This window comes from Aeromonas sp. s8 (genome assembly GCF_040907785.1).
In the GTDB taxonomy this organism is placed as follows: domain Bacteria; phylum Pseudomonadota; class Gammaproteobacteria; order Enterobacterales; family Aeromonadaceae; genus Aeromonas; species Aeromonas veronii.
Window position 1 is genome coordinate 57,672 of the sequence record NZ_JBFOCL010000017.1, and the last position, 49,732, is coordinate 107,403.

The 49,732-nt window shown below is 58.0% G+C and carries 46 protein-coding genes and 3 tRNA genes (1 of these 49 running past the window's edge); 25 read left to right on the forward strand and 24 right to left on the reverse strand.

Going from position 1 to position 49,732, the window contains the following annotated elements; genetic code table 11:
• Both AB5Y86_RS06135 and yhbY read right to left on the reverse strand, forming a co-directional pair.
• A protein-coding gene (locus AB5Y86_RS06135) for a hypothetical protein (RefSeq protein ID WP_005338831.1) crosses the window boundary here: on the reverse strand, positions 1-339 show its 5' portion. It extends 243 nt beyond the left edge of the window; 339 of the gene's 582 nt are visible here — the first part of the coding sequence; its start codon is at positions 337-339; its stop codon lies off the left edge, out of view.
• 103 nt (positions 340-442) lie between these two features.
• Positions 443-739 carry a ribosome assembly RNA-binding protein YhbY gene (yhbY, locus tag AB5Y86_RS06140; protein ID WP_005338829.1) on the reverse strand — a complete coding sequence of 99 codons (297 nt, stop codon included), beginning with the start codon at positions 737-739 and terminating at the stop codon, positions 443-445.
• Between the two features lie 97 nt (positions 740-836).
• Between yhbY and rlmE the strand changes: the two genes are divergently transcribed.
• The 15 genes from rlmE to pnp all read left to right on the forward strand — a co-directional run bounded on the left by rlmE (position 837) and on the right by pnp (position 16,227).
• On the forward strand, positions 837-1,466 hold the full coding sequence (gene rlmE, locus AB5Y86_RS06145; protein WP_005338828.1) for a 23S rRNA (uridine(2552)-2'-O)-methyltransferase RlmE: 630 nt from the start codon (positions 837-839) through the stop codon (positions 1,464-1,466).
• A gap of 45 nt (positions 1,467-1,511) precedes the next feature.
• On the forward strand, positions 1,512-3,458 hold the full coding sequence (gene ftsH, locus AB5Y86_RS06150; RefSeq protein WP_005343537.1) for an ATP-dependent zinc metalloprotease FtsH: 1,947 nt from the start codon (positions 1,512-1,514) through the stop codon (positions 3,456-3,458).
• 59 nt (positions 3,459-3,517) lie between these two features.
• Positions 3,518-4,363: a dihydropteroate synthase gene (folP, locus tag AB5Y86_RS06155; protein WP_368192409.1), complete on the forward strand. Its 846-nt coding sequence runs from the start codon at positions 3,518-3,520 to the stop codon at positions 4,361-4,363.
• A gap of 15 nt (positions 4,364-4,378) precedes the next feature.
• Positions 4,379-5,713, forward strand: a complete 1,335-nt coding sequence (glmM, locus tag AB5Y86_RS06160; RefSeq protein WP_139461165.1) for a phosphoglucosamine mutase — start codon at positions 4,379-4,381, stop codon at positions 5,711-5,713.
• Between the two features lie 131 nt (positions 5,714-5,844).
• The gene (gene tpiA, locus AB5Y86_RS06165) at positions 5,845-6,609 is read left to right on the forward strand and encodes a triose-phosphate isomerase (protein ID WP_043822828.1); all 765 of its coding nucleotides are present in this window, start codon (positions 5,845-5,847) and stop codon (positions 6,607-6,609) included.
• Positions 6,610-6,936, forward strand: coding sequence for a preprotein translocase subunit SecG (secG, locus tag AB5Y86_RS06170; RefSeq protein WP_005338811.1), 327 nt, complete (start codon positions 6,610-6,612; stop codon positions 6,934-6,936).
• 7 nt (positions 6,937-6,943) lie between these two features.
• Positions 6,944-7,028, forward strand: a tRNA-Leu gene (locus tag AB5Y86_RS06175).
• A 92-nt stretch (positions 7,029-7,120) separates the two neighbouring features.
• Positions 7,121-7,197, forward strand: a tRNA-Met gene (locus AB5Y86_RS06180).
• 166 nt (positions 7,198-7,363) lie between these two features.
• Positions 7,364-7,822 (forward strand): ribosome maturation factor RimP, encoded by a 459-nt coding sequence (gene rimP / locus AB5Y86_RS06185; RefSeq protein WP_005338809.1) that lies wholly within the window; start codon positions 7,364-7,366, stop codon positions 7,820-7,822.
• A gap of 14 nt (positions 7,823-7,836) precedes the next feature.
• Positions 7,837-9,339, forward strand: a complete 1,503-nt coding sequence (gene nusA / locus AB5Y86_RS06190) for a transcription termination factor NusA (RefSeq protein WP_005338808.1) — start codon at positions 7,837-7,839, stop codon at positions 9,337-9,339.
• A gap of 20 nt (positions 9,340-9,359) precedes the next feature.
• On the forward strand, positions 9,360-12,053 hold the full coding sequence (gene infB, locus AB5Y86_RS06195; protein WP_005338806.1) for a translation initiation factor IF-2: 2,694 nt from the start codon (positions 9,360-9,362) through the stop codon (positions 12,051-12,053).
• 55 nt (positions 12,054-12,108) lie between these two features.
• Positions 12,109-12,546 carry a 30S ribosome-binding factor RbfA gene (gene rbfA, locus AB5Y86_RS06200; protein ID WP_005338799.1) on the forward strand — a complete coding sequence of 146 codons (438 nt, stop codon included), beginning with the start codon at positions 12,109-12,111 and terminating at the stop codon, positions 12,544-12,546.
• A 1-nt stretch (position 12,547) separates the two neighbouring features.
• Positions 12,548-13,498, forward strand: a complete 951-nt coding sequence (gene truB, locus AB5Y86_RS06205) for a tRNA pseudouridine(55) synthase TruB (protein ID WP_005338798.1) — start codon at positions 12,548-12,550, stop codon at positions 13,496-13,498.
• Between the two features lie 144 nt (positions 13,499-13,642).
• A complete protein-coding gene (gene rpsO / locus AB5Y86_RS06210; RefSeq protein WP_005338797.1) occupies positions 13,643-13,912 on the forward strand; it encodes a 30S ribosomal protein S15 in 270 nt (89 codons plus the stop codon).
• 167 nt (positions 13,913-14,079) lie between these two features.
• Positions 14,080-16,227 (forward strand): polyribonucleotide nucleotidyltransferase, encoded by a 2,148-nt coding sequence (gene pnp / locus AB5Y86_RS06215; protein ID WP_005338796.1) that lies wholly within the window; start codon positions 14,080-14,082, stop codon positions 16,225-16,227.
• Positions 16,228-16,325: 98 nt separating this feature from the next.
• Here the strand turns inward: pnp and AB5Y86_RS06220 are convergent, their stop codons facing one another.
• The 11 genes from AB5Y86_RS06220 to AB5Y86_RS06270 form a co-directional block, all read right to left on the reverse strand.
• Positions 16,326-17,384 (reverse strand): chemotaxis response regulator protein-glutamate methylesterase, encoded by a 1,059-nt coding sequence (locus AB5Y86_RS06220; RefSeq protein ID WP_021230370.1) that lies wholly within the window; start codon positions 17,382-17,384, stop codon positions 16,326-16,328.
• A complete protein-coding gene (cheD, locus tag AB5Y86_RS06225) occupies positions 17,381-17,872 on the reverse strand; it encodes a chemoreceptor glutamine deamidase CheD (protein WP_005349556.1) in 492 nt (163 codons plus the stop codon). Before cheD ends, AB5Y86_RS06220 begins: the two co-directional genes overlap by 4 nt.
• A gap of 3 nt (positions 17,873-17,875) precedes the next feature.
• Positions 17,876-18,679: a protein-glutamate O-methyltransferase CheR gene (locus tag AB5Y86_RS06230; RefSeq protein ID WP_040068586.1), complete on the reverse strand. Its 804-nt coding sequence runs from the start codon at positions 18,677-18,679 to the stop codon at positions 17,876-17,878.
• A gap of 57 nt (positions 18,680-18,736) precedes the next feature.
• Positions 18,737-20,491, reverse strand: a complete 1,755-nt coding sequence (locus tag AB5Y86_RS06235; RefSeq protein ID WP_236301481.1) for a methyl-accepting chemotaxis protein — start codon at positions 20,489-20,491, stop codon at positions 18,737-18,739.
• A 43-nt stretch (positions 20,492-20,534) separates the two neighbouring features.
• Complete coding sequence (locus AB5Y86_RS06240) at positions 20,535-21,104, reverse strand: chemotaxis protein CheW (protein WP_042080654.1); 570 nt, start codon at positions 21,102-21,104, stop codon at positions 20,535-20,537.
• A gap of 12 nt (positions 21,105-21,116) precedes the next feature.
• Positions 21,117-23,042, reverse strand: a complete 1,926-nt coding sequence (locus AB5Y86_RS06245) for a methyl-accepting chemotaxis protein (RefSeq protein WP_368192410.1) — start codon at positions 23,040-23,042, stop codon at positions 21,117-21,119.
• A gap of 10 nt (positions 23,043-23,052) precedes the next feature.
• Positions 23,053-25,263, reverse strand: coding sequence for a chemotaxis protein CheA (locus tag AB5Y86_RS06250; RefSeq protein WP_368192411.1), 2,211 nt, complete (start codon positions 25,261-25,263; stop codon positions 23,053-23,055).
• A 22-nt stretch (positions 25,264-25,285) separates the two neighbouring features.
• Positions 25,286-25,612: an STAS domain-containing protein gene (locus AB5Y86_RS06255; protein WP_005349569.1), complete on the reverse strand. Its 327-nt coding sequence runs from the start codon at positions 25,610-25,612 to the stop codon at positions 25,286-25,288.
• A gap of 13 nt (positions 25,613-25,625) precedes the next feature.
• Complete coding sequence (locus tag AB5Y86_RS06260; RefSeq protein WP_005338778.1) at positions 25,626-25,994, reverse strand: response regulator; 369 nt, start codon at positions 25,992-25,994, stop codon at positions 25,626-25,628.
• Between the two features lie 9 nt (positions 25,995-26,003).
• A complete protein-coding gene (locus AB5Y86_RS06265; protein WP_368192412.1) occupies positions 26,004-27,218 on the reverse strand; it encodes a methyl-accepting chemotaxis protein in 1,215 nt (404 codons plus the stop codon).
• A 254-nt stretch (positions 27,219-27,472) separates the two neighbouring features.
• Entirely contained in the window at positions 27,473-28,561 is a 1,089-nt protein-coding gene (locus AB5Y86_RS06270; RefSeq protein ID WP_005358517.1) for a ketoacyl-ACP synthase III, read from the reverse strand.
• Positions 28,562-28,786: 225 nt separating this feature from the next.
• Here AB5Y86_RS06270 and AB5Y86_RS06275 point away from each other — a divergent pair, with 225 nt between their 5' ends.
• From AB5Y86_RS06275 to AB5Y86_RS06285, 3 genes are all read left to right on the forward strand, one after another.
• Positions 28,787-29,728, forward strand: a complete 942-nt coding sequence (locus AB5Y86_RS06275; RefSeq protein WP_368192413.1) for a LysR family transcriptional regulator — start codon at positions 28,787-28,789, stop codon at positions 29,726-29,728.
• Between the two features lie 127 nt (positions 29,729-29,855).
• The gene (locus tag AB5Y86_RS06280; RefSeq protein WP_058057313.1) at positions 29,856-30,464 is read left to right on the forward strand and encodes a LysE family translocator; all 609 of its coding nucleotides are present in this window, start codon (positions 29,856-29,858) and stop codon (positions 30,462-30,464) included.
• Between the two features lie 97 nt (positions 30,465-30,561).
• Complete coding sequence (locus AB5Y86_RS06285; protein ID WP_368192414.1) at positions 30,562-32,421, forward strand: U32 family peptidase; 1,860 nt, start codon at positions 30,562-30,564, stop codon at positions 32,419-32,421.
• A gap of 67 nt (positions 32,422-32,488) precedes the next feature.
• Here the strand turns inward: AB5Y86_RS06285 and AB5Y86_RS06290 are convergent, their stop codons facing one another.
• Together AB5Y86_RS06290 and AB5Y86_RS06295 are read right to left on the reverse strand one after the other, a co-directional pair.
• On the reverse strand, positions 32,489-32,962 hold the full coding sequence (locus AB5Y86_RS06290) for a methylated-DNA--[protein]-cysteine S-methyltransferase (protein WP_368192415.1): 474 nt from the start codon (positions 32,960-32,962) through the stop codon (positions 32,489-32,491).
• Positions 32,959-34,497 carry an AlkA N-terminal domain-containing protein gene (locus AB5Y86_RS06295; protein WP_368192416.1) on the reverse strand — a complete coding sequence of 513 codons (1,539 nt, stop codon included), beginning with the start codon at positions 34,495-34,497 and terminating at the stop codon, positions 32,959-32,961. Before AB5Y86_RS06295 ends, AB5Y86_RS06290 begins: the two co-directional genes overlap by 4 nt.
• A gap of 411 nt (positions 34,498-34,908) precedes the next feature.
• On the opposite strand from AB5Y86_RS06295, the gene AB5Y86_RS06300 reads away from it, so the two are divergent.
• The 6 genes from AB5Y86_RS06300 to AB5Y86_RS06325 all read left to right on the forward strand — a co-directional run bounded on the left by AB5Y86_RS06300 (position 34,909) and on the right by AB5Y86_RS06325 (position 38,774).
• On the forward strand, positions 34,909-35,298 hold the full coding sequence (locus AB5Y86_RS06300; protein WP_005338753.1) for a type IV pilin protein: 390 nt from the start codon (positions 34,909-34,911) through the stop codon (positions 35,296-35,298).
• A gap of 1 nt (position 35,299) precedes the next feature.
• Entirely contained in the window at positions 35,300-35,719 is a 420-nt protein-coding gene (locus AB5Y86_RS06305) for a GspH/FimT family pseudopilin (RefSeq protein ID WP_005338751.1), read from the forward strand.
• Positions 35,716-36,108 carry a prepilin-type N-terminal cleavage/methylation domain-containing protein gene (locus AB5Y86_RS06310; protein WP_005343576.1) on the forward strand — a complete coding sequence of 131 codons (393 nt, stop codon included), beginning with the start codon at positions 35,716-35,718 and terminating at the stop codon, positions 36,106-36,108. The genes AB5Y86_RS06305 and AB5Y86_RS06310 overlap by 4 nt, the downstream gene beginning before the upstream one ends.
• Entirely contained in the window at positions 36,102-36,662 is a 561-nt protein-coding gene (locus tag AB5Y86_RS06315; RefSeq protein WP_058057317.1) for a PilW family protein, read from the forward strand. Before AB5Y86_RS06310 ends, AB5Y86_RS06315 begins: the two co-directional genes overlap by 7 nt.
• Entirely contained in the window at positions 36,659-38,278 is a 1,620-nt protein-coding gene (locus AB5Y86_RS06320; RefSeq protein WP_368192417.1) for a hypothetical protein, read from the forward strand. The genes AB5Y86_RS06315 and AB5Y86_RS06320 overlap by 4 nt, the downstream gene beginning before the upstream one ends.
• 94 nt (positions 38,279-38,372) lie before the next feature.
• Positions 38,373-38,774 (forward strand): VOC family protein, encoded by a 402-nt coding sequence (locus tag AB5Y86_RS06325; RefSeq protein ID WP_236288977.1) that lies wholly within the window; start codon positions 38,373-38,375, stop codon positions 38,772-38,774.
• 132 nt (positions 38,775-38,906) lie between these two features.
• On the opposite strand, the gene AB5Y86_RS06330 is transcribed toward AB5Y86_RS06325, so the two are convergent.
• From AB5Y86_RS06330 to AB5Y86_RS06345, 4 genes are all read right to left on the reverse strand, one after another.
• Positions 38,907-40,385, reverse strand: a complete 1,479-nt coding sequence (locus tag AB5Y86_RS06330; protein ID WP_368192418.1) for a carboxypeptidase M32 — start codon at positions 40,383-40,385, stop codon at positions 38,907-38,909.
• A 138-nt stretch (positions 40,386-40,523) separates the two neighbouring features.
• Positions 40,524-41,105, reverse strand: coding sequence for a DNA endonuclease SmrA (gene smrA, locus AB5Y86_RS06335; protein ID WP_005338734.1), 582 nt, complete (start codon positions 41,103-41,105; stop codon positions 40,524-40,526).
• 187 nt (positions 41,106-41,292) lie between these two features.
• Entirely contained in the window at positions 41,293-41,472 is a 180-nt protein-coding gene (locus tag AB5Y86_RS06340; RefSeq protein ID WP_005338733.1) for a DUF3149 domain-containing protein, read from the reverse strand.
• A gap of 121 nt (positions 41,473-41,593) precedes the next feature.
• Positions 41,594-42,496 (reverse strand): TraB/GumN family protein, encoded by a 903-nt coding sequence (locus AB5Y86_RS06345; protein ID WP_368192419.1) that lies wholly within the window; start codon positions 42,494-42,496, stop codon positions 41,594-41,596.
• Positions 42,497-42,584: 88 nt separating this feature from the next.
• On the opposite strand from AB5Y86_RS06345, the gene AB5Y86_RS06350 reads away from it, so the two are divergent.
• A complete protein-coding gene (locus tag AB5Y86_RS06350) occupies positions 42,585-42,917 on the forward strand; it encodes a DUF1904 family protein (RefSeq protein WP_368192420.1) in 333 nt (110 codons plus the stop codon).
• A 75-nt stretch (positions 42,918-42,992) separates the two neighbouring features.
• Here AB5Y86_RS06350 and AB5Y86_RS06355 read toward each other — a convergent pair whose 3' ends face one another.
• The 5 genes from AB5Y86_RS06355 to AB5Y86_RS06375 all read right to left on the reverse strand — a co-directional run bounded on the left by AB5Y86_RS06355 (position 42,993) and on the right by AB5Y86_RS06375 (position 49,298).
• A complete protein-coding gene (locus AB5Y86_RS06355; RefSeq protein ID WP_368192421.1) occupies positions 42,993-43,820 on the reverse strand; it encodes an SDR family oxidoreductase in 828 nt (275 codons plus the stop codon).
• A gap of 141 nt (positions 43,821-43,961) precedes the next feature.
• Positions 43,962-45,410, reverse strand: a complete 1,449-nt coding sequence (locus AB5Y86_RS06360; RefSeq protein ID WP_021230348.1) for an OprD family outer membrane porin — start codon at positions 45,408-45,410, stop codon at positions 43,962-43,964.
• A 500-nt stretch (positions 45,411-45,910) separates the two neighbouring features.
• Positions 45,911-47,848: a methyl-accepting chemotaxis protein gene (locus AB5Y86_RS06365; RefSeq protein WP_368192422.1), complete on the reverse strand. Its 1,938-nt coding sequence runs from the start codon at positions 47,846-47,848 to the stop codon at positions 45,911-45,913.
• 105 nt (positions 47,849-47,953) lie between these two features.
• Positions 47,954-48,838: a DMT family transporter gene (locus AB5Y86_RS06370; protein WP_368192423.1), complete on the reverse strand. Its 885-nt coding sequence runs from the start codon at positions 48,836-48,838 to the stop codon at positions 47,954-47,956.
• Positions 48,839-49,221: 383 nt separating this feature from the next.
• A tRNA-Arg gene (locus tag AB5Y86_RS06375) sits at positions 49,222-49,298 on the reverse strand.
• Between the last annotated feature and the right edge of the window lie 434 nt (positions 49,299-49,732).

Sequence of the window (49,732 nt, forward strand, 5' to 3'; positions counted from 1 at the left end):
GTTGAGGGAGAGGCTGAGTACCTGAAACAGGCCCAGCTCGCTGCATAGCTTGGCTTTTTGGGTGAGACGCCAGGCGCGCGGTTGCGCAAATCCCAACTCCCTGATGACCGGTGCAGATAACCGGGGCTCGACGAAGCCATCTTCCCCTTGGGTAAAGCTCAGGGGAAAACGCAGCTGATGGCCTGCGAAGCGGGCTTCGAGTACAAGGTGTTCGGCTTTTTGCAGCAAGCCAAGCATGGGGGCATCGAGGTGACCACTCAGAACATGGGTGTCCTGATTGCTCCCCAAGTCCCGCAGCATGGCCAGCTCATCGTCGGTCAGAATAGGATGGTGAGCCATAATGCGTGTCCGGAAGTATTCATCGCAGGTTAAGGGCTTTGCGACTACTTTGGCAAGCGACTCGGGAAGAAGTGGAATAAGGAAAGAGCGATGCTCTTTCCTTTTACTTGCGGGGCAGCTGGATTTTGGGTTCGTTGGCCTGACGATAGATGGTCAGCACATGACCCATGCTTTGCACCTTGATTGAACCGGTTTCACGGACGATAGCATCCATAACCAGTTGTTTCATTTCGCGATCTTCAGAGGCAACCTTAACCTTGATCAGCTCGTGATGGTTCAGTGCCAGATCGATCTCGGCCAGTACACCTTCGGTCAGACCATGCTGACCCAGCAGGACGACAGGCTTGAGGCTATGGGCAAGGCCCTTGAGGTACTGTTTCTGTTTATTGTTGAGAATCATCGCAATTTCTTCATAAGTCAGGGTTGAAAGGGGCGTATTCTACCCCCACTTAGCCCTTAATACTAATAACCCTTGTGGTTTTTTAAAGTCGATTATCATGACCCAGAAAAAACGTTCCCCCAGTTCAACTCGCTGGTTAAAAGAACATTTCGACGATCAATACGTCAAAAAAGCCCAGAAAATGGGCCTGCGTTCTCGTGCTGTTTTCAAGATTGACGAGATCCAGGGCAAGGATCGCTTGCTGAAACATGGCATGACCGTAGTGGATTTGGGAGCAGCCCCCGGTGGTTGGTCCCAGTTCGCGGTTGAACAGGTTGGTGATTCGGGTCGCGTCATCGCATGTGACATTTTGCCGATGGATCCCATTGCTGGTGTCGATTTCCTGCAAGGGGACTTTCGGGAGGAAACTGTACTCGGCGCCTTGCTGGAGCGAGTGGGCCCCGACAAGGTCGATGTCGTGATGTCTGATATGGCGCCCAACATGAGCGGTACCCAGCAGGTGGATCAGGCTCGCGCCATGTATCTGGTCGAGCTGGCGCTCGACATGTGCAATCAGGTATTGCGTAGTGACGGCAGTTTCGTAGTGAAGGTGTTTCAGGGAGAGGGCTTTGATGCCTATCTCAATGAAATTCGTAAACTTTTCTCCGCTGTCAAAATTCGTAAACCAGACTCATCCCGCGCCAGATCACGGGAAGTCTACATTGTGGCTACCGGTTTTAAACTGTAGTACCCTAACCTTCATCGTTAACTGTCAGTCTGCGAGGTTACTGATTTGAGTGACATGGCGAAAAACTTAATCCTGTGGCTGGTCATCGCCGTCGTTTTGATGTCGGTGTTCAATAGCTTCAGCCCCAGCGATACCACCAGTCGCCAGCTGGACTATTCCAGCTTCGTTAAAGAGGTGACCCAAGAGCAGATCCGTGAAGTGCGGATGGACGGTAAGGTCATTAATGGCGTCAAGCGTACTGGTGAACGATTCACCACCATCATCCCTGCGCCGGATCCCCAGCTGCTCAACGACATGCTCAATCACAATGTCAAAGTGATGGGCGAGAAGCCGGAAGAGCCGTCTCTGTTGACCTCTATCTTCATCTCCTGGTTCCCGATGCTGCTGCTGATCGGTGTCTGGGTCTTCTTCATGCGTCAGATGCAGGGCGGCGGTGGCAAAGGTGCCATGTCGTTCGGCAAGAGCAAGGCTCGCCTGATGAGCGAAGATCAGATCAAGACTACCTTTGCTGACGTTGCAGGTTGTGATGAAGCCAAGGAAGAGGTGAAGGAGCTGGTCGACTATCTGCGCGACCCGAGCAAATTCCAGAAACTGGGTGGCAAGATCCCGACCGGTGTGCTGCTGGTTGGTCCTCCCGGTACCGGTAAGACCTTGCTGGCCAAGGCCATTGCGGGCGAGGCCAAGGTGCCGTTCTTCACCATCTCTGGTTCCGATTTCGTGGAGATGTTCGTCGGTGTCGGTGCCTCCCGGGTGCGTGACATGTTCGAACAGGCCAAGAAATCCTCCCCCTGCATCATATTCATCGATGAAATTGATGCGGTCGGTCGCCAGCGTGGCGCCGGTCTGGGTGGTGGTCACGATGAACGTGAGCAAACTCTTAACCAGATGCTGGTCGAGATGGATGGCTTTGAAGGCAATGAAGGTATCATCGTCATTGCTGCCACCAACCGTCCTGACGTACTGGATCCGGCACTGCTGCGTCCGGGCCGTTTCGACCGTCAGGTTGTGGTCGGTCTGCCTGATGTCCGTGGGCGCGAGCAGATCCTGAAAGTGCACATGCGCAAAGTTCCGCTGGCGGATGACGTCAATCCGGCGCTGATTGCCCGTGGTACACCCGGTTTCTCCGGTGCGGATTTGGCCAACCTGGTCAACGAAGCTGCCCTCTTCTCTGCCCGTGAGAGCCGCCGAGTGGTCTCCATGGCCGAGTTCGAGAAGGCCAAGGACAAGATCATGATGGGTGCGGAACGCCGCTCCATGGTGATGAAAGAGTCCGAGAAAGAGATGACTGCGTATCACGAAGCTGGCCACGCCATCATTGGTCGTCTGGTGCCGGATCATGACCCGGTTTACAAGGTCTCCATCATTCCGCGCGGTCGTGCGCTGGGTGTGACCATGTATCTGCCGGAGCAGGATCGCTGGAGCCACTCCAAGCAGCATCTGGAGTCGATGATCTCCAGCCTGTATGGCGGTCGCCTGGCAGAAGAGCTGATCTATGGTGCCGAGAAGGTATCGACTGGTGCATCCAACGATATCGAGCGTGCCACCGACATCGCCCGCAAGATGGTGACCCAGTGGGGTATGTCCGAGCGTCTCGGCCCGATGCTCTACGCGGAAGAAGATGGCGAGGTGTTCCTCGGTCGCAGCATGGCCAAGGCCAAGCATATGTCCGACGATACAGCTCGCGTGATCGATGCCGAGGTCAAGCAGGTCATCGACCGCAATTACGCCCGTTCCAAGCAGATCCTGCTGGATAACATGGACGTGTTGCACAGCATGAAAGATGCGCTGATGAAGTACGAGACCATTGACGCCAAACAGATCGATGATCTGATGGCCCGTCGCGAGGTACGTGCTCCGAGCAACTGGCATGACGAGCACGGTGATACCCCGCAAGGCGGTTCCACTGTGGCTGCCGAGGCCAAGCCTGCCGATGAGGCTGCACCGGTGGCGGATGTCACTATCGACAAAGCCAACGACGCTCCGGCCAAATAATCGTGACTATCCAAACCCCGGGCTTGCCCGGGGTTTTTCTTTATCAGATGGATGTGAAAATGCAGTTAACCAGCAAGGGGCTCAGCCTCTCCCTCGATCGTCCCCATGTGATGGGGATCCTCAATGTGACGCCCGACTCCTTCTCCGATGGCGGCCATTTCAACCAGTTTGAACGGGCAATGGCCCATGCGCGCCAGATGGTCTCTGACGGTGCGACCCTCATCGACATCGGTGGCGAGTCAACCCGCCCTGGTGCGCCCGATGTGAGCGAGCAGGAGGAGCTGGACAGGGTCATTCCTGTCGTGGAGCAGATGGTTCGTGAGCTGGATGTGATGATCTCCCTCGATACCTCCAAAGCGGCTGTGATGCGGGAGGGTTGCAAGGCGGGTGCCCATCTGATCAACGATGTGCGGGCACTGCAAGAACCTGGAGCACTGCAAGCCGCGGCCGAAGCTCGGGTTCCGGTCTGTCTGATGCATATGCAGGGGCAGCCGAGAACCATGCAGGTCGAGCCGCACTATGAGGACCTGATCGGGGAGGTTCGCGCCTTCTTTGATGAGCGTATTGCGGCTTGTCTGGCGGTCGGGATCCGTCGTGAAGAGCTGTTGCTGGATCCGGGATATGGCTTTGGCAAAACCCTTGCACACAACTATCAGCTGTTGGCGGCTCAAAAGGAACTGCTTGATTATGGCTTACCGCTATTGGTGGGGATGTCGCGAAAGTCTATGATAGGCAACCTGCTGGGCCGTCCGGTGGATGAGCGTCTGGCGGGCAGTCTGGCATGCGCCCTTATCGGCATGCAGCATGGGGCCCGCATCATCAGGGTACACGATGTACGGGAGACCATGGACGCATTGCGCGTCGGTTGGCTGGCAATGACGGGACAAGATTTTATTTCCAGATAATAAAGAGAACAGACAATGGCAAGAAAGTATTTCGGTACCGATGGTGTGCGCGGCAAGGTTGGCGAATACCCGATTACCCCTGATTTTGTAATGAAATTGGGTTGGGCTGCCGGCAAAGTGCTCTCCAAGAAGGGCACTAAAAAGGTGCTGATTGGCAAAGATACCCGCATCTCCGGTTACATGCTGGAATCCGCGCTGGAAGCGGGGCTCTCCGCGGCAGGCCTCAAGGCCATTCTGATGGGGCCGATGCCCACGCCGGCGGTTGCCTACCTGACTCGCACTTTCCGTGCCGAAGCTGGCATCGTCATCAGTGCTTCCCACAACCCCTTCTACGACAACGGCATCAAGTTCTTCTCCGCCGACGGCACCAAGCTGCCCGATGATGTCGAGCTGGCTATCGAAGCCGAGCTGGATCACGAGCTCAAGTGTGTCGAGTCGGCCGAACTTGGCAAAGCGGTGCGCATTGATGATGCCGCCGGTCGCTATATCGAATTCTGCAAGAGCACCTTCCCCTCTCACATGAATCTGGATGGGGTGAAAATGGTGGTCGACTGTGGCCACGGCGCCACTTACCACATTGCGCCGTCGGTTTTCCGCGAACTAGGTGCCGAAGTGATCACCATGGGCTGTGCCCCGGATGGTCTCAATATCAACGATGGTGTCGGTTCGACTGCGCCTGACGCTCTGGTTGCCAAGGTACTGGAGTGCAAGGCTGATCTGGGGGTTGCCTTTGATGGTGATGGTGACCGTCTGATCATGGTTGACCACACCGGCTATCTCATCGACGGTGATGAAGTGCTCTATATCATCGCACGCGATGCTCTGCGCAATGGTCGCCTCAAAGGCGGTGTCGTCGGCACCCTGATGGCCAACATGGGGCTGGAGCTGGCGCTGCAAACCCTGGGCATTCCGTTTGCCCGTGCCAAGGTGGGTGACCGCTATGTGCTGGAGATGATGGAAGAGAAGGGCTGGCGCATCGGTGGCGAGAACTCCGGCCACATTATCTGTCTGGATCAGACCACTACGGGTGATGGCATCGTAGCCGCCTTGCAGGTGCTTACCGCCATGCGCAGTGCCGAGATGCCGCTGGCCAAGCTGCGCTCCGGCATGAGCAAGTTCCCGCAGGTGCTGGTGAATGTTCGCTTTGCCGAAGGCAAGGATCCGCTGGCCGCTGATTCTGTCATGGCTGAGGTTGCCAAGGTGGAACAGGAGCTGGCTGGTCGTGGTCGCGTACTGTTGCGCAAATCAGGTACCGAGCCGCTGATCCGGGTCATGGTCGAAGGGGAGCATGAACAGCAGGTGCGTGACATGGCTCAGCGCATCGCCAAGCAGGTTGAATCGGCGTTTTAATGAACAGTTGGGGCGGCTTTTTAGTCGCCCTGGTTGTATCTTGTTCAAACGATTCAAAAATTTAAAAATAGCACTTGTCAGCTGAGCATCCTCTGGATATTATCAGCCCCGCTTTCGCAAGGGAGTTGCCGATGGGACATCGCAAGCCGTTTGTAGCAGCCAACTGGAAGTTGCACGGTAGTAGGTCGCAGTTGGAGCAGTTTACGAGTCAGTGCCTGAACGGCGTTGACGGAAAAGTAGATGTGGTTCTCTGTCCTTCCCATGTGCATCTCGACTTTAGCGCTTCACTGCTCAATGAGCAGAAGGTAATAAAGTTGGGGGCTCAGAATGTGAGTCAGCACGCTACTGGCGCTTACACCGGAGAAATCTCGTGTCAGATGCTGGTTGAGGCAGGGTGTCGTTACGTATTGGTAGGGCACTCCGAGCGCAGGCGTCTCTTTGGTGAGACCAGTTTTATCGTCGCAGAGAAGTTTGCGGCAGCCAGAGCGGCAGGCTTGATTCCCATCCTCTGTTTAGGTGAATCAGGTGCGGCGAGGCAGGCGAGAAGAGCCTTCGAGGTGATCGCTGAAGAGCTGGATATCGTCATAGAGAAAAATGGCGCGATGGCTTTCGATAATGCTATCATCGCCTACGAGCCGATTTGGGCTGTAGGTACAGGTAAATGCGCCACACCCGAGCAGGCACAAGAGGTTCATTCCTTTATACGTGGTCGCTTGGCGGAGGATACTCCGGTAATAGGTGAGAAAGTTAGAATCATCTATGGTGGGAGCGTAACGCCGAGCAACGCGAGAGATTTGTTTGCACAGCCCGACATTGATGGTGGACTGATTGGCGGAGCAAGTCTCGATAGCGATGCGTTTTTAGGAATTGTTGAAGCGGCAAAGGGTGCAAGTTAAATGTACGAGATTCTTTTAGTCGTTTATCTGCTGGTTTCACTGGCTCTGATTGGTCTGGTGATGATTCAGCAAGGTAAAGGGGCTGATATGGGCGCCTCATTCGGCGCAGGGGCATCGAACACAGTATTCGGCTCCGGTGGCTCAGGCAGTTTCCTGACCCGAACAACAGCAATTTTGGCTACTCTGTTTTTCGTTATCAGCCTGGTGCTCGGCTCTATGTCCAGCAACAAGGTAAAGCAGGGTAGTGAATGGGAAAATCTGCAACAAACCCAACAGGTTGAGCAGACCAAAGCGCCAGTGAAGAAAGATACTGACGTTCCCGAGTAAGAGTTTTGCCGTGGTGGTGGAATTGGTAGACACGCTATCTTGAGGGGGTAGTGCTCTAGGGTGTGCGGGTTCGAGTCCCGCCCACGGCACCAATTAAGCAGTGAGCTCGGGAAACCGAGTGTATTATAGCCAGTCAGTCTTGTATCGAGAGAGTGAAGTGGCTATAATCTCGCACGATTTCGGACGCGGGGTGGAGCAGCATGGTAGCTCGTCGGGCTCATAACCCGAAGGTCGTCGGTTCAAATCCGGCCCCCGCAACCAAATTTCACGCATTTCCTACGCTCAGGAAGGCGGTCGCTGCGAGGCGACAATCAGGGTAAAGCGCCAAGCCCCGATTTGACATCGGGGCTTTTTGTTATGTGCAATTTACTCTGAATCGATATCTATCTGGGCTTTATGCCCTTTTTTTGTTTTTCGGAGGGTGACTTTGGCTACGTTGGAACAACGTTTGACCGATCTGCTCGAGGCTCCGGTCGTTGCCTTGGGTTTTGAACTTTGGGGTATTGAGTTTATCCGTGCGGGTAAACACTCCACCTTGCGTGTCTATATCGACGGCGAGCAGGGTGTGACTGTCGAGAACTGTGCTGAGGTCAGCCATCAGGTTGGCGCCATCATGGACGTCGAAGATCCCATCACCGAGGAGTACTACCTCGAGGTATCCTCCCCAGGCCTGGATCGTCCCCTGTTCAAGGTTGCCCATTTCGAAAAATACGTTGGCCAAGAGGCGGCGGTAACGCTTCGGATGGCAACAAACAACCGCCGCAAGTTCAAAGGCGTAATCAAAGCTGTGCAAGGCGACATGATCACCCTGACAGTAGATGGTAAGGACGACGTGTTGGCTTTCACCAATATCCAAAAAGCGAACATAGTGCCGAACTTTGGTTAACGAGGCTATCGGATATGAATAAAGAGATTTTGCTGGTCGTTGACGCAGTATCCAACGAGAAAGCGGTACCCCGCGAGAAGATCTTCCAGGCTCTGGAAACCGCGCTGGCGACTGCGACCAAGAAGAAATATGAAGGCGAGATTGAAGTTCGGGTCGAAATCGATCGCAAGACCGGTGACTACGACACTTATCGCCGCTGGGTAGTCATTGCGGATCAAGCCGCGATGGAGAACCCCTACGCGGAAATCACCCTGGAAGCGGCGCAGATCGATCAGCCGGAAATCCAGATCGGTGAGTATGTTGAAGACCAGATTGACTCTGTGACCTTCGACCGTATCACTACCCAGACCGCCAAGCAGGTTATCGTGCAGAAAGTGCGCGAAGCCGAGCGTTCACAAGTAGTTGATCAGTTTAAAGATAAAGAAGGCACCATCATCAGTGGTGTGGTCAAGAAGAGCAACCGCGACAACGTCATCCTGGATCTGGGCAGCAATGCTGAAGCCGTGATCTTCCGTGATGACATGCTGCCGCGTGAAACCTTCCGCCCGGGCGACCGTGTCCGTGGCCTGCTGTATGCAGTGCGTCCGGAAGCCCGTGGTTCCCAGCTGTTTGTCAGCCGTTCCAGCCCGGACTTCCTGAAAGAGCTGTTCCGTATCGAAGTACCGGAGATCGGTGAAGAGATGATCGAAATCATGGGCGCTGCCCGTGATCCGGGTTCCCGCGCCAAGATCGCGGTGAAGACCAACGATCGTCGTATCGACCCGATCGGTGCCTGTATCGGTATGCGTGGTGCCCGTGTGCAAGCTGTCTCCGCCGAGCTGAGCGGTGAGCGTGCCGACATCGTACTGTACGATGACAACCCGGCCCAGTACGTGATCAATGCCATGGCACCTGCCGATGTGGCCTCCATCATCGTTGATGAAGACAACCACACCATGGATATCGCCGTGGAAGCTGCCAACCTGGCTCAGGCCATCGGTCGCAATGGTCAGAACGTGCGTCTGGCCTCCCAGCTGACCGGTTGGGAGCTGAACGTGATGACCGTTGAGGACATGCGTGCCAAGCACCAGGCCGAAAACGACCGCATCATGAACCTGTTCACCAGCACCCTGGACATCGACGACGATTTCGCCGGTCTGCTGATGGAAGAGGGCTTCTCTACCCTGGAAGAGATCGCCTTTGTACCGGTCAACGAGCTGCTGGCTATCGACGGTCTGGATGAAGACATGGTCGAAGAGCTGCGCAAGCGCGCCAAAGATGCCCTGACTACCAAGGCACTGGCCAAAGAAGAGTCTTTCGATGGCGTTGAGCCGTCCGAAGAGCTGCTCAATCTGAACGGTCTGAGCCGCGAACTGGCTTACGCTCTGGCGGGCCGTGGCGTGGGCACCCTGGAAGATTTGGCTGAGCAAGGTATCGATGACCTTGCTGATATTGAAGGGCTGACTGCCGAGAAGGCAGGTGAGCTCATTATGGCTGCTCGCAATATCTGTTGGTTCGGAGAAGAGCAGTCCGAGTAAGATCAAACGGAGGAAAATGAATGGCAGAAGTATCAGTCAAACAACTTGCCACTGACATCGACACACCGGTTGATCGTCTTCTCCAGCAGTTTGTCGATGCCGGTATCAGCAAGAGCAAGGCCGACGACATGGTCAGCGAGTCTGAGAAACAGGCTCTGCTGGCACACCTGAAGAAACAGCATGGAGGTGACGAGGTCGCCGCTCCTGCCCGCATGACCTTGCAGCGCAAGACCAAGAGCACCATCAGTGTTCAGGGGACTGGCGGCAAGAACAAGGAAGTGCAGGTAGAAGTGCGCAAGTCTCGCACCTATGTAAGACGCTCGGCGCTGGAAGATGAACAGCGTCAGGCGGAAGCCGAGGAAACAGCGCGTTTGGAAGCAGAAGAAAAAGCTCGTCGCGAGGCCGAAGAGAAGGCTCGCCTCGAAGCTGAAGAGAAGGCTCGCCGTGAGGCTGAGCAGGCTCGTCGTGAAGCTGAGGAAAAGGCGCGGATCGAGGCACAATCAAAGGCTCGACAGGCTTCACAGCCCGCCAAAGCAGCCAGTAGCACAGCTCAGCAAGAGGCAGAAAAGATGGCCAAGCGCGAAGCAGAAGAACTGAAGCGCCAACAGGAACAAACAGCTTTGAAAAAAGCTGAAGAACTCGCCGCGAAGAAAGCCGAAGAGGCTCGTCTCATGGCGGAACAGAACGCAGCCCGCTGGGCTGAAGAAGAGGCCGCTCGTGCCAAAGAGAGCAGCGACTACCATCTGACCACCAACAAGCATGCGCAAGCCGCAGAAGACGAGTTGGATCGGAAAGAAGAGACCAGCCGCCGCACTGCCGCAGCAGCCAAGGCACCGAAGAAAGCCGGTCGTCGTGAAGATGATCGCGACTCTCGCAACCCGCGTGCCCGTAAAGGCAAGCGCGGCAAGGTCGCCATGCCGAACGCCATGAAGCACGGCTTCAACAAGCCGGCTGCCGTGGTGAACCGCGATGTCGTCATCGGCGAGACCATCACTGTGGCCGAGCTGGCCAACAAGATGGCCGTCAAGGGCGTTGAAGTCATCAAGGTGATGATGAAGATGGGTGCCATGGCCACCATCAACCAGGTGATCGACCAGGAGACCGCTCAGCTGGTCGCCGAGGAGATGGGTCACAAGGTTGTGCTGCGTCGTGAGAACGAGCTGGAAGAGGCGGTACTGTCCGATCGTGACGAGACCTCCGAAGCCAAGCCGCGCGCACCGGTCGTTACCATCATGGGTCACGTTGACCATGGTAAGACCTCGCTGCTCGACTACATTCGTAAAGCCAAGGTTGCTGCTGGCGAAGCCGGTGGTATTACCCAGCATATCGGTGCTTATCACGTCCAGACCGACAGTGGCATGATCACCTTCCTGGACACCCCGGGTCACGCGGCGTTTACCTCCATGCGTGCTCGTGGTGCCAAGGCGACCGATATCGTTGTTCTGGTTGTTGCAGCTGACGACGGCGTGATGCCGCAAACCATCGAAGCTATCCAGCACGCCAAGGCTGCCGGTGTGCCGCTGGTTGTTGCGGTCAACAAGATCGACAAGCCGGAAGCGGATCCGGATCGCGTCAAGACCGAACTGGCCCGTTACAACGTCATGTCCGAAGATTGGGGTGGAGACTGCCAGTTCGTGCACGTGTCCGCCAAGTCTGGCGAAGGCATCGACGACCTGCTGGAGGCCATCCTGATCCAGGCTGAAGTACTGGAGCTGAAAGCGGTGGTTGACGGTATGGCCAACGGCGTCGTGATCGAATCCTTCCTGGATAAAGGTCGTGGTCCGGTTGCTACCGTACTGGTACAAGAAGGTACTCTGCGTCAGGGCGACATCGTTCTGTGTGGTCTCGAGTACGGCCGTGTTCGCGCCATGCGTGACGAACTGGGTCGCGAGATCAAGGAAGCGGGTCCGTCCCTGCCGGTGGAAATCCTGGGTCTGTCCGGCGTTCCCTCTGCCGGTGACGAAGCCACCGTTGTCCGTGACGAGAAGAAAGCCCGTGAAGTGGCGCTCTATCGTCAGGGCAAGTTCCGCGAAGTCAAGCTGGCTCGCCAGCAGAAGGCCAAGCTGGAAAACATGTTCGCCAACATGACCGAGGGCGAAGTGTCCGAAGTGAACGTGGTGATCAAGGCCGACGTACAAGGTTCTGTGGAAGCGATCTGCGATGCGCTGGTCAAACTCTCCACCGATGAAGTGAAGGTGAAGATCGTGGGTTCCGGCGTAGGTGGTATCACCGAAACCGACGCGACCCTGGCTGCTGCTTCCAGCGCCATCCTGGTTGGTTTCAACGTCCGTGCCGACGCATCTGCGCGCAAGGTCATCGAATCCGAGAGCCTGGATCTGCGTTACTACTCCGTCATCTATGACCTGATCGACGAAGTGAAGCAGGCCATGAGCGGCAAGCTGGCCCCTGAGTATCGTCAGGAGATCATCGGTCTGGCTGAAGTGCGTAGCGTCTTCAAGTCTCCGAAGTTCGGCGCAGTTGCCGGCTGTATGGTTACCGAAGGTGTGGTCAAGCGTTCCAACCGTATCCGTGTTCTGCGTGACAACGTGGTTATCTATGAAGGCGAGCTGGAATCCCTGCGCCGCTTCAAGGATGACGTCAACGAAGTTCGCAACGGCTACGAGTGTGGTATCGCGGTCAAGAACTACAACGACGTGCGCGAAGGCGACCAGATCGAAGTTTACGAGACTGTTGAAATCCAACGGACTCTGTAAGCCGAGAGTTAGACAAAATAGGGGGCCGCGGCCCCCTTTTATCGCAGGATAGAATATGGCCAGAGAATTCAGCCGGACCCGTCGGGTCGGACAGCAGATCCAGCGTGAAATCGCGCTGATCCTGCAGCGCGAGGTGAAAGACCCGCGCATCGGCATGGTGACCGTTTCCGATGTGGAAGTGTCCCGTGACCTCAACTATGCCAAGATTTATGTCACCTTCTTGCAGCTGGAAAATGATGCCGAGCGCATCAAGGAAGGCTTGCAGGGTCTGACCGAAGCAGCCGGATATATCCGTAGTCTGCTGGGCAGTGCCATGCGTCTGCGCGTGGTGCCCGAGCTGCGTTTCTACTACGACCAGACCCTGGTCGAGGGGATGCGTCTCTCCAACCTGGTGACCAACACTGTGCGTGAAGACAAGCGTCGCATGGCCGAATCCGGCCGTGACGAAGAAGCTGAATCTGCACCGGATGACACGACTGAGGATAAAGCCTGAGATGACCCGAAGACGTCGTTTCAAGGGCCGTGATGTGCACGGCATTCTGCTGCTGGACAAGCCGACCGGCCTGACCTCCAACGATGTGTTGCAGAAGGTCAAGCGCATCTACAACGCCGCCAAGGCCGGTCACACCGGCGCACTGGATCCGCTGGCGACCGGCATGCTGCCGATCTGCCTCGGCGAGGCCACCAAGTTCTCCCAGTATCTGCTGGAAGCGGACAAGCGCTATGAGGTGACCGCCAAACTGGGCGAGCGCACCAACACCAGCGACTCCGACGGTGAGGTGGTCTCCACCCGTCCGGTGAACGTGGCTGTCGGTACCCTGATCGAGGCGCTGGACCAGTTCCGCGGCCCCATCATGCAGGTGCCGTCCATGTACTCCGCGCTCAAGCACAACGGCCGTCCGCTCTACGAATATGCCCGCGAAGGCATCGAGATTGAGCGTGAAGCCCGTCCCATCACCGTATTCGAGCTCAAACTGCTGAGCTTTGAAGGTGATGAAGTGCGCCTTGAAGTGCACTGCAGCAAGGGCACCTACATCCGCTCTCTGGTGGATGATCTGGGTGAAGTGCTGGGTTGTGGCGCCCACGTGACCCAGCTGCGTCGTACCCAGGTGGCCAGCTATCCGTACGAGCGGATGCTGACGCTGGAGCAACTCGAGTGCATCTTCGAGCAGGCCAAGGCCGAGAGCATCCCGCCGCGCGAGCAGCTGGATCCGCTGTTGCTGCCGATGGACACCGCCGTAGCAAGCTTGCCCGAGGTGAACATGCTGGCGGTTGTGGCTGCCTATGTGAATCAGGGCCAGGCCGTGCAGGTGGCGGGTGCGCCGCAAAGCGGTCAGGTTCGCATGACGGTCGGCCCGGAGCGCGAGTTCATCGGGGTTGGCGAGATTGATGATGATGGCCGCGTCGCTCCCAAGCGACTGGTGCGTTATCACGACGAGGAGTGATCCTCAGGCGGTATCAGCGTGTCTTTCCCGTTTCGCCTCTTTATCGTTGCGAAAAGGGGCGGGGACGATTATGATACCGCACTCATTTCACGGCTGAATTAGAGATTGGCTGTGAACCTTTAAACACTCTACTGGAGTATTACCATGTCTCTAAATGCTGAGATCAAAGCTCAAATCGTTGCTGACAACGCTCGTTGCGCCAACGACACCGGTTCCCCCGAAGTGCAAGTTGCCCTGCTGACTGCCCAGATCAACCATCTGCAAGGTCACTTCAAAGAGCACTCCAAGGACCACCACGGTCGTCGCGGTCTGCTGCGCATGGTTTCCCAGCGTCGTAAGCTGCTGGACTACCTGAAGCGTAAAGATTCCGAGCGTTATGCTGCTCTGATCGCCAAGCTGGGTCTGCGTCGTTAATCGACCATCAGATTTCGCGAAAAAGGGGAACCGTCAGGTTCCCCTTTTTTATTGCTCTTCAAGCCGTTGCCTGCCTCACAGAATTCGCGTCGCCGCTTACCTTTTGCATCGAATCAAGTATACTTGTGCGCGAATTTAAAGAGCCAAATTGTAAAAAGGAAATTCACTTGAATCCTATTGTAAAGTCATTCCAGTACGGTCAACACACCGTCACTCTGGAAACCGGTGTGATGGCCCGTCAAGCCACTGCGGCCGTTATGGTCAGCATGGACGATACCTGCGTATTTGTGACCGTCGTCGGCAAGAAAGAGGCCGATCACGGCCGTGATTTCTTCCCGCTGACCGTCAACTACCAGGAGCGTACCTATGCTGCTGGTCGTATCCCGGGTGGTTTCTTCCGTCGTGAAGGCCGTCCGAGCGAAGGCGAGACCCTCATCTCCCGTCTGATCGACCGTCCTATTCGTCCGCTGTTCCCGGAAGGCTTCCTCAATGAGGTTCAGGTCGTTGCGACCGTAATGTCCGTGAATCCGGCCGTATCCCCCGACATCGTTGCCATGATCGGTGCCTCTGCTGCACTGGCCATCTCCGGTATCCCGTTTGGCGGCCCGATCGGTGCTGCTCGCGTGGGTTACATGAACGGTCAGTATGTGCTGAACCCGACCACCACCGAACTGCCGCAGAGCGATCTGGATCTGGTAGTTGCCGGTACTGCCAATGCCGTGCTGATGGTTGAGTCCGAAGCGGCCATCCTTTCCGAAGAAGTGATGCTGGGCGCCGTGGTATACGGTCACGAGCAGATGCAGACCGTGATCAATGCGATCAACGAGTTTGCCGCTGCCGTCGGCACCAAGCCGTGGGACTGGACTCCGCCTGCTGTCAACGAAGCGCTGAAAGCCAAGGTTGCCGAGCTGGCGAGCGCCGAGCTGGGTGAAGCCTACCGCATCACCGAGAAGGCCGTTCGTTACGAAACCATCGCTGCCATCAAGGGCCGTGTGGTTGAGCAAGTTATCGCTTCCGGCGTGGAAGAAGATGCCAAGAAGATCGGCGAAGAGTTCCACAGCCTGGAAAGCCGCATCGTTCGTGGTCGCGTAGTACGTGGTGAGCCGCGTATCGATGGTCGCGATCCGGAAATGATCCGCGCCCTGAGCGTAGGTACCGGTATTCTGCCCCGTGCTCACGGCTCTGCCCTGTTCACCCGTGGTGAAACTCAGGCCATCGTGGTCGCCACTCTGGGTACCGAGCGCGATGCCCAGAACATCGACGAGCTGACCGGCAACCGTGCCGATCGCTTCATGCTGCACTACAACTTCCCGCCATACTGTGTCGGTGAGACCGGCATGATGGGTAGCCCGAAGCGTCGTGAAATCGGTCACGGCCGTCTGGCCAAGCGCGGCGTTGCTGCCGTGATGCCGAGCGCCGCCGAGTTCCCGTACGTGGTGCGCGTGGTCTCTGAAATTACCGAATCCAATGGCTCCTCCTCCATGGCGTCTGTCTGTGGTTCCTCTCTGGCGCTGATGGATGCCGGTGTGCCGATCAAGGCCTCCGTTGCCGGTATCGCCATGGGTCTGGTGAAGGAAGAAGAAGGTTTCGTCGTGCTGTCCGACATTCTGGGTGACGAAGATCACCTGGGCGACATGGACTTCAAGGTAGCCGGTACCACCGAAGGTGTGACCGCGCTGCAGATGGACATCAAGATCGAAGGCATCACCAAAGAGATCATGGAGATTGCGCTGAAGCAAGCTCGTGGCGCTCGTCTGCACATCCTGAAAGTGATGGATGAAGCTATCCAGGCTCCGCGTGCCCAGATCTCCGATTTCGCACCGCGTATCCATACCATCAAGATCAATCCTGAGAAGATCAAGGACGTGATCGGTAAAGGTGGTTCCGTGATCCGTGCGCTGACCGAAGAGACCGGCACCAACATCGAGCTGGATGATGACGGTACTGTACGTATCTCCGCCGTGGCCAACGAAGCCGCCATGGAAGCGATCCGTCGCATCGAGGCCATCACCGCCGAGATCGAAGTGAACCGCATCTATGAAGGTAAAGTTGTTCGTCTGGCCGATTTCGGTGCATTCGTCAACATTCTGCCGGGCAAAGATGGTCTGGTACACATCTCCCAGATCACCGACGCTCGCGTGCAGAACGTGGCTGACCACCTGACCATCGGTGACGTGGTCAAGGTGAAGGTACTGGAAGTGGATCGTCAGGGCCGCGTACGTCTCTCCATCAAGGAAGCGAACGCCCCGACCGAAGCGGCTGCACCTGCTGCTGACGCCGCTCCGGCCGCTGAAGAAGCGCCTGCTGCAGAGTAATCTGCTCGCCTGATACCGGATTGATTCCGGTTGATGTAAAAAGTCCGGCTCCCCTTGGGGAGCCGGACTTTTTTATGGGCAAAACGCGCGATAAGGGATTACTTGCCGAGGATGGCGAACTGCATCTCTTGCAAGGGGAGCACATGACGGGCTGCTCCCAGCTTGATCGCCTCCTTGGGCATGCCGAAGACCACGCAGGAGGCCTCATCCTGGGCATAGGTGTTGGCACCCGCATCCAGCATCTCGCGCAATCCCCGGGCACCGTCATCCCCCATGCCGGTCATGATGATGCCGGTTGCATTCTTGCCGGCATATTTGGCGACGGAACGAAACAGCACATCCACCGACGGGCGATGACGGTTGATAAGCGGCCCGTCGACCACCTCGACGTGATAGTAGGCACCGCTGCGCTTGAGCAGCATATGCTTGCCTCCGGGGGCAATCAGCGCCAGGCCCGGGATCACCCGGTCATTGTTCCTCGCCTCCCGCACTTCTATCTGGCAGACCCCGTTCAGGCGTTCTGCAAACATGGCGGTAAATTTCTCCGGCATGTGCTGCACGATGACAATGCCGGGGCTGACCCGGGGCAAGGCAGTCAGCACGGCTTCCAGGGCCTGGGTGCCGCCGGTCGAGGTGCCGATGGCGATGAGCCGCTCTGTGGTTTGTGCCATGGCGTGCTGGTTGGGCGCCAGCATGGCATCCGCGTTGAGTTTGGTGCTGACCGGCACAGAGGATGGCTTGCCCACGCGCTTGAGATTGGCCTGGGCCGCAGCACGTACCGCCATAGCCAGGTCGTGGGCAGATTCTTGCAGAAAGCTTTTTATCCCCATGGTCGGCTTGGTGATGATGTCCACCGCGCCGGCAGCCATTGCCTGCAGGGTGGTCTCGGCCCCCTTTTCGGTGAGGGAGGAGCAGATCACCACCGGGGTTGGATGCTCTGCCATGATCTTGGTGAGAAAAGTGATGCCATCCATACGGGGCATCTCCACATCGAGCACTATGACGTCAGGCCACTCTTTCTTCAGTTTTTCCTGGGCAAACAGGGGATCCGATGCCGTGGCTATCACCCGGATATCGGGCTCCTGCTCCAGTACCGCTTGCAATACCTGCCTGACCACGGCGGAATCATCCACCAGCATGACCCGGATCTGCTTCATTCTCGCGACTCCCGTTGATGTGGCAGACGATGATGGCGGAGCCAGACACTGCCGTTGCTGAGCTCAAAGAGCAAGCTTCGGTGGCCGCTATGGCCAAGATGATGAGCCTTGATATCAAGGCCAAGGTGTCGGGTCAGCTGCCAGGCTGCCTGAATATTTTTGGCGGCGACATTGTTGTCGCTCTGTGCGTATTGAGGCTCGGTAAACATGTTGCCACCCCCGAACAACTTGGCCTCATATTCATGGATAGGGGCGGGATAGTGACTGGCCGCTTGCAGCAGCAAGGCGAGGGCCTCATCGGCATAGCGCCCATCCAGCTTGGTAGAGGGATTGCGCCGACTTGGCAGCATGTAGTGACACATTCCTCCCTGTTTCTGCTCCGGATGCCACAAGGTGATGGCAATACAGGAGCCCAGTACGGTTCTGACCACCACATCCTCCTTGCCAAAAAAGAGCTCTCCCGGTTGCAGGATCACCTCCCGAGTCATGACTTATCTCTTCTGATAGATGGAAGGCGATACAAGCTGCAGGCCGTGGTGCAGGCCATGCAGGCTCTCGGCGTGGCTCACCAGCAGGTAGCCACCGGGTTTGAGTCTGGGTACCAGCCGCTGCAATACTTGCCCTTTGGTCTCCTTGTTGAAGTAGATCATCACGTTTCTGATGAAGATGACGTCAAACATGCCGATGTCCGGCAGATCCTGATTGAGGTTGATCTGCATGAACTGCACCTTGTCCCGCAACTTGCGATCAATGATGAAGATGCCCTCCTGCAGGCCCACACCCTTGAGGCAATATTTCATCAAAAAGGGCAGTGGAATATTTTGCGCCCGCTCGATGGGGTAGCGACCGCTCATCGCCTGTTCCAGCACCCGGGACGAGATATCGGAGGCCAGGATTTCCCAGTTGAAGGTGCTGCGTTTTTCCGCGAGGGTCATGGCCAGACTGTAGGGCTCCTCGCCGGATGAGCTGGCAGCGCTCCAGACCCGCAGTGGTTGCTCGGGCGGGAGCGCTGAGACTATCTCTCGCGTTAAAAACTCGAAGTGTTTGGGCTCCCTGAAAAAGTAGGTTTCGTTGGTGGTAAGGAGATCAAGCGCCAGCTGCAGTTCGCTGCTGCGATCGTTCATGATGAGCTGGAAGTAGTCGTCATAACTATCCAGCTCATAGTGGCAGAGGCGTTTCGCCAGGCGGCTGGCTACCAGCGCCTTCTTGGCAGGAGACAGCTCTATCCCCGCCGTTTGATGAAGCCAGCGTTGGAAACGGGAGAACTCATCATCATGCAGCTGGGTTTGATACAAAAAACAGTCCCTCTACCTGTGGTGTCGGAGATGGGAGAGGCAACGCCTCTCCCGTGACTAGAACCGCACAAAATCGCCATCGCCGATGGGGCGTTGGACTGTGGCGGCTCGTTCCCGACTGTTGGCATTGCTCTCGTTCATAAAGCGGCCTCGGGTATTGGGGTGAAGATGCGAGGTGGCTGCTTTACCTTCTTTGGCGTGGACCTCCAGGGTAAAGAACTCCATGGCCAGCTGCAGCTGTTCAGCCTGGCTGCTCATCTCTTCTGCTGTGGCAGCCAGCTCTTCGCTGCAAGAGGCATTCTGCTGGGTAACCTGGCTCAACTGGTTCATAGCCTGATTGATTTGGCTGACACCGGTGGATTGCTCTACCGAAGCGGCACTGATCTCCTGCACCAGATCCGAGGTTTTGTTGATGGAAGGAACCATCTGATCGAGCAGGCGACCTGCTTTTTCCGCCATCTCGACACTGCTGGAGGCCAGCTCACCAATCTCCTGTGCTGCCACCTGGCTGCGTTCGGCCAGTTTGCGCACCTCCGCCGCCACTACGGCAAAGCCTTTGCCGTGATCGCCTGCCCGCGCCGCTTCGATAGCTGCGTTGAGTGCCAACAGATTGGTCTGGTAGGCGATGTCATCGATGATGCCAATCCGTCTGGCGATCTGCTTCATGGCATCCACAGTCAGTTTGACCGCTTCTCCTCCCTCTACGGCCTCTTTGGCTGCCTTGCTGGCCATGCCATCGGTGACCTGGGCATTGTCGGTATTCTGGTTGATGCTGGCGCTCATCTGCTCGATGGAGGCGCTGGTCTCCTCCATACTGGAGGCCTGTTCACTGCTGGATTGGCTGATCGACTGGGCGGTCGCGCTTACCTGCTCGGCGGCACTGGAGAGGTTGTCAGAGGCGCCGCGCACTTCGGTGACGATGTTGGTGAGCGATGCGATGGTCTTGTTGAGCGCATCCTTGGTGGTGCCAAACACGCCGGGGTAGTCCGCCTCAATCTGTTGGGTCAGATCCCCTTTTGCCAGACATTGCACGACCCGGATGACGTCGTTGAGGGTGCTGTCGATCACTTCGGCAATCTGGTTGATCCCTTCTCCCATCGCCTGAAAGAAGCCGCTCTTGCCAGCAAGTTCCATCCTGCGGTGCAGCTCGCCATTAATCACGGCCTGCACGATGTCGGACATCTCTTTCTCTATCATCACCTCCTTGGTTCTGTCGGCCCATTCGACCACGGACCCCAACCGTTCACCGGTATCGTTGAAGACCGGATTGGCGATCAGGGAGAAGGTGCGCCCCCCCAGCTGGATCTGGGTACGGTAGGTGCTGTTGAGTTTGGCCAGCATGGCGCGCTGATGGCCGGGATTTTTATGAAAGCTGTCGATGTTGGCGCCCATCAGCTGATTGGCGTTGAAGCTGTATAGCTCTTTCTTGATGTCGGTCTCAGCCTGATTGAGCATGCCGGTCACTGCCTCATTCATATAGATAATGTCGAGGTTGGTATCGGCAATCATCACGTTGGTGCTGGCGCAGTCGAGTGCTTTGCGAACCAGCTGGTTCTCATGGAGCAACATCTGATTCTTTTTAATGTCGTTGCGGCTCTGTTCCAGCTTGTCGCTGAGCAAGGTGACCACCTCGTTGATGGCATGTCCTACTTCACGAAAGGGACTGTCCATACCGGAAAGATCGAGTGGTGCTGGAACCTGCTCTGCCAGGACTGCGTGTTGCAGCTGGCCGATTGCGTCGAGTAACTGGGTCCGCTGCCTCACTTCGGTGGCATTGTCTCCGAAGAGTTTTCCTAAGAGTGATTGGGTCATGAGCGTTTCCTTATGCTGCATGTCGTGGAGTATGGAGGCCTTTTCAGGAGGGTTGCAGGTTGCCTTGTGGCAACCTTGCCTGTGGCTGGGCCAGTTCGTTGAGTTGAGCCATCTCATCGAGTGACAACACTTTCCCGGTATCGATGAGGATGACGAATTTGCCGTTGACCTTGCCCATGCCGCTGATGAAATCGGCCCGGATGCGGGCACCAAAACTGGGTGGGGGCTCGATATCTGCTTGTGGGATACCCAGTACTTCCGATACGGAATCCACCACAACGCCAATATCCTGACCTACAGGTTCATCGCCCTGCGGGGCCACCCCCTCAATAATGACGATGCAACTGCGGCGAGTAATGACCGAAGGTGCATTGCCAAAGCGGGCATTCAAGTCTACGACCGACACTACCGCTCCTCTGAGGTTGATTACGCCGCGAATAAAACCCGGCATCATCGGAACCGGAGTGATATTGCCGTATTCGATGATCTCTTTGACCCCCAGAATATTGATGGCGAACATCTCGTTGTTGATCAGAAATGTCAGGTACTGGGCATCGCCACTGCTCTCGTCAGCGGCCGCTGATGGCACCGTGATGTCGGTGGATGTATGCATGGTCGCCTCCGGTTAAAAGCGGACAAAATCCGCGTCATCAATGGAATGGGATGATGGTTGATTGGGCTGGCTGGCCCGTTGTGGGGGGGCGATGAAACTGCCTCTGGGGGGAATGCCCTTGTGGCCGGTTTCATGGGGCCTGGTGTTGAGTTGCGCACTTTTTTCCAGAGCAAAAAAGGCCATGGTTTGCTGCAGTTCGCTGGCTTGTGAGCTCATCTCTTCGGCCGTGGCCGCCAGCTCCTCGCTGCTGGCCGCATTCTGCTGTGTCACCTGATTAAGCTGGTTCATGGCCAGACTGATCTGGTTGGCTGCACTGGCTTGTTCGCCTGAGGCGGCATTGATCTCTTGTACCAGGTCAGAGGTCTTGCGAATGGAGGGGACGATCCTCTCCAGCAGGTTGCCAGCCCGCTCTGCCTTGCTGACGCTGTCGGAGGAGAGCTCGCCAATCTCCTGCGCTGCGATCTGGCTGCGCTCTGCCAGTTTTCTCACCTCGGCCGCAACCACTGCGAAGCCTTTGCCATGCTCCCCGGCGCGAGCCGCCTCGATGGCGGCGTTGAGGGCAAGCAGGTTGGTCTGGTAGGCAATGTCGTCGATGATGCTGACTTTCTTGGCGATTTGCTGCATGGCGGTCACCGTCTGTTGAACGGATTGGCCCCCTTCGGTTGCCTCCAGCACCGAGTTGCTGGCCATGCTGTCGGTGATCTTGGCGTTCTCGGTGTTCTGATTGATGCTGGCGCTCATCTGCTCGATAGAGGCGCTGGTCTCTTCAACGCTGGCTGCTTGCTCGCTGGTGGCCTGGCTCAATGCCTGCGCCGTGTTGCTCACCTGATTGGAGGCATTGGTCAGGTTGTCGGCGGCGTTGCGTACTTCTTCGATGATATTGGTCAGCGCAGTGATGGTCCGGTTGAGGCCGTCTTTGGTCTGGCCGAAAATACCTGGGTAGGGCTCATCGATCCGTTGGGTCAGATCCCCTTTGGAGAGCGCGGTGGCGATGCGCATCACATCTTCCAGACTGGTATCTGTCACATGGGAGAGGCGATTCAGCAGCTCGGATACCCGCTTGATATATCCCTGACGATCATCCAGCGCAATCTTGTGGCTGAAGTCGCCCTGTTCGACAGCGGCGGTGACCAAGGTCTCGATATCCGTGATCAAGGCACCCAGTTTCTTGACCATGTTATCCATCGCCATCAAGAGCTGACCCGCCTCATCGTTGGAGTCTATCTGGATCGATACATCCAGATTGCCATCGGCCAGACTATTGGCCACGCGCAGAGCCTGTTCGATGGGGGTGATGATGCTTTTGATCAGCAAGGTGCCAAACCAGGCTGCGAGTGCGATGCCGACCGCGATAACCACCGCCATGGTTAGCAGCATGACGTCATACCAGGATTGCGCTGCGGTATATTCCGACTTGGCCACATTGAGCTGCAGGTTGACCAGCTCGGTGATTTTGTTGCCTATCGGGTCGATGGAGCCATAGAGGGCACCGTCAAAAGTGTTCAGCATGCCAGTAATGATGCCGTGCTGGGTGGCGAGGTATTTCTCCAGCTTGCCAATATCGGTATCGGCCGCGTTGAACAGGGTTGTCGCCTCGGCTGACAAACGCTGTTCATCCGGTGTGAGAGTGGTGGACTGGTAGTGATGCCACTCGTTTTTGATTGTCTGCTGGGCCTGTTGTATCTGCTTCAAAGCCTCTTCTGCCGGGATCAGCCCCGCATTGGCCTTGTTGAGGTTGTCGATGATCGAGACGGCATAGCTGTCGGAGATGGTCTTCAGCTGCTTGAGGGGAACCACCCTGTCGTTGTAAACGCGCTGCAACCCGGTATTGCTGCTCTGCATGTTGTATAACCCGAGGCTGCCAACGGCCAGCAGCAGCAGGCAGAGCATGCAGAGCAGTACGATAAGACGCAATTTGATGGTGGAATTTTTTAACATGATGGTCCCCTCAGTTGATGCTGGATTGAGGCAGGTTGCGCGACACTGTCAACCTGTTGAGCTGACAGGATTCCTGAGTGATTGCGTGCTGGATCAGCGAAGGAATGTCGAGGATTAGGGCGACCTCTCCCCCCCCCAGAATGGTTGAGCCACTGATGCCTTGCAGGCGCTGGAATAATTTTCCCAACGGTTTGATGACGGTCTGGAATTCTCCCAGCAGTTCATCCACCACCAGTCCGGATTTTTTGCCTGCATGGCTGACCACGACAATGTTCTCGCGCCGCCCTTTGCTGCCATTGGTATCGAAGTAGTGTTGCAGGCGGATAAAGGGCAGCACCTCGCCACGCAAATTGATGTAATTGCGACCCTGGGTGTCGGACAGTGCACTCTGGGTCAATTCAACGCACTCGATCACCATATCGAGGGGAATGACGTAGTGGGTGTCGCAGACTCGCACCAGGAAGCCGTCGATGATGGCAAGGGTAAGCGGCAGGCGGATCTGCACACGGGTTCCTTTTCCCGGGATGCTGTCCAGATCGACCGTGCCGCGCAGGGCAGTGATGTTGCGTTTGACGACATCCATGCCCACCCCGCGACCGGAGAGGTTGGTTATCGCCTCGGCAGTAGAGAACCCCGGCTCGAAGATCAGGTTGTATATCTCCTGATCCGTCAGCGTGGTGGTTGGGCTGATCAGACCGCGCTCGATGGCTTTTTGCTGGATCCTGGCTTTGTTGAGACCTGCACCGTCATCCCGAATTTCGATGACGATACTGTTGGAGTCGTGATAGGCATTGAGATTCAGGGTGCCACGGGGGGGTTTGCCTGCCAGCAGTCGTTGCTCTGCCGATTCGATGCCGTGATCCATCGAGTTTCTGACCAGATGCATCAGCGGATCGCCGATTTTCTCTACCACCGACTTGTCCAGTTCGGTCTCGGCTCCAGAGATTACCAGAGTGATATCCTTGTTCAGTTCCTGACTGACATCGCGCACCACCCGCTGGAAGCGGTTGAAGGTATCGCCGATAGGTACCATGCGCAGGCGCAGTGCACTGTCGCGGATCTCTTCCACCAGCATGGCAATGACCGAGGTGGCTTCCTGCAGCTGGCTTTCGCGTGTACGTTGGGCCAGCAGATTGGCTCCTGAACTGGCGACTACCAACTCCCCGACCAGATTGATTAGATCGTCCAGCTTGTCGGCATGCACCCTGACGTAACGGCCCTCTTTGCTCTTGCTCTCCTTGGTCTGATTCTGTTTTTTCAGAGCAGCATCGACGACGGCTTCGTTGACGGCACCCTGCGCAATAAGGATTTCTCCGAGTCTGGGTGCTTGTTCTGCCGGGGTCGCTTGTTGTGCCTGCAGACCGCTTGCTAACTCCTCTGCCGTCAGGGCGCCGGTGTTGACCAGCAACTGCCCCAACATGGCGCTATCTTCAGGCAGCGACTCGATCAGGTTGATGTACTCGGCGATCTTGCTGTGGGGTGGCAAGATGGTGATCTGGCAGTCATCTCTGACAAATTCAAAGACATCGCTGATGGCCGTCTTGTCTGCCTGCGAGTCGAAGTCTATCTCGTAGCCTAGGTAGCAATTCTCCGGATCGAACTGTTCCCAATCCGGTAGCGCCTGATGGATGGTCTCCACCGAGCATATGGTTCCGAGAGTGCCGAGATAGCGCAGAAATGCGGCTGGATCCATGCCATTGCGCAGCACATCGGGACCAAAACGCAGGGAGATATGCCACAGGGAGGCGGAGCTGGTAATTCCTCCCTCTTTTTCGATCTTGGGTTCCGGCGTATGCACAGTATCTGGCAGCGTGGCATGGGGGACGCACTGATGACGAGTGAGGGTGAGCCTCAGCCGTTCATCTTGGTTGGCATCGCCCTCGCTTAACGTGCTGCCCTGTTCTGCAACGACATTGATGAGCGTCTGGATATGGTCACAGCTCTCCAGCAGATCCTTAATCAGAGGAGAGGTGACGGTGAGCTGCTGATTGCGGATCTGGTCTAGCAGATCCTCGACAATATGGGTAAACCCGACGATGGGTTGCAGACCAAACAGGCCAGCCGACCCCTTGATGGTATGAGCAGCACGAAAGATGGCACCAATCAGCTCGCTATTGTCAGGGTCAGATTCCAGTGATAGAAGGGCTGACTCCATCTCTTCAAGCAACTCGCGTGCCTCGGCGATATAGGTTTGTAAAGCCTGATCAAGATCGATGCTCACGGTGACTCCTTGTCATGGTGGCTCAGGGCCGTTCGCCATGGGTGATGAGGGTGGGGTCGCCAAAAAAGGCCGAGAGCTGGCAGAGCTCCAGCAGTTCAAGCACAACATGGCTGTGCCAGACCAGCGCCAGGGAGGTGCCCTGCTGCAGAGCGGTCTTCTTCGCTGCCAGCAGCAGTTGCAGCCCGGCGCTGTCTATCTCGGATACCGCCGCCAGATTCAGCTCCAGTTCGTTCCCCTGATGCAATAAGGGCGAGAGAGCATCTTTCAGCTCGCTGACTGTATAAATGGTGATCTCGTCCGGCATGGTCACCACTACCTTGTTGTCGAGTAGCTCACTCTGTAGTTGCATGATGTGCTCCGGATCACGGCATGATGAGCTTGGCGACTGCGGCCAACATCTGTTCGGGCTGGAAGGGTTTGACCACCCAGGCTTTGGCTCCTGCGGCTTGTCCCTCCTGCTTCTTGCTGTCCTGAGACTCGGTGGTCAGCATGATGACAGGGGTAAATTTGTAGTTGGCCAGCTTTTTGGCCTCCTTGACGAAGGTGATGCCATCCATGTTCGGCATGTTGACGTCACTGATGATCAGGTTGATCTTCTTGCCATCAAGTTTGTTGAGCGCATCTTTGCCGTCAGAGGCTTCCATGACCTCATAACCGGCGCCCTTGAGGGTCATGCCCACGACTTGGCGAATAGTTGCCGAGTCATCCACGATCAGGATCGTTTTGCCCATATCTCTCTCCTAGAAAAATGTGATGTCGGCGCTACTTGGTTGCGCGTTGACAGAACGGGTGGTGCGACCATGGTGAATATTGCGCTGTTCGTCGGTGGCGTATGAGAGTTCCATCTCTGCCAGCCAGCGATTGGCATCGATCTGGATTAGCCCTGTCGCATTGCTGCTCTGCTCCGAAGCAACCAGATGGCTGGAGAGGCTCTCCATGTTTTGTCTGACGTGACTGAGGATCTGGCTGACTCTGTCTTGAAATTGCAGCGAGACAATGACGCTGGAGATTTCGCGATGGATATCGGTGCTCTCGTTTTGCAGCAGGGAGGCGGATTCCGCCAGGCTGTCAGTGGCATGGCGAAAACGGGCCAGTACCTGTTCGATTGTTTGCTCCGAGTTGAGCGCCGAGGCGTGATCCCGTGCGGCAGCATTTTCGGCAATCTGGAAGGCGCGGCCGATAGCAGTATTGATGGTGTCTACCTTGTCGGTCATCTTCTGGGCGGTTTCGCTGGAGAGGCGGGAGAGGTTGCGCACTTCATCCGCGACCACAGCAAAGCCACGACCAGCTTCCCCAGCGCGAGCCGCTTCAATGGCGGCGTTGAGGGCCAGCAGGTTGGTCTGGGAGGCGATTTTGGCCACATCCATGGCCATGGTGTTGAGCTCTATGGTGTAGGTGGTCAGGCTTTTTATCTCACCCAGCATGGCGTCCCGATTGGCCTGAGCGGAGTGCAGGATGGCCACTACCTCATTGAGTTGCTGCTGGCTCTCGCTCAAGACTCCTGTCATGCCACGGGAATTGGCATCACCCAGTTCTCCGGCTGCCAGATGAGAAGCATTGACGGCTTCTTCCAGCTTGTTGGCCAAGCCGCTGAAGCGTTGAGTCAGGTCAATCATCGCGGCTTCGGTTTGTTGACGAGAGCTTTCAATTTGCTGGGACCAGATGGGGAGTGCCTTCTCGCACACCTGTTCGAGCCCGATGATGGAGTGGGCGAGAGGATCGGTTGCGACGGTTTGTTCCTCTCCTGCACGATGTCGGAGTGTGTGCTGGTGGAAGTGATTTGATGTCCAGAGCGCGGCGGCAATAGCAACCAGCACATTGAGCAGCAGGTAGAGAGGTGACAGCGCATCGGCGAGCTGCAGCAACAGGCAGCTCAGCAGAGCAAGACCGATGCAGCAAATCCAGCAAACCGGTTCCCAAAGCGGTGTGTTCACGCCACTTTTGTGTTGTGCCATACGTAGCTTATCCCTGTGCAATTATTTGGTAAGAGGTAAAGGCGCAGGACCGAAACAGTCATGGTGCCCCTTGACGCTCTTTTCTTTATTTATAGTTGGCACAATAAGGTTAGCGGAAAAAAATTAATTGGCTGCAAATCGGAGTTGTTTGTATCAGCGATTGCTGTATCAAGCGGCTTGCGAAGTGGGGGGGGAGTGCTAGGTGGGGATGAAAAGGAGAGAAGGAGCCTGAGGATTCAGGCTCCTGATGAGGATCAGGCCTCGTTGGCGTGGGCCTTCTGGCACCCTTCCACGGCGTGGGCGATGAGCTCCAGCGCGCTCTTGTCGCACGTGGGCAGTTCGGCATCGCACGCCTTGATGGGGGTGACGCGATCGCCCCACTTGATGATGGCGGCGCCCCAGGTCAGACCGGCACCGAAGGCTGCGGTCAGCAGATAGGAGTTCGGCTTGACGCGGCCCTGTTCCAGCGCTTCGCAAAGGGCGATGGGCACGGTGGCGGCGGAGGTGTTGCCGTAGTTTTCGATGTTGACCATTACCTTCTCCATCGGCGCGTTCATCCGCTTGGCGAGGGTTTCGATGATGCGGATGTTGGCCTGATGGGGGACGATTAGGTCGACCTGCTCCGGCGCAATGCCAGCCTGCGCCAATACAGTGCTGGTGGCTTCCCCCATGCCGCGCACGGCGCGTTTGAAGATCTCCGGACCTTCGAAGTTGAAGGTGAATAGCCCATCGATATCGGCAAAACGCACCCGATCGGTACCGAAGTTTGGTACGTGCAGGATCTCCCGCGCTTCGCTGTCACAGCCCAGCTTGTTGGCGATCAGGCCACACTCCTGCTCGCTCGCCTCGATTACCACGGCACCGGCACCATCGCCAAACAGCACGGCGGTATCGCGGCGCGCCCAGTCCAGCAGGTAGGTGAGGCGCTCGGCGCCGATCACCAGCACCTTCTTCATCATGCCAGTCTGCACCAGCGAGGTAGCGACGGAAAGGGAGTAGACGAAACCAGTGCAGGCAGCGTTGAGGTCGAACACGGCGGCGTTGACGGCGCCAAGCTTCTTCTGCACCGCAGAGGCTGCGCTTGGCAGCAGGTTGTCCGGGGTTGCGGTGGCCAGGATGATGCCATCGAGATCGCTGGCTTCCAGACCGGCGCAGGCCAGCGCGCGGCGACCGGCCAGGGTGGCGAGATCCGAGGTGCTGACATGGGAGATCCGGCGGGCCTTGATGCCGGTGCGCGGATAGATCCACTCGTCTGACGTATCCATGATGGTGCTGAGGTCGTCGTTGGTCAGCACGGAGGGAGGCAGGCATTTGCCCCAGCCGGTGATATTGGCGTATTTCATCTTGTTACCGCTTCTCAAAGTGGATCGCCCGCGGGCGGAAAATCGTGCAATTATGCCGTACGAGACAACCACTGTCATCTTGTGGTCATGGTTATGTGCGGGGGGCTCAGCTGTGCCATCTGGTCGCAAAGGGCTGCAACGTGCTGAACATGGCAGGAAATTTTGCTTAAAACGCGGGACTCCTCTGCCCTAAGATAGGCGTTTCCCACCGATGAGGGTATCTCCTTGCTCAGAGCCAATCTCAACTTGTTGCCGACCCTCAAGGTTCTGCTGGAGACCCGCAATATCAGCCGCACCGCCGAGCTGCTGCACCTGAGTCAGCCCTCCATCAGCAAGCAGCTTGCCCAGTTGCGCAGCGAGTTTGACGACGAGTTGCTGGTGCGGGAGGGGCAACGCTGGCTGCTGACGCCCCGGGCCGAAGCGCTGGCCGCTCAACTGGCGGATTCTCTCGGTGCGCTGGAGCGGCTCTACGAGGCGCCCGGATTTGACCCGAGCCGCTGCGAGCGGGTATTTCGACTCGCCTCTTCTGATTATGTTGCCCAGCATATCCTGCCTGATATCTGTGCCGCGCTCGCCAAAGAGGCGCCGTTGGCGGCGCTGGAGTACAGCCTGTGGGACAAGCGTCTGCTGCCGCAGCTGTGGCAGTCCGAGCTGGATCTGGTCTCTACCATCACCGAGCAGGTACCGGAGCAGATCCGTGGTCTGCATCAGGGGGAAGATCGGCTGGCGGTGCTGATGGGACGTCACCACCCGCTGGCAGGCAAGACGCTTAATCTCGATGACTATCTCGCCTGGCCTCACCTGCAGGTGAGTGGCGGTGGCGACAAGGACAGCCCGGTGGAGCAGGTGTTGGCGCCGCAGGGACTGAGTCGGCGCTGGTTTGCCAGAGTTCCCTTCTTTCAGGCGGCTGTGGAGGTGTTGCTGCGCACCGATTGCCTGATGACCACCCCTGCTCATATCGCCTGGCAGCTCTCCTGCGGCCATGAGCTCATCTTTGTCGATCTGCCCTTTGCTACCCGCGACCAGCAGTATCATCTGCTATGGCATCAGCGTCACCATCAGGATCCGGCCCACCGCTGGTTTCGCGAGCTGGCCTACCCATTCCTGCGGGATCACCTGCAACGCACCGTTGGCGAGAGTCGCAAGCAGCTCGATCTCGGTGGTTAGCCCCAGTCAGTTGTGTGGCGCTATAGCCATGGGTTATGGGTTCTATTCATAACTTTCACTACTGGCATAATGGCTCAGCCTGTACCCTGAGTGCAGGTCATTATATCGAGCGCAAAAGAGGAAAAGCATGGAACTGACGAGTTGGCTGGCACTGGCCGCAATCTGCGTGATGGGGGCCATCAGCCCGGGGCCGAGTCTGGCGCTGATCATCCGCAATACGGTGCAGGGTGGGCAGGGGCACGGCGTCGCCACCGCGCTTGGTCATGGCCTCGGGGTTGGTATCTATGCGCTGGTCACCGCGCTTGGCCTCTCCATTCTGATCACCCAGACCCCTATCCTGTTTGATCTGATCCGCTACGGCGGCGCCGCATTTCTTGCCTGGCTTGGGGTGAAAGCCCTGCTGGCAAAACCAGCCAGTGACGAAGGGAATGAAGAGGTGCATCAACTGCGCGGTCGGCAGGGGGCCTTTGAAGGTTTTATGGTTGCCTTCCTTAACCCCCAGCTGGCGGTTTTCTTCATCGCTCTGTTCAGCCAGTTTGTGCGGGCCGATACCGGCTGGAGCGAAGGGGGCATCATGATGCTCACCGCGGGCGGGATCGATGCCGTCTGGTACGTGCTGGTGGCGCTGGTGCTCTCGCGCGGGCCTGTGCTGGCGTGGCTTAAAGCCAAATCCTTTGTGATCGATAAGGTGAGCGGCTTGGTGCTGCTGGGACTGGCACTCAAGGTGGTTATCTAATCCTGCATTTCGCAGATACCTTAAGCGGGATCAAGGCACGTGGGCGGTGAATGGGCTAGAGTAGCGCCCATTTGCTGTCCGCCCTGATCCCGAGACCATGCACCAGAACAAGCACCCGTTAAGCCACAACAACCGGTTGGAGCTGCTGGCTCCGGCCAAGAACCTCGCCTACGGCATCGAAGCCATCAACCATGGCGCCGATGCCGTTTACATGGGCGGCCCAGCCTTTGGCGCCCGCAGCGCTGCGGGCAACTCCATCGAGGATATCGAAGCGCTGGCGCGCCACGCCCATCGCTTCGGTGCCCAGGTCTTTGTCGCCTTCAACACCCTGCTGCATGATCATGAGCTGGAGCAGGCCCGGCGGCTGACCCACCAAATCTATGAAGCAGGAGCAGATGCGCTCATCGTGCAGGATATGGGGCTGCTGGCGCTCGATCTGCCACCCATCGCGCTTCATGCCAGTACCCAGACCGACAACCGCACGCCGGAGAAGGTGAAGTTTCTGCAGGATGTGGGTTTCTCTCAGGTGGTGCTGGCGCGCGAACTGTCTCTTGCGCAGATCCGCGAGATCAGCGCGGCGACCAATGTGCAGCTGGAGTTCTTTATCCACGGCGCGCTCTGTGTCTCCTACAGCGGCCAGTGCAACATCAGCCATGCCCGTACCGGCCGCAGCGCCAACCGTGGCGAGTGTGCCCAGCTCTGCCGTCTGCCCTGCTCGCTGCAAAAGCCGGACGGTGAAGTGCTGGTGGCCGACAGCCACCTGCTTTCGCTCAAGGATATGGATCAGACCGATAACCTGGAGGCCTTGATCGAGGCGGGGATCCGCTCCTTCAAGATTGAAGGGCGACTCAAGGGGCTCGACTACGTCAAAAACGTTACTGCCTGGTATCGCCAGAAGCTGGACGCCATTCTCGATAGTCGCTCCGATCTGGTCGCAGCCTCTGCTGGCCGTTGCAGCTACAGCTTCACGCCTGACCCCAAAAAGAGCTTCAACCGCGGCAGCACCGACTACTTCCTCCATGGCCGTCATCAGGGCATCGACTCCACCAAAAGCCCGAAATATGTGGGCGAGCCGCTGGGGCGTGTCACCAGGGTGACCCGTGACGGTATCGAGATTGATGGCAAACAGGTCACCCTCAACAACGGCGACGGTTTGGGCTTCTTTAAGCCGAACAAGGAGCTGGTGGGGATGCGTCTCAACAAGGTCGAAGGTAAGCAGTTACTCCTGTCAGAACGCATGCCAGGGCTAAAGGTGGGGACCGAAATCTACCGCAACCACGATCAGGCTTTCAGCAAGATGCTGGAGAAGGCGAGCGCGGATCGCCGCATCCGGGTCGATATGGTGCTGGCTGAGTACGATGAGGGCGTGATTCTCACGCTCACCGACGAGCAGGGCATCAGTGCCGCAGTGACCCTGCCTTGCGACAAACAGCCTGCCGACAATCCGGAGCGGGCGCTGCAACAGGCGCGGGATCAGCTTGGTAAACTCGGTAATACCCTGTTTATGGCGCGCAAGATTGAGTTGGCATTCACTCACCCGCTATTTATCGCTGCATCACAGCTCAACGGCTTGCGCCGGGAGGGCATCGCCGCGCTGGAGGCGGCGCGGGTGGCCAGTTACCAGCGCCCGGAGCGGCGCATTGCCCTGCGCGATGTCAGCTATCCCCAGCACCGTCTCTCCTACCTTGGCAATGTGCTGAACAGCGCGGCCGAGCAGTTCTTCCGCGAACATGGGGTGGAGCGGATTGCTCCCGCCTATGAGGCGAACAAGGAGGAGCGGGAAGTGGTGCTGATGATCACCAAGCATTGCATCCGCTATAGCCAGAACCTCTGCCCGAACGAGGTGCCAGGTCTCAAGGCCGAGCCGCTGGAACTCAAGATGGGTAAAGACACCTTCCGCCTGCGTTTTGACTGTAACCGCTGCGAAATGCATGTGATGGGCAGCCTGAAACGCTGATCAATGAGCCCCTTTCTCCAGCCGGAAAGGGGCAATTTTTTATCGCAGGTACTCTACTCAGACTCCTTTAATTGCCCCTCTCCAGCGCCAGCAGCGCTTTTTTAATCTCCAATCCCCCCGCATAGCCGGTCAGGCTGCCGTTTTGGCCGATCACCCGATGGCAGGGAACGATGATCGAGAGCGGATTGCGTCCATTCGCCGCGCCCACTGCTCGCACCGCATCGGGTTTGCCGATGGCGCGGGCAATATCGCTGTAGCTGCGGGTCTCGCCGTAGGGGATGTCGCACAATGCTTGCCATACCGCTTGCTGAAAGGCGGTGCCACGAGCCGCAAGGGGCAGGGAGAAGCGCTGCAAGCGACCGGCAAAATAGACGTCAAACTCGGCGAGGAAGGGGGCTAACGCTGCGGGGTCTTGCAGCCAGCCGCTCATATCGGGCAGTGCCCGCAGTCCCGCGACAAAGTCCACGTGCACCAAGCCATACTCGTTGATGGCAACCAGCAGATCGCCGCAGCGGGTCGGCAGGATATCGTAGCGGATCATGGGGTTATCTCCTGTTGTTGGTTATCCGGCTGGTTTTCGTTGCTAGTGGCATGGATCAGAAAATCGGGCGCTGCACTCATGGCATGCCACAGCCAGCTGGCCGCATAGCTGCGCCACGGCTGCCATGCTGCACTTTGCGCCAACACCTCCTTCACCGGCAGCTTGGTGCCGCCTCCGAGAGCCTTTTGCAGTACCAGATCGGAGGCGGGGAAGGCATCGGTATCCAGCCCGCAACGCAGCCGCCAGTAAGAGACCGTCCAGGGGCCTATACCCGGTAGCGCCAGCAACTGCTCGTCACTGGCTGTCGCGAGGGTCAGCTCACCGCTGGCCAGTGCCTTCGCCACTCCCCGCAGGGTGCGAATGCGGCTGCCGGGCATGCCGATACCGTCGAGATCGAGTTCGCACAACTGGGCGGGGGTAGGTAGTTGCGCCACCCCGAATTGCGCCTCGGTACGGGCTACCAGTCGCCCGAGTATGGTGATGGCTCCCTTGACCGAGACCTGCTGGCCGACGATGGCGCGCAGCATCACCTCGTATTTGTCCCAGCCACCCGGCAGCCGCACGCCGGGCCAGCGCGCCTGCAAGCGGGCGAGCAGCGGATCCTGACCGAGTAGATCTCCGATCCGCTGCATGTCGGCATCGAGGTCCCACGTCCTGCGCACCCGATAGAGCAGATCGGGCAGCGCTGCGAGCGGCAGATCATGGACTGTGAGTTGCAAGCTGTGCCCCTTGCCCTGCGCGATGCGCACCAGCGCGACCTGATCGCCGACCCGGTAGCGCCGCTCATACACCTCACCATCTACCCGCTCCAGCCTGGGGATCGCCCGCAGCCGGTAGAACGCCAGCATGGCCGCCACGTCATACGGAGGGCGGTAGGGCAGTTGCAGCGTCAGGGTTGCGCCGCGCGGCTGCGCGCTCATGTGCTCTGGCGCATGACCCTCTTGTTGGCGCAGGGTGCGTGGGGCCAGCCCGTAGGCGTTCAGCCAGGCGTCATTGAAGCGGCGGATGCTGGCAAAGCCAGCGGCAAACGCGATGTCGGTAATGGGCAGCCCGGTTTCGGTCAGCAGCCTTTTTGCAAGCAGCAGGCGGCGTGTTTGCTCCACCTGTTTTGGCGAGGCGCCGAGATGTTGCTCGAACTGGCGGCGCAGCGTGCGTTCGCTGATCCCTGCCTCAGCGGCGAGTTCAGCGAGCGTGCCCTCAGCCAGCTCGCCGCGATCGATGCGCGCCAGCAGACGTACCAGTTCAACCGGCAGATCGCCACGGGCGGCGGGGGCCAGCTCGGGGCGGCAGCGCAGGCAGGGGCGCAGCCCATACTGCTCGGCGGCCGCGGCGCTTTGGAAGTAGCGCACATTGTGCTCGTGCGGTGGCCGTGCTGGGCAGACTGGCCGGCAGTAGATGCCGGTCGAGAGCACGCCGGTAAAGAAGCGGCCATCAAAGCGAGCATCGCGGGCGAGCCGTGCGGCATGGCACTGCTCACGGCTGAGGGTGTTGATCACCTCATCTTGTGACGACTCTGGGCTGGGCTTTGCATTCATGGTGTGGGCGGCTTTGCTGGAATAGATGGCAAGAGAGTAAGGGGGCTCAGGGGCTGTGACTAGCCAGAAACGGACAGGGATAGCAAAAATTGGCCAAAGGTTTTTTTGCTCTTTTATTGCACGGCCGGGTTTCACTCTTCGTCACGCTGTTATTCATGTATCGCGGCTCGACAGAAGGGGGCATAACGGACGGGTCGTAGGCACGATTGGCTTAGCTTTATTTGCTTAGCGAGATTAGTGGCGGCGAAAACTGCTTAAAAATTAATAACAGATCACATAACTATCTTTTTTACATTGAGTGTGGTGATTTTGTGTTGTTCAATCGAGTCAGTTAATTTTTGGTGATTATTAAGTCATCGCATCTGCGGCCTTAGGCCGACCAATAACAACAACACTTGCCAAGGATGATAAGTGAACGACTGTAAGGCATGGCCCCATTGCCGGGGGTTTAGTCTGATCGAGTTGTTGATCGCCATGACGGTTGTCAGCATTCTCGCGGCCATCGCGTTGCCAGCGTATCAGGGTTATCTGCAACAGGGACGTCGTTACGAAGCGCAGCAGCAATTGCTGGAGCAGGCGCTCGCCCTCGAACGTATCTATACCCAACAGGGCCGTTATCCCGATACGTTTGCTACCCCTTCCAACACGGATTTCTACCAGTTCAGCTACAGCCAGCAAGATGCTGGCGACTACCTGCTCAAAGCTATTCCAACGACGCGACAACAGGATGAGTGCGGCACTCTGACCCTCAATCAAACCGGTTATCGCGCGGCCAATCGCCATGACTGCTGGGGATCATAAGATGAATGTGCGCGGATTTACTCTGATTGAGTTGATGATCACGGTCGGCATCGCCGCCATCTTGCTATTGGTCGGGTTGCCCTCCATGAGTCAGCGCCTCGCGGCCGAACGGCTCGATCGCAGTGCGACCGAGCTCGCGTCAGCCTACCGCTTTGCCCGCAGCGAAGCGGTCAAGCTGACCCTGCCGGTGGTACTGCAGGGCACCGAGAACGGTGGCTGGGAGGTGATGGCTGACAGCAAGTTGCTGCGTCAGGCGGCAGCACCTGCAGGCGGAGTGGTGATCAAGCCGTTTGACCCCATCCAGATCGCGCCAACCGGCAGCAGCAGCCACGCCGAGATCATTCTGGCCAATCGCCTCGGTGAGCAGCGGGTGCTCTGCGTGGCCCCGAGCGGCCAGCTGCTGCAAGGGAGCTGCTCATGAGATACGCCGCACTTGCCCGCCAGCAGGGTTTCAATCTGGTGGAGATCATGGTTTCCATGGTGTTGGCGGTGATGGTGTTTCTCGGTCTCGCCAAGGGGCAGGTGGTCTCGTTGCAGCAGGCGCATTACAGCTTGCAGAGCACGCTGGCCACGATCGAGGCGAGCAACAGCGTGGAGCAGATCTGGAGCTCGCTGTGCGAAGTGCAGCGCAAGCCCGAGCGGTTCACCCAGGCCGATTTTCTTGCCCGCTTCACCCTGCACGAGGGCCACCGGCTGGTGCTACCAAACCGTTATAGCGACAACTTTGTGGTCGCTATCGAGTGGCAGGATGAGCGGGTCTCCGGCGCCAAGCGGGTGGAGCTGAACGCAGGATTTCCGCCTTTATGCTGAGCGTCCCCTCACGGCAACGAGGCGTCAGTCTCGTCGAGCTGATGATCTCCATGGTGCTCGGTCTGATGCTGATGCTGGCGATTTTTGCCGGTTACGCCCCGATCAAGAGCACGGTCGAACAGAGCAAGGCGCTGGAGCAGGCGAACGAAGTGCTGCGCTTTGCCACGCTCACCTTTACCAACAGCATCAAGCAGGCGGATCAGCTGATAGCGGTCACCCCTGATCGTCTGACGCTGGCTTTCAAGGTAGAGGGGGGCAGTCAGGTGCTCTCCTGCCTTGGCAACCAGAAAACCGCCGATTTTACCGAGCAGTACCGCTTCACGCCGCCGGTACTCAGTTGCGATGACGGGGATGGCCCGCGCCTGTTGCTGGCCCATCTTCAGGATCTTGAATTCGGCCAGCAGGGTGCACTGGTCAATATCCGCATCTTGCCCGAAGGGCTGCCGAGCTATCTGGCACCGGGAGTAGAGGTGCAGGTGGCCCGCCGCAAGGCTGTCTGGGCAGCAGCGTTGGCCACATCCGGTGCCAACGCCACAGTAGGGGGAGCGGGATGAACAAGGGATTGCAGGGGCAGCGGGGAGCCGTACTGCTGGTGGTGCTGGTAGTGAGCCTGCTGTCGAGTCTGCTGGTGTTTACCAGCATTCAGGAGAACCAGTTGCAGGCTCGCCTGAGCGGCAATTTTCACAAGAAGATCAATGCGCAGCTCACTGCCGAGCAGGGGATGAACGAGAGTTATCGAGCCCTGCATCAGGCGCTTGGCGCCGAACCGCGGATAGAGTGGGAGCAACTGGTGCAGAAGGTGCCTGGCAAGGGGGAAGGGGCCATGGCGGGCAGCCGCTTCAGCATCGATCAGTTGGATGCCTCCGCTGGCAGCAAGTTGGCGTTGCAGAGCCATGGCCGCTATCTGGAGGGAAATGCCAGCCTCAACGCCCTGTTTGCCCTCAAGCGCGAACTCGGCAATCTCATCTTTCAGGATTCGGTGGTGGCATGCGAAGGGCTAAGCCTCTCCGGTAGCGGTTTTATCGACAGCTATGACTCGCGCAAGGGCAAATATGGCGGCACCAACATTAACCAGAATGCCAAGGTGGCGACCGTCAGTGACAAGGCCAATGTAGTGCTCGACGGCAATTCGCCAATTTGGGGCGATGTACGGGCGACCGGCTCCGTGACCCTGAACGGATCTTCTCCCATCTCAGGCAACGTGAATGCCGGGAGCGACGTCATTATCTCCCCCTCTTCGGACAAGATTGTCCGGGTTTCCGGCAATGTGAAAGGGAGCGGCAGTTTGACTCTGAAAGGGGGACGCATCGGTGGTCAGGTGGCGGTCAACGGTAATGTCTCCATGGATTGGGGCACCAGCATCGACAGCGGCAAGCTCAATTATGGTGGCGCTGGTTTTTTTAAAGATCAGGAGAACCAGAAATATCTGGATCCCGAGTACCGCAACGATCCCAGGTTACCACCGGTGGCCGGGCAGGTGTGTGACCCGCTCAATGTGGCCGCGTTGCCCAAATCGTTTCCCCCTGCAACACTGCCCATCAATGGGCCCCTGACGCTGGGCGCCACCCAGCAGATGGTGCTGACCACGGATCCTGCCACTGGCTCGGTCACCAGCAGCAACCAGCACAAGCCCGGGCTGCCGCTACCCGGCAAGGGGGAGCTGTTTGGCAAGGATCAGACCATTTATCAGCTCGACAGCCTCAATATGGGGGCCGATGCCAGCCTCACCATCAAGGGGGATGTGGTGCTGCTGATCGACAAGGATTTCACCATGACTGGCAGCAACAAGTTGACGGTGAGCGAGGGGAGCAGCCTGACCCTGATCGTCAGCGGCAAGGTCGATCTCGGGGCCGGAGCCGAGGTGACGGCAGCCAAGCAGGGGCTGACTGCTGGCGGTACGCCTGCTATCTCCATCTATTCCGCCTATAGCGGCAAGGATGGGATCAAGCTGTCGGGCAATACCCCGCTCTATGCCGCCCTCTATGCCCCGCTGACCGAGATGCAGATCAGCGGAAGTGGCGGTCTGTACGGGGCGGTGCGTGCCAAGCACCTGACCGAGAGCGGTGCGGGCGGGGTGCACTATGACGAGGCGCTGGGCATGGCAGATCTGGGGGACGATCAGGGGCCGCCTCCGAGATTGGCACTGCGGCAGTGGCACTTTGTGCAGTGAGGCTGGCGAGCTGCTGAAAAGGATCGAACGGGGCGCGCAACTGTGAGAAGGTGGAGATCTGTCCACCCAGCCGTTCACTGTTGAGGAGAGCTCCATGCCAGGCCCCGCTCGCGCCGGTGCCCTGATCTATGCCAAGGATCCGGGCCTGCTGACCCACTTTTATCGTACATTGCTGCAAATGGTGGTCTGCAGTCAGGATGAGCAGTTGGTGGTGCTGGAAAACAGCGATATCCAGCTGCTGATCCACGCCATTCCTGCGCCCTATGCCGGGCAAGTCGTTATCAAGCGGCCGCCGGCACTGCGGGAAGAGGGGGCCATCAAGCTGTTCTTCACCGTCTCCAGCCTCGCCTGGGCAGAAGCGAAGGCGGCGGATCTCGGCGGCGGTTTGTTGTCACAGCAGTGGACGGGGCCCGGCTTTGTGGTGCGCAACGCCTTCGACCCGGAGGGCAATATCCTGCAACTGCGCGAGTTGCTGGGTTCCCCTGATCCTCTCTGAATTCTCTCTTTTTACAGCATGGTGGTGGCGTGCTGTGCCATGTACCGCCATAAAAATGAACCGCCATAAAAACGGGGCCCTGTAGTGGTCAACTAAAAAGGGCCCCGTTCTGCTGTTAGCTTACTGCGCTCATTACTTCAGGTAGCGCTGTTCCAGATGCTGGCGCAACCAGTGCGGGTTGAGCGCTTCACCGGTGGCGCGGCGCACCAGCTCGTCGGTGCTGTGCAGGCTCCCCTGTGACCAGATGTTGCGTCCGAGCCAGCCGAAGATCTCCGGCAGGCGACCCGCCGCGATCACCTCCCCCATGCTGCCCAGCTCTTTTTCGAGGGCAAAACGCAGCTGGGCGGCATACATGGCGCCCAGGGTGTAGCTCGGGAAGTAGCCAAACGAGCCGTCGGTCCAGTGAATATCCTGCATGCAGCCATTGCGGTAGTTGCCCTTGGTGGAGAGCCCCAGCCACTGCTGCATCTTGGCATCCCACAGCTCGGGGATGTCGGCCACCTCGATCTTCCCTTCCACCAGATCGCGCTCCAGCTCGTAGCGCAGGATAACGTGGGCCGGATAGGTCACCTCGTCCGCATCGACCCGGATAAAGCCAGGTTCGACCCGGCTGTAGAGCTTGGCCAGATTGTCCGGCGCAAACGCCGCCTGCTCGCCGAAGTGGTGACGAATACGTGGCGCCAGCAGCGCGAGGAAGGCTGGATGATGCCCCAGCTGCATTTCACAAAACAGGCTCTGACTCTCGTGGATCGCCATGGAGCGCGCCTCGGCCACCGGCTGACCCAGCAGATGGCGCGGCAGCCCCTGCTCGTAACGGGCGTGACCGGTCTCGTGCACTATGCCCATCAGGCTGGAGACAAACTCCTGCTCGTTATAGCGGGTAGTGATCCGCACGTCGGTCGGCACGCCGCCACAGAAGGGGTGACTGCTCACATCGAGCCGGCCGTGGGCGAAATCAAAGCCGAGCAGCCCCATTACCTCCTGACCGAGCGCCTGCTGGGTCGGTATGGGGAAGGGGCCTTGCGGCAGCAACAGGGCATCGCCCTTCTGCTGTTCACTCACGGTCTGGATAAGAGCCGGCAGCCAGCTGGCGAGATCGCCGAAGATCTGATCGAGCCGTGCGCTGGTCATGCCCGGCTCATAGAGGGCCAGCATGGCGTCGTAGGGGCGCACGCCAAGCGCATCGGCCCGCAGTTGCGCTACTTCACGGGAGAGTTTCACCACCTCCTCGAGATTGGGGGCAAAGCCGGCCCAGTCGTTGTTCTTGCGCTGGCTGCGCCAGGCGTGCTCGCACTTGCTGCCAGCGAGCGACAGCGCTTCGACCAGCTCACCGGGCAGCAGGCTGGCATCTTGCCACTGGCGCTTGATCTCGCCGAGGTTGGCACGTTGCACTTCATCGAGCGGTTCGCTCTCGGCCTTGGCAATCCAGTCGCCCAGCTCGGGAGCGGTGCGCTTTTGGTGGATCAGCAGACCGAGTTCGGCCATCGCTTCGGCGCGGGTATCGTTGCCCCCTTCCGGCATCATGGCCGCCTGATCCCAGCCACAGATGGCGGCGAGGTGGCTAAAGCGGTGGATCTGTTGCTGATGTTGTTCAAGCTTTTGATATGACATGGGATTGTCCTTGTTATCGTCCCTGATGGTATGCCGCCCCGTACCTGGCATGATCGGGGCCGTTCGATGCTAACACCGCCGCCGCATCGTTGACCACCATCATGCAGGTAGGCCAAAGGCGTAGTGGCGAGAGGCGGGTTAGCCGAGCCGCTTCTGGTGCCGCTCGCGGTTTTCCGCTTTTTTGCGTTCGCTTTTGCGCAGCAGCACATAGAGGGCACCGCTGCCGCCGTGGCGACGCTCGGCACTGTGGATCGCCATGACGGCGGGCAGTTGCGGCAACCAGGCGCTCACATAGCTTTTCAGCAGGGCACGCGGGGTGCTGCGCTCCCCCTTGCCGTGCAGGATCAGCAGGCAGCGGATATCCCGGACTTCACAATCCGCAATGAACTGCACCAGCGTCTGACGTGCCTCATTGAGGGTTTTCTGGTGCAAGTCCAGGCTGGCCTGCAGCTCGTATTTGCCGAGCCGCAGCTTCTTGTAGACCCCCTCCTGCACCCCATCACGCTTGAAGCCGACGATTTCGTGCGGATCGCGCATCTCGATGGCCTCCATGGTGAGGTGGTCGAGGGCGAGTTGCTCGGCGGTGGCAGCCTGACGGCGAGCGAGCTGCGCCTCGGTCGGGGCGGATTTGGCCGCATGGGGATGGATATTGTCGCTGCGAATGGGCCGCACGTCGGCCACTTCATTCATGAATAGCGAGAGTTCGTCGTTATGAGACACGGCAGGCTCCCCATAAAAAAAAGTGGGGGCCATTATAACGGCCGCAACCGGCACAGAAAACGGGGAAAGGGGGAGGGGATAAGGGGCGCCCGGCATGGACACTGGTGCTGCCTGGCCCGGGAAGCACAGTCGCGAACCATAAAACAGCACAGGCGGTCAGTGTGAACTGCCGCCTGTGGTCAGAGGATTATTTTCCCTCTTTGGGCTGTTGAGAATGGGGTTGCTGTGAATGAGGCGGTTGCGAGTGCATCACCTTGTAGATGAAGTAGGCCGCGTAAGAGCTGATGAGCAAGAAGGTGCCGATAATCACCAGCATCGACATCAATCCCACGCTGTTGCCAAACATCAGGTCCAGCCAAAAGTCCATTTTATTGCTCCTGTCACCCGGTTGATGACAGGCATGATAAATACCTCTTTGCCCCGTCCGGGATGATCCCGATCAACTCCCTTGCAGGTTGTTTAATAACCAGCGCGATCTGTGATCGTTCTCACTGGACTCCTTGCGACCGAGCCTGCACAGGGCCCGGTGTGGTGAGCGGGGTAATGCGCCACCCTTGCTGCTCCAGCAACGCCAGCAACCCCTGCTCGCCGTAAAGGTGCAGGGCGCCTACCACGATAAAGCTCTCGTTGGGCAGGGTGGACCATTTCTTCAGCCAGTTGTGATTGCGCTCGGCCAGCAGGGTCTGCTCCATCCAGCTTTGCAGCGCGGGGGGAGCCATCTCCTCCTTGAGCAGATTGATCAGCGTCGACTCATCTCCCTGCTGCCAGGCCTTCATCACGGCGGCGAAACCTGTCTCCAGCATCGGCAGCTCATCCAGGGTGCTGGCGAGCATCAGGGTCTGGTTGTCACCCACGCTGGCCAGATAACCGAGTTGCTCCAGCAGGGTCTCAAAGCCCACCACCGGTTTGCTCTCTTTGGCGGCCCGGGTGGCAAAGTGCTGGTCTATCCCGAGTTCACTCTTGAAGTCGGAGCGGGCCATGGCGACCTGGGTCAGGGTAATGGCGGCAAACCATGGGCGCAGGGTGGCGAGGGTCGCCTCGTCGATGCCATAGCGGGCCCCCGCCATCAGGGTGCGTTGATAGAGCTCGGCAGGCAGATGATCCTTGAGCGGTTTGCCATCCACCAGTCGGGTGAGGGAGCCGGTCTGTTGCCACTGATCCGGCGTGATGCTGTTCATGTCCACCTCCATCACCAGTGAGCGGCTCTGCAGCCAGGCGCGCTCGACCGGCTCGGGCAGAGGATAGAGGGTTGGTTTACCTGCATGGATGGAGCCCAGCAGCCAGTGTTGCTGGTTGCCCTTGCTCACCCGATAGAAGGCGGGATCAGCAAAGGCGTGCAGCGGTAGCAGCAGGCAGAGCAGGAAGGCAAAGAGGGTGCGATGAAATCTCATGGGGATCCTTAATGTGCGCCGGGTGACTTCTCTTGCTGACAATAACTCCTATGATAAGTCCTCATTTCAGATAACCAAGAGGTTTGCCATGCCCCATCTTCGTTTTCGCGCCGTGACGCTCGAGACCCTGCAACAGCTGAGCGGCCCGCTGCTGGCCGAGCTTTGCGAGCTGACCGGCGGCAAGCCGGAGTTTGTCACTATGGAGCGGATTGATAGCTGCTGGATACGCAACGGCGAGCCAGAGACGGGTTTTCCGTTTGTCGAGCTGTACTGGTTCGAGCGGCCACAAGAGATGCAGGACGCCGCCGCGCGCCTTATCACGCGCCATTTGAAACGGGTGCTGGGGGAGCAGACCTATGTGGTGGTGCAGGTGATCCCTCTGGTCAAGAGCGCCTACTACAGCAATGGCGAGCACTATTGAAGTTGGCGGGGCGGGGGACGCCGCTACCCGGCTAACACCACTTGGGCGGCAGGATGCTTGTCGTCAATCACGGGATCAGGCCGATTTGGCCAGCAGTATATCGAGCCAGCGAGTGGGCAATACCCGTCGCAAGAAGGCAAACAGCCGGGTCGGAGTGGTCACTGGATAGCGTGCCTTGGGATGGGCGTGGGTCAGCGCATGGAGCAGCGGCGGGATGCAGGCTTCGCTTGGGAGGGTAAAGCCGCTGGTGGCTCCCTCTTTTTCCAGCCGCGTCAGGGTCTGGCGGTAGGCCGATTGATGACGGCTCTGGGCCGGGTCGATGTGGCGCAAGAAGGCGCTGCGGGCATTGGCACGAAAACGGGTATCGATGGGGCCCGGTTCAATCAGGCTGATATGTACCCCGCTACCCGCCAGTTCAAGGCGCAGGGTATCGCTATAACCTTCCAGTGCAAATTTGCTGGCGTTATAGGCGCCGCGATACTTCATGGCAACCAGCCCCAGTACCGAGCTGTTCTGCACTATCCGACCCTCTTTGGCCTCCAGCATCGGCGGCAGCACCTGACGGATCAGATGGTGCCAGCCAAACAGGTTGGTATTGAATTGTTCCCTGAGCGCCTCGGTGGGCAGATCTTCCAGCGCCCCGGGTTGGCCATAAGCGCCATTGTTGAACAGGCCATAGAGGTGCCCGCCTGCCAGATGGAGCGCCGCACTGGCACCCAGCTCGATGGAAGCAGGGTCCGCCAGATCCAGCTGTACCGCCAGCAATCCCTGTTGCTGCAAACGGGTCACATCTTCCGCCTTGCGCGCCGAGGCGATCACGGTAAAACCGTGCTGCCCGAGCGCTTGCGCGGCGGCGAGGCCAATACCGCTGGAACAACCGGTGATCAGAACAAAACGGGGCATGATGGCGTCCTTGTGACTGCTGACAAAAGCGTGCTGGCGGGTGAGCGGATAAAATCCTTATCTGGTTCGCATGTTAGCCTGCCAACTGGCAAAAAGAAAACCGGGCCAAGTGGCCCGGTTTGCTGACATCGTATTGCCTGATTACATGAAGGTAAGCGGCATGATGATGTGGAACTTGACGTCGTGCTCGGAGGCGAAGATGTTGGGGTAATCGGTCCAACCGCCGCCCTGGCTGATGTCGTTGTTGTAGTCGGTGTAGTGCAGTTTGAACAGGGTGCCTTTCAGCTTGCCATCCTGTACGGTATAGGTGACATCGAAGTTGGCTGCCCATTCGGTATCTTCACCGTTGGCTGCTTTCTTGCCTTGACCGGTTTCGATATCCCAACCGTAAGCACCGGATACACCGACGGACCAGCCAGGCGCACCAACCAGGTCATCCAGAGAACGGGTCACGCCGAAGAACAGTGCTTTCTCGTTGTTTGCGTTCCAGTCAGAGCGGGAATCCCACCAAATTTCGTTGGCGCCCTGGGAGTTGGCGTAGCCACGGGTCAGACGGGGCAGGTAGTTGCCTTCCGCACCTTCAGCTTTGGTCCACAGACCTTCCAGACGGAAGCCGTACGGGCCCATGCCCCAGGCCGCTGTCAGCGCCTGTTGCCATGCCAGGCCGTCATAAGTCTCGATGGCCTTGCCGCCCATCATGTAGGTTTCGGTTTCGGAGCCATAGAACTGGTAGCTGGTGGAGAGGCCGCCCAGTACGTCAAACTTGTGAGCCAGTTTGAAGTGGTAGCTATCCATATAGCCTTCGGACTGACCGAAGGAACCGGTCACTGCAGTGCCATTTTCGAAGGTGTAACGAGCCGCGATACCGTGGATGTAGTCGATGACGTTTTCATCAGCGAACGGATCCATCCACGCTTTGGCACGGGAGAAGACCTGAGTCTCTTTGTACCAGGGCGCCTTGTACTCGTCAGCGATGGCGTAGGTCAGGTAGAGGCCACCGAAGTTACCTTCAACTTGACCACCACGATAGGTACCCGGCTGATAAGACCAGTTAACACCGATTTGGCCAGGGACATACAGCTGGGTATAACCACCCTTGGCAGTGATGCCGCCGTCCAGGAATTTCAGCTTCATCGCTGCGTTGGAGAGGCTGAAACCACCTTCAGGGGAGCCATCTTTGGCGTTGTTGCCCCAAGAACGGCCAGCGAAGGAGAATTCGTTTTCCTGGTTGACCGGGTGGTTTTCGGTAACGGCCAGGTCATAGGCACCGAAGCCGCCCAGATCCAGACCTACTGTGTCCCAGGCATAACCGGAGTTGAAGTTGAGAGCGGCTTGAACGGTGGAATGGCTCAGGTTGGACTGGTATTTACCTTCTTTCTTGGCGGCAGTCGGGTCACCATCGATGCGCTGACGATCACGCTGGAAGTAGAACAGACCGCCGGTCAGTTTGGAGTCTTTGACGAAGGTTTCATAGGACTGGCCATATTCCGGGCTCATCATGTCCTGAGCTGCCAACGCCATACCGGGGGCGACCAGAGCGGCTACCACAGCGGCACTCAAAGCGGCGCGCTTGAAGATCACTTTTTCCATTTTTATTGCTCCTGATTTTATGGACTTAGCTTTTTTTCCGGCAGTTGGCATCGGGCCTACCGCTCGGTATTGGCATTGCAATCAAAACCCCGAAGGGCAAAAAATCTTGTCTTGGCTACCTGCAAACCCGGATGTCTTGGCACATCTGTAGTTGGCAGTCCTGATCATCACATGTTGTTTTTTATGTTCCGATTCTTGGCTATCGGACAACCCCAAGAGTACGTTCGCGGTGCGAAATATCAATGAAAAGTTCCCTCAACGTTTCAAAAGTATGACCGAGTGCAAATAATCATGGGCAAGGTCGTAAACAGCCTCATGGCAGGTATCACGGTGATGAGAGCGTTTTCTTGAGGCTGCGGCCAGCGCCAATGCGGGTTTTCATCCGGTACGGGGGAAGAGGTGTCAGTTAACCTGCCGATAACAGATAATTTTGTGCTACAAAAAAACTTTCCCTCTGGTCGAGGGAAAGTGATCTGGCAAAGATGTGAAGCGAATAGGGTTCAGCCTTGCTGGCCGAGGATGCGGGGGATCTGCTGCGCCTGATGGTGAATATGGGAGGAGACCTGCACCGAGAGCTGACTCACCTGACGGGCATGCTGATGGATACGGGTGATCAGACCGGCAAAACTGGCCAGCTTGTGTTCCTGACTTTTGGCATTGTCGGCGCCTTGCAGGGCGATCACTGCGGTGTTGCGGGCGATCTCCCTCACCGCCTGGGTAGTCTGGCGCAGTTGTTCCGCCTGTGCCCGCTGGCGGCTTGATTCGCTGGTGATTCGGTTCAATACAGTGCCAAGTTGTTCGCCGGATTGGGTCAGGCGCCCCAGAATATCGGTGATCTGGTTGAGGGATTGCTGGGTATTGGCCGAGAGGTGGCGTACTTCATCGGCGACCACCGCAAAGCCCCGTCCCTGTTCCCCTGCGCGGGCCGCTTCGATGGCAGCGTTGAGGGCCAGCAAGTTGGTCTGCTGAGCGATATGACCGATCACATCGACAATGGCCGTCACATCGGCAACCGAGCGGGTGAGGGCTTGCAGCGCCTCATCGCTCTCGTCAATCGCCAGTCCGGTCTGATGAGTAGCGTGCAGCATGCTGCCCACCAGATCTTCACTCTGGCTCATCGCCTGTTCGTTATGGTGGGCATGCTGGGCGATGTCGGCAGCGACCTGATGGACCTCTCCGGCCAGCTGGTTCAGCTCATCCATCATCTGGCCGCTCTCGTCGACCACCTGTTCGGTGGTGCGGGGGCTGTGATGGATCTCGTCAACCTGGCTGACCATTCCTTGCAGGCTGAGGGATACCGCTGACAGCTGCCCCTCTTTCTGTTGTTGGTCCAGTTGCAGACGACCGATCAGCCGATTGTAGCTGGCAACAATATCGGCCAACTCGTTGCGATCGCGCCCGGCAGGCAACGGCTCGGCCTGCCCCGTCTGATCGAGTTGCATAAAAGCTCCGCGCAGTCGCAACAAGGGGGTGAGCAGCCAACGTCGTTGCACCAGCGCAAACAGCAGGGCGACTATCACCAGACAGAGCGCGAGCGTGCCGAGGATGGTGGCCAGCTCCTGATTGACGGCTTGCCGTTCGCGGGCAAGTTGTTCCCCCATCTGTCTGGTCGCTTGCAACATGGCCATGATGTCTTGCTGCACGGTCTGGCGGCCAGCCTGTTGCTGTTGCAGCGCCGTGCGGCTGTTGGCCAGCTCCTGCGGATAGCGGCCCAGCAGCGAGCGTAATTCGCTGCGCGGTTGATCTCCCAGCTCCTTGCGTACCGGCTCCCCTAGGGTGAACTCATCGGCGGGCGCCTCTTCATACAGGCCGAGCAGCGGCAAGGCTTGCAGCGCTTGCGCCTGTTTTTGCAGTGCCTCCAGCTCAAAGCGGATCCCTTCGAGCAGCTTTTCATTGCCCTGCTCCATATAGCTTTGGCGCAAATGGGCGAGGCGCGGCAGGCCAGCCAGGATCTCGGCCGCACCGCGGCGATATTGCTGTGCTGCGGCAGATTGTTCTGTGCTGGCGCCTTGCTCCCCATAGCGGATCAGCGCCATGGCTTGGCTGCCCAGCTCACTCTCCGCATTTTGCAGCAGCAGCTGGCTGTTGCCCGAGAGCTTGCCTGCGGCCTGATAGTCGTGCGCGATGCGCTGCGCCATCTGTTCGAGTTGCTGTCTGAGCGGGGCCGCCACGGCATCATCCTGAGCGGCCAGTGAGGAGAGTGCTTGCTGGCGGATCTTCTCCGCAGCGGTCAGTTGCTGTGGATCGCCGCTGTTGAGGTAGTCACGCAGGCTGTTTTGCAGGGTCACCGTCACCAGTTGTTGCAGCGTCTCGTGCTGATGCTGGGCCTGATTGGTGCGGGCAAGCTGTTGCCAGCCGTGGTAGAGGGCCAGCGCCTGTCCTCCCGCAACCAGTAACAAAACAAGGGAGGATAGGGTGGCGTAATGGGCGATTTTCACGGGGTAATTCCTGTCAGCACAGACCATGGGGGAGCGTGGCCAGAGCCTAAACAGGGATGATGGCGTTTTTATGACAGCACGGTCAGGTAGCCCTATCTTGCCGGCTTAACTGGCTCGGGATACCTGAGCGCTGTTGCGTTGGCCCAGCATACCGAGCAGGGCGCCTCCCATAATAAGTGCACCGGCCAGCAGATGGCGCGAGGTCAGCGCTTCTCCATTGAGCAACACCAGCAGCAAGGTGCTCAGCAGCGGTGTCAGGTAGGCAAGGGCACCGATCCGGCGTGGATCGCCGTCTCGCAGTGCCAGATACCAGGTCACAAAGGCTGCCCCCATGGGGCCCAGCGCCAGCCCGATGATGAGGCTCCAGTCACTGGTGGGGATCTGCGCGAGTGGCAGGGGCCCCTCCAGCAGACGGGCGAGCAGCAGAGCCAGCAAACCTGCGGGCAGGCAGGCTGCCGCAGTGACCACGGCAGGTGCCGGTGGCAGACGGCGTGACAGCACCGAATAGGCCCCCCAGACGACAGCCGCGCCCAGTGCCAGCAGGTATCCCGGCAGATAGGTCTGTTGCAGTTGCAGCTCGCCATTGACCATCACCAGCATGGAGCCCGCCAGACCAAAGGCGCCAGCCAGCAGATGACGGGCATGGAGTGGATGGCCGGGCAACAACAGCGGGGTGAACAGAATGATGCAGAGCGGCCAGAGGTAGTTGATGAGGTTGGCCTCCAGCACCGGGGCATGGCGAAAGCTCATAAAGAGCAGCAGGTGGTAGAGCTGCAATGCCGTAACCGTCACCAGCCAGGTAATAGGGCGAGCACGCCACTGGCGCCAGAACGGCAAGGCCCCGACCCCGCAGAAAAACAGCACCAGCCCGACCAGCACCAGTGGTGACACGCTGGTGACCCGTGACGTCAGCGCCGCCAGTGAAGCCCACAGCACAATGGTCAGCAAGGCAAAACCGGTGGATCTATCCCACCAGGAACATCCGGACATCCAACACTCCTTTGCAAGATGAAAAAGGGCTTGGCCTCAAAGACAAGCCGAAGAGAAGCAGTCTATCAGAGAGCGCATGCTCTGAACGCAGAAAGGAGAGGGTCATTACGGTTGGATGGTCGGATTCATTGTCGCCAAAAACGACCAAGGGGTTGGCATCGTGATGATGCCAACCCCTTGTTTTATATGGCGCTCCCGACTGGAGTCGAACCAGTGGCCTGTCCCTTAGGAGGGGATGGTTATAAGAGCTTTTGAATAAAAAATATCGTTAAAAAACAATGGTTTAAGTGAATTTTTGGATTTGAATAGCGCTGAAATAGCGCAAAATAATACTTGCAACGCATGCGCAAATGCATTATTGGGGGTGAAATGAGGTTACGAGATGGCGTCCCAGGCAGGATTCGAACCTGCGACCTCGCCCTTAGGAGGGGCGCGCGCTATCCAGCTGTGCCACTGGGACGTGCGCGCATTATATAAAAATACTAATAAAAATAAACAGCTGAGTAGTTTTGCTGTCGGAAAGATTCTTTTTTAGCCTGATTGGGTGCTTGTTGTTCAGATTATTTGGTAGGGAGCCACTACACGGCTAAAAATGATTTTTAGTCCTCGATTGCTTACTCCAATCTGACCTCATCGAGACTTATCTATTGCCCTTTTTGCCATTCATGATATCGATAATTGGATCGCCAGCGGCCACCGAGACCGTTGTCAGCTAACAATCGTCGTCACTGGATGGGCGAGTTTCCATTTCACGATACCTGTAGCAGTTCCGGCCAGCGGGTTCTCTGGTGCAGATCAGCCCGTTGTCAGCCGACAATCGAGCTCGTTAGGGGCGGGATTCCATTTCACGCTACCTGTAGCAGTTGCGGCCTGCTGGCACTCCGGCGCAGATCA

Coding starts and splice junctions, on each gene's coding strand:
- AB5Y86_RS06220 (WP_021230370.1), bottom strand. CDS start 17,384: ATGAAGCAGATCCGGGTCATGCTGGTGGATGATTCCGCCGTGGTCAGG.
- glmM (WP_139461165.1), top strand. CDS start 4,379: ATGGCAAGAAAGTATTTCGGTACCGATGGTGTGCGCGGCAAGGTTGGC.
- AB5Y86_RS06345 (WP_368192419.1), bottom strand. CDS start 42,496: ATGAGATTTCATCGCACCCTCTTTGCCTTCCTGCTCTGCCTGCTGCTA.
- AB5Y86_RS06295 (WP_368192416.1), bottom strand. CDS start 34,497: ATGAATGCAAAGCCCAGCCCAGAGTCGTCACAAGATGAGGTGATCAAC.
- AB5Y86_RS06240 (WP_042080654.1), bottom strand. CDS start 21,104: ATGCATACATCCACCGACATCACGGTGCCATCAGCGGCCGCTGACGAG.
- yhbY (WP_005338829.1), bottom strand. CDS start 739: ATGATTCTCAACAATAAACAGAAACAGTACCTCAAGGGCCTTGCCCAT.
- AB5Y86_RS06305 (WP_005338751.1), top strand. CDS start 35,300: ATGAATGTGCGCGGATTTACTCTGATTGAGTTGATGATCACGGTCGGC.
- AB5Y86_RS06325 (WP_236288977.1), top strand. CDS start 38,373: ATGCCAGGCCCCGCTCGCGCCGGTGCCCTGATCTATGCCAAGGATCCG.
- AB5Y86_RS06260 (WP_005338778.1), bottom strand. CDS start 25,994: ATGGGCAAAACGATCCTGATCGTGGATGACTCGGCAACTATTCGCCAA.
- AB5Y86_RS06290 (WP_368192415.1), bottom strand. CDS start 32,962: ATGATCCGCTACGATATCCTGCCGACCCGCTGCGGCGATCTGCTGGTT.
- secG (WP_005338811.1), top strand. CDS start 6,610: ATGTACGAGATTCTTTTAGTCGTTTATCTGCTGGTTTCACTGGCTCTG.
- AB5Y86_RS06235 (WP_236301481.1), bottom strand. CDS start 20,491: ATGACCCAATCACTCTTAGGAAAACTCTTCGGAGACAATGCCACCGAA.
- AB5Y86_RS06350 (WP_368192420.1), top strand. CDS start 42,585: ATGCCCCATCTTCGTTTTCGCGCCGTGACGCTCGAGACCCTGCAACAG.
- AB5Y86_RS06360 (WP_021230348.1), bottom strand. CDS start 45,410: ATGGAAAAAGTGATCTTCAAGCGCGCCGCTTTGAGTGCCGCTGTGGTA.
- AB5Y86_RS06310 (WP_005343576.1), top strand. CDS start 35,716: ATGAGATACGCCGCACTTGCCCGCCAGCAGGGTTTCAATCTGGTGGAG.
- AB5Y86_RS06330 (WP_368192418.1), bottom strand. CDS start 40,385: ATGTCATATCAAAAGCTTGAACAACATCAGCAACAGATCCACCGCTTT.
- rpsO (WP_005338797.1), top strand. CDS start 13,643: ATGTCTCTAAATGCTGAGATCAAAGCTCAAATCGTTGCTGACAACGCT.
- cheD (WP_005349556.1), bottom strand. CDS start 17,872: ATGACTCGGGAGGTGATCCTGCAACCGGGAGAGCTCTTTTTTGGCAAG.
- nusA (WP_005338808.1), top strand. CDS start 7,837: ATGAATAAAGAGATTTTGCTGGTCGTTGACGCAGTATCCAACGAGAAA.
- AB5Y86_RS06270 (WP_005358517.1), bottom strand. CDS start 28,561: ATGAAATACGCCAATATCACCGGCTGGGGCAAATGCCTGCCTCCCTCC.
- rlmE (WP_005338828.1), top strand. CDS start 837: ATGACCCAGAAAAAACGTTCCCCCAGTTCAACTCGCTGGTTAAAAGAA.
- tpiA (WP_043822828.1), top strand. CDS start 5,845: ATGGGACATCGCAAGCCGTTTGTAGCAGCCAACTGGAAGTTGCACGGT.
- AB5Y86_RS06315 (WP_058057317.1), top strand. CDS start 36,102: ATGCTGAGCGTCCCCTCACGGCAACGAGGCGTCAGTCTCGTCGAGCTG.
- AB5Y86_RS06370 (WP_368192423.1), bottom strand. CDS start 48,838: ATGTCCGGATGTTCCTGGTGGGATAGATCCACCGGTTTTGCCTTGCTG.
- rbfA (WP_005338799.1), top strand. CDS start 12,109: ATGGCCAGAGAATTCAGCCGGACCCGTCGGGTCGGACAGCAGATCCAG.
- AB5Y86_RS06355 (WP_368192421.1), bottom strand. CDS start 43,820: ATGCCCCGTTTTGTTCTGATCACCGGTTGTTCCAGCGGTATTGGCCTC.
- AB5Y86_RS06255 (WP_005349569.1), bottom strand. CDS start 25,612: ATGCAACTACAGAGTGAGCTACTCGACAACAAGGTAGTGGTGACCATG.
- folP (WP_368192409.1), top strand. CDS start 3,518: ATGCAGTTAACCAGCAAGGGGCTCAGCCTCTCCCTCGATCGTCCCCAT.
- AB5Y86_RS06320 (WP_368192417.1), top strand. CDS start 36,659: ATGAACAAGGGATTGCAGGGGCAGCGGGGAGCCGTACTGCTGGTGGTG.
- AB5Y86_RS06280 (WP_058057313.1), top strand. CDS start 29,856: ATGGAACTGACGAGTTGGCTGGCACTGGCCGCAATCTGCGTGATGGGG.
- AB5Y86_RS06285 (WP_368192414.1), top strand. CDS start 30,562: ATGCACCAGAACAAGCACCCGTTAAGCCACAACAACCGGTTGGAGCTG.
- infB (WP_005338806.1), top strand. CDS start 9,360: ATGGCAGAAGTATCAGTCAAACAACTTGCCACTGACATCGACACACCG.
- truB (WP_005338798.1), top strand. CDS start 12,548: ATGACCCGAAGACGTCGTTTCAAGGGCCGTGATGTGCACGGCATTCTG.
- AB5Y86_RS06245 (WP_368192410.1), bottom strand. CDS start 23,042: ATGTTAAAAAATTCCACCATCAAATTGCGTCTTATCGTACTGCTCTGC.
- AB5Y86_RS06265 (WP_368192412.1), bottom strand. CDS start 27,218: ATGGCACAACACAAAAGTGGCGTGAACACACCGCTTTGGGAACCGGTT.
- AB5Y86_RS06340 (WP_005338733.1), bottom strand. CDS start 41,472: ATGGACTTTTGGCTGGACCTGATGTTTGGCAACAGCGTGGGATTGATG.